Raw genomic sequence first — 57,671 nt, forward strand, 5'->3', positions numbered from 1 at the left:
GAAGTACGCCGAGTAGCCCGATACCCGAATCAGCAGGTTGGGGTGCAGCTCCGGATTGTCCCGTGCCTCAATCAGGATCTTCGGATCCAGCATATTGGCCTGCACCTGCATACCGTGGCGCTTGAAGTACACCTTGTACATGCTTCCCAGTGCACTCTTGCCATCGTCACACTCGTAACTGGAAGCATCCAGCTTGATATTGAAGTTGATGCCGTTGGCAAACTTCTTGAAATCAATCCGGTTCATGGAGTTGATCAAGGCGGTAGAACCACGCTTATCCGCTCCGTTCTCCGGGGCAAAGCCCGAGGCGAAGGTCTCTCCAGCACGCCGGCCATTTGGCGTGGCATTGATCAGCCCACCGAAGTGGGTGTGGGAAGTGTTGGAGTACACGCCCGCCAGGTACTGGCCGCCACGGGTATTCTTACCCAGGGCGTGGATGGAATCGGAGTAGTGATCACCCACCCACTTCATCCAGGCATCCGCCTTGGGAATGTCGTTGCCAAACTTATCGATGCCCTCCAGCCTGGTCCGCACAACCTCATCTGAGAGGTTGTCTTTCAGGTGCGCGACCAGCTCTTCAAGGGTGAGCCAGCCGTCTTCGAATACGGCACTCTCTATGGCGCCCAGGGAATCGGCCACTACCGCCATACCGGTGCCCTGGATACCCGAGAAGTTGTATGTGGCGCCGCCTTGGGTAGAGCAGACACCCTGCTCCAAGCAGCCCTCGAGTGTAGCACTTGTAATAGGGGTGGGGTGGTGTTCAGCATGGAACTTCTCGCACCTCTGCAAATCCGCGTGCAGTTTGCCCAACTGATGCTTCACCTGCACCTTGTAGGCATCCAATACGTCATCCATGTTTTCCATGCTGGACACCGGGGGGGTCTTGACACCGATCTGTCGGTCAGAGCCAAACTGGCACCCCTCATTGAGGGCCATTTCCAGGGCCAGGGCCATGTTGTACATCCCGGCGTCGGTGGAACCCAGGGTCTTGCCCGGCGCCGTGGGCTCAACACAGCCGATGGCGACATAGTCCCTGGCATCTTCCAGGGAATAACCGACGTTCATCATGGACTCGATGATGGTCTCGTCGTTATACATGGCGGGTGCCGAACCCGGGCCGAAGTTCACCCGGATGACTTCATCGTAGAATTCCTTGGGTGTGTTCTCGTGGAGACGGACGTGAAAGTTGGGCTGGCGCATGCGCAATTCGTCAGCAAGCTCCAGAAGAATGAAACTCAATTCATTGGTCGCATCATTCCCCTCCGCGTCCTGTCCACCGATCGTTACTACCTCCCAACTGGTCAAACCACCCAGCATGCTGGTGAGATTGTCAGAGTACATGGGAATGGTCTCGCACACCTTGATACAGAAAGCACCAAGAAGATCCTTGGCTTCTTCCCTGGAAATGACTCCATTTGCCAGGTCCTGCTCGTAGTAAGGGTTCAGAAATTGGTCTATGCGACCAGGACAAGTGGTTTCACCCGTAGTCTCCTGAAAAATGGCGATGTGCGCCAGCATCAACGACTGGACCGCCTCATACAGGTTCGTGGCACCGCGCCGGGGCACACGGGTACATACTTCAGCGATACGCTCCAACTCACGCTTACGCTCTGGATCAACCTCGTCAACTGCCATTTTTGCGGCTTCGTCAGCATAGCGCTCGCCAAATTGCGCCAGTGCTTCCATCGAAATCTTCACACCGCGGTAGAATTCCAGCTTTTCCGGATCGGTCGTGTTTCTCTCGAACGCTTCTACCTCCGCTATAATTCCCTCCGCACCAAGCTTGATCAATTTCTCATACCCAGGAGCCAAATGCGCAATACCGCCTGCCTCATACAGCTGGTACTGAAGCGCCTCACCTTGCTCTTTGACAAATCGCATTTGCTCCTCTTTGCCATCAAAAGCCAAGGCAGGCAGACACTTGTCCAACCAAAAGGGAGCGTAGGACTTGAGTGTCGCCTGGTCCTCTTCACTGATCTCCAAAGGGTTCACTTTTCGAGTAGGCAACTTATGTGCGCTCATCATTATTCCAAGTCCGCCCAGATCTGGGTAACAGATGCCCGCGACTCGCTTGGAGGTAAAGTTACCTACGATCAGTTCCTCGGGATAAATCTTGACGGTTTTATTGGCCAGGACGTAAGCAGTTGCCTCGGCGACCTGGACGGGATTGGATTTACCGTCATTAGCCTCATCCATATAGTAGTCAGACCAAAGCACGGCTCGCTCTATGCATCCTCCATACTGAGCAGAGTCCACCGCTTCTTTGAGCCGCATAACTCTCTCGCTGCATTCTTGGTTTGGCGCAATGCCCTTTGTAATCGCATTCATACATCACCTCGATTATTTGTGTAGTAAGTTTGACAATCCAATTCGCGCTTTGCCTTGAGATTCTGCTTCCCACATGACGTATCAGATAGCCAAATACTACTCTCGCTTGATTTAAATACAAATTGATAATATATAAGAGTGTTATCAGGTATCCTGATAACGGAGGCGCTATGCTTCGCAACCAAGATCTGAATCTATTACCGATTTTCGACGCTCTGATGCAAGAACAACAGCTCTCAAGAGCCGCCGAGAGGCTCTCTATGAGTCAGCCAGCCGTGAGCAATGCTTTAAAGCGCCTCCGACTAAGCTTTAAGGACGACCTGTTCGTACGAACAGGTCGAGGCCTCAAGCCAACACAGCGCGCACAAGAGCTACATGAGGCAATAGTGCCGGCCCTTGAATCTCTTATTCACACTTTTGACGAGCAGACATTTACCCCCTGTCACTCTGATAGGACCTTGGATATATCATTAGATATTTCTTCAGAGTACGTCTTCGCTCCAGTCATCCTAAATATGTTATTGCCCTTGGCACCAAAGCTCAGAATCAGATTTCACCCAGATCACAGTCCTGACATATCAGGGAGACTGAAAGATGGTCGTCTCAACTATGCACTAGAGTATGGCCCGATCCAGGCAGACGAATTTGACTCTACTCATTTTGCTAATGAAACACTCTCTGTTATATGTGCGTCCAATCATCCTTTAGTTAAGGGAAGCATTTCTCTTGAGCAGTACTCCTCTTTGCCCCATGTTTCGTTAGTGCCTCGCCCTAGCTTCTCGACCGGGCAAATCACGGGCGAATCCACACCGGTCGAACACATAGTGGGAGCTGAATTTCCGGAAAGGAATGTGGAACTGAGAGTATCTAGCTCGCTTGTGATACCTAAGATTGTCGCGGCAACAGATTATATCGCTACAATTTCAACTAGATTGGTATTACCCCTCGTCCAGTCTGGTGAGCTGCAGTGCATTGAACCTCCTTTCAAAAATCGTGAATTTGAATTTCGACTCTACTGGCATAATAGCCGATCAAAAGATCCATTCCACCTCTGGTTTATAGATCAAATTTCTGCAAGCCAAAGTTCTGTCGGCAAGCTCGGGGTTTGAGGCTACAGTCAGTCAAACGAGTATGTATGTTCTGGCTCAGATCAACGGAATGAACTTCTCCTGTTGATTTGCATATGTGGTCCGCCCCAATTTGCAAGAGCCAGGTATCATGGGCATAAAGGTAAGTTGCTGGCATATATCGGGCCTCAATGCAGGTCTTACCATTTTCTGCCATTTCTGCCATTTCTGCCATCAATTCGATCTTACTCTAAGCAACTCCTCGGCGGGTCTTGTCTTTTTGGTGGCCACATCACTGCAAGTGATGAGCACAACATGAGGAGTGTTGGGGTCACTTCTTTTTCCTATCGCCCTTATCTCGCAGCTGCTGTTGGAGGACTGCTACCGCCTCTTGTAGCGCTACAAGCTCGCCACCCAACTTATGTTCTTCTTTATAGACACTGAATTCTCGCTCCACAGATTGTGTCAGGAGTTTTTGGCTTTCCAGACTTTCCTGGAGCTCCGCATTAGTCTCAAGCTGCACTGCAATGTCCGATTCGAGTTGGCCGTTCTGCCGCGTTAGTTCATTGACCCTCGTTTCGAGACCCACTATAGCCTCCCGTGCAGCCTGGGATTTCTGGGAAATTTGCTCCAGATTAGCAGTAAGCTTCTTTGCGTTAGTCTTCGCCTCGAGTCGCTCCTGGTCGAGGAGGACCATTAGCCGATTTTCAGCCTGCTCAGCTTCAGCCGCAAGTTCCTTTCGCTGTGTAGCAATCGCTGATGCGTGCTCCTCTGCCGCCCTCGATCGCTCCGCCGCATGCTGCTTGAGCAGGTCGCGTTGCTCGGCTTGCATCGTTTGCGTCGCGGTCTTGTGCTCTTTTTCCATTCGAGAGACCTGGCCGGTAAGGCCATCATTTTCCGTCACAAGCCTGGCATTTTCCGTCCTTGATTCCGCAAGTTCCAATTGCGCCTGTTCGAGCTGTTCGATAAGTGTCGAGTTCGCAGTCTCGCTCGCTTCTACGGCTTCGACTTTCTCTTCCAGCTCTGCTTCCAGGCTCGCCAACTTTTCTGATAACTCTGAAATGGTTGTATCGAAGATATCCTGGCTCTTAGTGAGTCGGCCCTCTGCTTCCTGGGTAAATCCTGCAATATGTGCCTCCAATGAGGCAGCCACCTGCTGGAGTAACTCTGTCGGTGTGCTGGGTGCCACCTCCCTCAATGGCCGCAATGCACGCCAGGCCTTAATCAGTGGATCGATAACAACCCAGCCCCCTCCCCCGACTTCACTTCGAACATCCTCTCGATTCCATCGATCATTGGCCGCATCGAGCCTATCGCAGGCGGCAAAGACGTTACTGGCGGTGGCAATAGTCCTGGGCATGATCACTTCCCCTCAGCGGGGGATTTGACCCGCCGTATTTAACATAAACACTCTAGATGCCTCGGATAATACAAAATGTATGATGTAAGGTGTATAGATATTAGTACTTTTTGTTCGGTTTTTTTCATATTTTCATGATTAACCCTATATTCTTGAATTTATAAGCGCTACAATCTCCATATCGCTGATTTAGCAGTAGGAGACCGCCCAGGGTGGAATTGGTCGTTTTCAGGGCGCATCCGGTGCCATTGGATGGCCTGGTTGCCCTGCCGGAGGAACTGGACGGCAGCCAGGGAGACAACCGGTTGCCGCAAGACCATTGCCAGATCCAAGCGGATAATGACTGGCAGGCGATCCAATGCTGGCTGGCCGAGTTCGAGGGCTCCCCGCAAACCCACCGAAATTACCGTAAAGAGGCCGAGCGGCTGCTCCTCTGGTCCATCAAGGAGCGACGCAGGCCGATTTCTTCCCTGTTGCGCGAGGACTTTCAGGCCTACCAGGTATTCCTGGCCAACCCGCAGCCGGAAGCCTATTGGTGCGGGCCTCGGTCCCCGCGTCATTCCGCGGCCTGGAAACCGTTCCAAGGCCCCTTGCGTGAAAGCAGTCAGCGGCAGTCCCTCATCGTGGTCAATGCCCTGCTCTCCTACTGGGTGGACGCCGGCTATATCCGGGGGAATCCACTCTCCTTGATCCGCCGGCGCAATAAGGCGCTAACCCCATCAACGCATGATGTGGTCGCGCAGGAGCGCTTCCTCGACCAGAAAACCTGGGAGCACCTGAAGGGTTACATCGCGTCCCTCCCCCAGGGGACTCGCCGAGAGATCGAGCAATTTGAGCGCGTGCGCTTTCTATTTCATTTTCTATTCTTATTGGCGCCCCGAGTTTCCGAAGTGGCCAGCCATTCGATGAATAGCTTTCGGGAGTTCCGGGGCAAATGGTGGTGGTTCGTCGAAGGCAAGGGGGGCAAACGCGCCAAGGTGCCGGTCAACGACGAAATGCTTGATGCATTGATGCGCTATCGACGATTCCTGGGCTTAGATGACTTGCCTCCGGAAGATGATAGATCTCCCATTTTTCGGAGTATCAAGGGCACAAGCGGCGTATCCCACAATATGGTTCATCGGTTAGTGAAAGAGACTGTCAAAGGGGCCGCTGATACCTTGGAAGCAGAATCACTGAACGACTCCCGAAAACTTCGGAGAGCATCCTGCCATTGGTTCAGGCATACCGCAGTCACTCGGAGTGATGATACCGGCATTGGCATCAAATATATTCAGGCCTCCGCCCGGCACGAGAAGCTTGAAACCACAGCCATCTATCAGCACGCCGAAGATCATCGATGGCATGACGAGTGGCAGAGGCTCAAATATTAGCCAGTGACTTAACTTTAGAAAGCCACCTGGTAGTGTGCCAAAAGTGTCAGTTCACCAACGCCAAGTGTATTGAAGATGCAGGTACAATCTTTCGCTGGATAAATGGGTCTAGCGGGCCAGAGGAAGACCTACGGAGGTCGGCTTTGACCTCGCCAAATAAGCATTGATGATGATCTGTCCTATTGATGCTCGGGTCTGTGGTTCGATCTCATCAGCTCTGATCACAGCTAACGCATCCATAGTTTCTTGAAACTTTTCGTGTGACAACATCGCTATGGCATAGGCAGAAAGCCTTTCCACTCGATCGCGCCCAGGATGATCACGCAGCAGACCATTGAGCTCCTCTCGAATCTTCGTTGCGGACTGATATTTGTCCTTAGGAATAGAATGCGCAGCCAACGCCCGAGCAATAGTATTGCCGAGCCGCGGATTATCTAGATGTCTTAATAAGAGCTCCTTGTCCTCTAATCCTAAGGGTCTTGACAGCGCTATCGACGCCAGTGCCGATATCCATGGATCACTTGAGACAAATATTGACATGCCAGGCTGATTTTCAGAGGCCGATGCGAAATTCTGATAGTCGGTCCGTGCAACTGAAACCTGCCTCCTAATATGTGCGCGCATTTCGGGGCTGTCGAATTTTTTCTCCGCCAAAGCAGCGTATATCTGCGATACCATCGAAGACATAGGCGGCTCCTCAGAGGCTATCATTTCGATGAACCTGAATGCCCTGTCGCGGTCCTCGCGAGCAAACTGTCCAATAGAGAATGCGAGGACCCTAGCGAGCTCTACATCGTCAAAGTCGCGTACTTTTTTTGCCATGGCCGCATCTGCGTCATCCAAGAGCATTGACAATTGCTTCTCGGACATCGAACCGCTCGCCCCTGCTTCGATCAGTAGACGTATATGATAGGAGTTTGGTAGCAAATCCGCCGCCTCGAATGCTGCAACTGCTTGATCAACAAGTCGTTTCGAACCTACAGACCCATCGAGTGAGTAAACAAGTTTCAACAATGCGCGTTCCTGATCTGGTTCAGACGGGTTTCCTTGAAATCCTGCTAACCCCTCTTTACGTGCAATATCTACCAGCTTCGGTTCTTGTGATCTGGCAAATGCGAAACCTAACGCGTCAGAGTAGTTTCGCTCGTGTAAGGTCAAAAGTTGATCCAACATATCACTACTCAGTGACGAAAGTTCGCGGCTTCTACGCTCACTAATAATTCGAACTAATACATCCGATAATGCAAGTTTGACCCGGTCATGGGCACCTCGACCTCTGGTCGCCTCACTTGTGTGATACAACCATTCACGACTGGCTTTTGCAAAACCAAGAAAGTGTGGCCAAGTCATCTCGTGATCAATCACCGTCGAGAACTCAAGAGCACTGGCATAGCGAAGCATCTGATCGACGTTCAAGTCCAGAACACCGAAGTCAAATTTACTCGACTGGAATGGCTCGTTGATGTCCTGGTATCGATCACTACCAGGAATGCGGGATAGTAAGATCGGTAGTGGTTTAGTGTCACTCCCTATCAAAGACCAAATGCGCAGCATTAGTTCCGCGCTAGCAACTTTTTCTCCCGAAATCCAATTTTCGTCATCTCGAGGTCGAACTCCCAGCAAAGTTCTGTATTGAAATGCCGAATCCGCTTCAAGACTATCGAGCGCGACATCTGCCCATGCACGATAGCCATGAGTACTCCGGTGAAGCCAAACTCCCGCCGCGTAGCCACCTTGTACTGCACGTGCCTGACTTGGATCAGGAGACAGTTGAGATATCGACAGTCGTGACTCTGCGCGAGTAAAAGGTAAGTTTCGAAAAACTGGCTCCAACCACCTCGGCCCTCGTTTAACTGCGAGTGTACCCGACTCATTCGGCTCGATATGGAAAATCAACGTATTTGCGGCGACTAGTAGGAAAGCGACAAATAAGGCCATTGAAATCAAAAGCTGGCGGAAACGGTGAAGTGCTGTAGAGAGTGTCGTGCTGGACTCAAGAGTCCGGGTCGCATTTACCGTAGGCAGGAGAATCGGATTAGCTGAGGACCCGCCCTTAAGCGGCTCTTGCATGACAGCCTTCGTCCTTAACGCGTATAAAGGCACTTGCTCGCACAATATAGGAAAGAGCTCCCCATCCACGTCGAGAAACGAACGCCTAGTTCCAAATGCCTCGGTATCTCCGGTATTTAGGAGGTCTAATAGATGAGCTGTGAAAATGCCGTGACCAATCTGATGATCTTCCCATGCAACTTGATTGGCTTTTGACGATGCGATAAATAGCCGCGCTGTGTCGCCCTCATTAAGCTTGATAAAATAGGGAAGCTTTTCTGTTATGGCACCAGCATAACAACAGTCTAGTACAAAGATGGTCTGTTTGGCGGGACAACGCCCCAGAATACTGTTCAGCCGATCCGCTTCTAGAATTGATAGCAGATTACGAGAATGCTCCTCGGGCTGTAGCAGGAATCCAGTCTTGTCAGGTTGTGATATTCCATGACCCGAAAAGTAAACAAAAAATGTCTCAAACGGGCCTTCACTACAAAGTCTATTGAAGGCCATATCAATCTCCGTCTGAGTCGCTTCCAGATCGTAGACCTTCTCTATAACCCGTTCTTTCTCACCCCAACATATCTCTAGATACTCAACAATGGCCTGCGCATCGGTAACGGCAAACTCCAACTGCTCCAGAGGATAACCGACTTCCACATCATCGTAACTATAGTTGCCGACACCAACAACGATGGCACCAAGCTGCATCTGCAAATCACCAACTAAAGAAGCGTCTCAAGGTAGGTGAACTGGTCAATACAGTATTCCTGGCGCCCGTCTCTTCTGGAATTGAAGCAACTAGCTTCTGAAGCAAGAGAGGTGTCGAAAGGCCTACATGAAAAGCAACAATGCCCTCAGCTGTTGCCCCGAAATACAGCCACGATACAAAGCCGCCAAGTAAGATCATTACGATAGTTATCGACCAGTAGAATGCCTTTTTCGCATAGATAGGTAACTTCTCAGCTTGGCGTAGATTCCACCAATGCAAAACCTCGGCAGCTATACCACCTGCGCAACCCAAGCCGAACACTGACCATGCACCTTCAAGTACCACTGTATATCCTCCGGTTTAAAAAACGAGTATCTGCGGAAACCCTCATCAGGTTACACCCAAAACGAAATTGATCAACCTGTTGGCAGAAAAATCGAATCATCGGCTCAGGAGCTGAGGTTCTACTTTTCATAGAATCTCAGGAAAATACCCTCCTATAGAAAGCGTAAGCCTGCGGAAATTGTTTTAGGGGTCTTTGTTATTTGCGTTCTTTGAATGCCTGTCTATACTCCGACTTATGGACCTCATAACTAGGTTATACCTACCGGTTCTAGCAAGGAGGCAGCATGCGGCCAGAAATGGAAACTCAGGCACTACAACTCCGCACCATTTCCAATAGCGTGGATCACATCCACAGGAACATCTTTTGCTCTCGGCTCCTCCGACCACGCCTATCTAGATTTAGAAACGTATCAAGAACTCTATACGTGAATCTCGAGCTGTCAATCCGCTATTAGCTGTTAGCTTCGTTCAACCTTTAGGAACCAATTCACCATGGGCAAACACGTTATTTTTCTTCTTCACGGAATGGGCACCCATACCGAAGATTGGTCTAACAAGGCTATCAAAGAGTTCAAAGCTAACGCTCGTGCTATTGGATACCCAATGAGTCTCACGGACGACTTCGAATTTGTAGAGATTAGCTACGATCACCTTTTCCTCGACTACATCAATGCTCACAACAAGAATGCAGAACAGATCACTACTTTTATGACTACAGCGCAAATCGGCGCGATGAAATCGGTGTTTCGAGGTCTTTTTGAGTATGCAACAGGCTCTCTCGACAATGAAGAATTTGTCACCAGCGCATTGGGGGACGTTTTTCTGTACCGCTTGTCGGATTATGCAAACGTGGTACGTACATATATCCTTCAGGTGATCACTGCGACACTCAATGTCAGGGGAAAACCGCCCTGGAGCGTTATAGCCCACTCCATGGGTACCCGTGTAATACACGATGCCATGGACGAGTTCACAGCAGATGTCACTAATCGAAATGTCTTCGGGAAACCTGTGGCGTTAGCCATGGTCGCCAACGTAACCCACTTGCTCGCTTACAACCCGAGTACTCTTTGGAGAAAGACTCGGGTTTTTCCTGCAAAAGCTCCTAGTAAAGGCGCTTGTCTGCGCTACGTGAATGCGCTACACCCCGCAGATCCCTTCACTTGGATCAGAGAGTTTGATCCAGTGCCCGAATGGGGCAATAACGCGGAATTTTCTGGCCGCTACCGGAACACACAAATTGGCTTCAAGGAACTCACTCGAGGAAATTCACATAGTTTCACCGGCTACCTTGAGCACCCACGTGTGGCGGCCGACATCTGCTGGGCCCTTGGCACAGGTAATACGGGCGAACCAGCCTTTGATGACGAAAAGCTCACTAATAGACTTAAAACATATTCAAACAGGACCATTAGCGAAAATGCCGAGAAAACATGGAAAATGGCGAAGAAACTCAAGCAGGAACGCGACCTGACTTCTTTCTGGGAATTCGTCCGCGCTTTGAATGATTTCGAATCCTTCATACAGAAATTTTCCGAGTCACTGACCGACTGAGGCCAAGAAATGTCCAAAAGAGCTATTGTTATCTACGCAGCTTTTTCTCAGCTACTGGCCGCACCAAGCGTCCATGCCGATTTTTCAAACTGCGGAATGCCGGGACAGTCATTTCTCGCATCCATGAATGGAAAATCATACTTTGAACTTGCTGCAGCCTATGTGGACTCTTGTGCAAATGAGAGCAAACTCTTTCAAGAGGGTCAGGTTTGGATTAAGAGGGTACGAAGCGCTGATGACAATAACCGAAACGAACGCGTTCGACAGTCCCTCCAGCTCACGCAGAAACAGTTTGAGGAACAGTTCGATCGCGAAGTTAATGTAAGCCAATCGGCCAAGAGCGCGATGGAATCTTCATTGCGATGTGAGATCGCCGGCACCCGTTCTGATGAAGCAATACGAGCCGAGAACTGCGACACGGATTACTTCGAGTATGACCCGATCGGCACGATCAGCAACCCTAATTGGAAACCCCTAAAGGACACCAGCTACGTTTTTGATAACGCTTTTATCTTACCATTCTTACAAGAATCAAACGGCTGTAGTACCAAAACTGTAGGGGATACCGACTGCGATGAGATGTTCCAAGAGGAATTCCTGCCAGTACTGGAGTACCAAAGCGTCGTGTACAAACAGCTAGTGCCAGCAGCCAACAACCAACCTGCAGAGGAAATAGAAACGAACTATGCTTCGTCCCACAAGAAATGGAAGAGTTACCTCTCTGATACCGGCTTTCAGTATCCGTGGGAACTAGCTTTTAACCGTTGGAAGCGAGGTGGCATCCAAGAAATCGCCCAGCGAGAAGAAGCCCCTACCTCGCGCTACATCATCGCCCATCCTTCGGTTGCGCTAGCATACAGTGACGAATCCCCTGATGGTGACAAGGTACAAGCCGTCGCTGTAATGAAAGTACTCGGATACAAATGGTGGCAATTCAACGGAGACAAGGCAGAGAATGTATGGGGGGTATCCGCTGTTGCGGCCATAGGTGACTTCGCGGAAGTGGACGATGATGGGTATGGCCTAATGTTTGAGTACAATAAATTTGCGCTGGCTTGGACTGATCACGGTGGTGAAAGTGTTTTCTCCCTTTCTGTTGACCTGGTTTCGCTATTGGTTGAAAAACCGGATTCCCTCGAGGGTTGGCTGGCGAAACTGGACTAAGTGCGCTGTAGCTGGAAAGCTAATCTTCATTTTTAATCGATTTTTAGCACCACGAAGATGTAGCCAGGTTAAGCCCGTAAATCCCATCTTCAGATTCAATAGTAGCTAGATAACTCCAGAGATCAATCAGGATAGCTGATCGTCGACTTTACAATATTTGACTACTTGTTGGCAGTTGGTCGGCAACCGCGGTGTGGGTGTTTAACTAAGTCGCTGCAATTATTGCTTGGCAGCGCCCCTACCAAATCCGAACCCTCCTGGTAATCCCAGTAATACCATGACCATTCTTTTCACTTAACTGGGCCCCGAAAAACCATCGGTCAAATGCGATCTTAGATCATTCAGGCTGTTTGGGGCGTTTACCCGGAATCTCTATCAAATTCTGGCCTAGTCTTACCACTTCTTGAACACCTCCTCCAAGCTTAACATCGAGCATGACCAACAGGTCACCTAGATCGGCGTATTGAATTCGTAGATCTCTCTTGCGGCGTCTTTCCCCGTTATCGTAAGCCGCATGTTCTACTCCCCATTGTTCTGTGTAGCCACTGCTTGAGTTTGCACCTCTGGAAATCGGGACCAGACGGATAAATCCATAATCTCGTAATACCGCCATTCGGCGATTGTAGACATGGTGGACGACCTTGCCTGCGACGGATACTTGGCCCTTTGCGCGGATATAGGCTTTGCGATACCGGGTGTATCCGGGACTAACCCATACTTGGAGCGGGTCAAAGAATATGTCCGTATCGTACTGAGACCAAATCTCCAGCCTTGGATCTCGAACTGGCGGCGGGTCCATCTTGACCAGTAGTGCCTTGCCAGGTGAAAGCACTTCGACTATATCGCCAATATGGGCCTCGATGGCCTGTTCATCCACGGCAACAATCGGAACATGCAGACATTCAGGAACAACCCATTCATTCATCGCTTGACGATAGGCGCCTTCGTTTCGAGTTCGTGGCAATCTTAGTCCCTCCCTGCCTTAACACATGACAAAATAGACTATCAAACTGGCCATAGCTCGACTACCAACCTTGTGACTCTCCAAGGCCTCTCTACACGTCAATAACCAGGCCGGACCTTCTTCATCGGCCTGGCACAAAAATCAGGGACATTTCAGCACTTATCTGACATATCGCACACTACAATAGGATCTCAGTTCGTCTAACAGGCACTTCATTGCTACCGGGTATGTGCCAACCTGCGACGGGACTACTAACAGGAACAAAACTACTGTGGCTGGTCCAATGAAAAATTGGTGCATTTTAGAGGACCTACAATATAATCATAAAGGCCGCATCTGGTACCTATATGAAGGTCGGCGGAGAACCCACAAACTTTGTGCAGAGTGCACCGTATTTTCCAGTAGATATTCATGAGAGCTGGTTAGATTGGGCTCCAAGATCCATCGTCACCTTGACTCAACAAATATCTAGCCCTTAATTAGTCCAATAGTGAGTCTCTAACCGTGCCGGCTATCTGTACAAACTGCATTGAGGACTCTTACCTACGAGAAATCGTGAATCGGGATGGTGAAGTTCAGGTATGCAACGAGTGCGGGAAAAATTCCTATCCCGCTTACTCCGCTGAACAGTTGGGTCAATTGTTAGAGCCCTTACTCAGGGAGCGCATAGGTTTCGGCGATCAGAGGAGGGTATTTTCAGGGCCAGATGACGACAAGGGCTGGTGGGAGCAAGTGGGCGATTCTATCGAGCTTTTCGTATCTGAGTTTATCGGGCAGGACATCAGCTTTCTAGATGATGTCATCTGCGCTGTCTCGGAGGCTGAAAATGCGTGGCCCCCGGACGGAGACGAGCCATTTTTTGATAGTTGTTCCAACTATGTTCGAGTTTCTTATCATTCCAACACCTATATTGACCGTTGGCACTCAATTGAAACAGAGATAACGCAAGCAAAGCGTTTTTTTAGTGAGGCTGCCAGATCATTTTTTGGCTCTTTGTTTCAAGAAATTGATCAGCTTGAGGCGCCGACAGCCGATGGAATTGAGAAAGTGGTACGTAATTTTCCTGTAGGTACAGTCGTACATCGAGCAAGGTTGCTTCAATCCAACAACGACACACTTCTACAGAGTATTTTTGACGACCCCATAGAGTATGCAGGTCCACCTCCCTCAAACAAAGCGAATGCCGGTCGAATGAACGCCGCTGGTATTGTTATGTTGTACGCGGCACTTGACCACCAGACTGCTTTAGCTGAACTTCGCCCTTCCCTCGGCAGTGATGTCGCCGTAATTGAGATTTGTCTTGATAAGAGATTGAGGCTGCTCGATTTTAAGCGGCTAGAAAATGCCTTCACATCCATCAGTGCATTTGATCCAAATTACACCGATAAATCAGAAAAACATACTTTTTTGAGACAAATACATCGGCTGATATCTCGCCCAGTTTTACCAGGGAAAGAATCAGAGTATTTGATGACTCAAACCATGGCAGAGTACTTGTCCCACGTGCACGAACGGCCATTTGACGGCATCTTGTTTTCTTCGGCTCAGAATCGAGATGGAACCAATATTGTTATCTTTGCAGACGAGGACGGCGGCTTTCCAATAAGCTACGTACACGACAGTATGACCGTCTCCACAGTAAATGCAGTGAAACACGATCTTGAAGAAAGGCTTCTAATCAAGGTCGATGGTAAAGTCTCTCTTGCTGAATATGACTCACTGTATGAGGATGAATTCTAATCGAAGTTCACCCTTCAAAGTAAACAATAAATATCTATCCATACTCTCCGTTAAGATGCGGGACAAGCAGGGCAAAGCCCGTCGCTCGCAGACGCGGAATCATCAGCAGCAGACGTCAAACGTGGCTTATACGTACCTCCTTTCAGAATTACTTTCACATCTTGTTCGAACGACTTCTTATCCATCTGATACATCCCGCCCCTGGCGCCCTCAAAGCCGCAATTCCAAGCTCCTAAGGCTTGGCCGTACTTTAGTGCTTCTTCTATATCCTTCTTTACTAACTTGGACAGTTCCTGCGGCTTCCTGCCTAATAGACTGTGTATGATGCCCGCTGTTGTCCAGTCACCACATCCACATGAATCTACCACTTTGATCGCGTTATGCGCCCGCAGATGAGCCCACTTAGTCATCCTGCGACTTCTGTATCTTAACCCCTGCTCTCCCAAGGTTTGAATTTCGATGATAGGCCGAAGCTGATTTTCAGATTCTCCAATTACTTCAGAGAACCGCTGATCTGAATATTTGACTATATCAGCCAAAGCCATTGCTTCTTTAAAATGTCTTGGGTCTCCTTTAGCTGAAGGCTCGAAAAATACTAGCCCACCTATCGACTTGAAGTACTTTGCCATCGCTAAAGCTGCGGGTGAGGTACGATCAAAGAAGAACAATTCAGTCTGCTTCACTGATCTCTTGATCTCCTCAACGGCGGGCAAGGTCACTGCCTTATAATTTGGCAACCAAGATCCACACTTTGGACAGTTCTTCCAATGAAACCTATGCTTGGGGTTCCCATCTCGGTCCCTCGAGTTTTCTTGCGTAATGACAGGTATTGGGGCAACCGGGTCCATGTGTAAGAAATTCTCGCGAACGTCCCACCTCGCCAGATCATTTTTAGCGTGTATGGACGAAGGCTCATCATTGAGTCTTGCTATTGGGTAAGAATTCCAACCTAGATACGACAGTATCGTCAGTACATTGCCACATGTTCCACCTGCATACTGCCTCGTTGGGACATCCGGGTTAGAGCTAATCACAATATCTAACGCAATAAGGCCGGTGCCATGCACGGTAGGTTTTTTATTATACTTCACGACATTACTCATCGTAACAACTCCAGAACATTAAACCGCATTGTGGTACGCATCGCCGGCAAGCCAAACGTGCGTCATCTTTGATTCTGTTTCTTTCAAACTATCCAGTGCAGCCCAGTCGTCTACTGTATAGGACAGCGCTTCGACATAAACTACTGGAAACTGACGCTCCAAGGCCGCCATTAATGCCCCAATAGCTGGTATCTTGCTGCCAAGAGGTGAAAGAATAATCTTCGAACCGCCAAAGGCTTCAAAAACTTCCTCTCTATCATCAGCTATTCTCAGTATAGATCTGTAAATGTCCAAAGGGAGCCTTTCATCGGAATACAAAAAGTTCTGAGGCTCCAGTGCCCAATCGTTCTCAAGCGGGCCACCGAAATCAGACTGCACCGATTTAAATACCTGGTATGCAATCTCGTCGCCCATCTTTGGATCCCGGGAGGGGAATGGCAAAATAGGGCAGGTATCGTCCGGTGCTATATATTTGTGAATAGTATGTAGTACATGCTGTTTGCTAGCCGTCAGAACAGGCAGCCAAAGAACAGCTTTGTCTTCCCCGCCTATCAGGCCTCCTATATCGAAGCCTCTTACTTCACTAGCGACGTCATTCGGTTCGGTCTTGATACCTTGATCCAAGGCCGGATTGGAAAGCAGAGACAAGTGGACGTTCAACCTTGATTCAGTACTTTCAGCCCTTTGGTATATATAACAGGCTGCCGTAAAACCAATGCCCAAAGAGAGAGCGCTCAAATCGATGACAATGTCTGTAATATCGGAATAATCAATTTCGTTCAACGCTTCTACTGTTCTATGCCCGCCAACTACCGCATTATCAGGAGCGAAAATTTGAATCTCCCGAACTACGAGGTTCTGACAGTAACTCTCTATTTGGCGTAAGTTGTCCTCTGCTCTTCTTACGAGTTCAGCATGTGGATCAGGCCTTTCCTCTCTAAACATAAACGCCGTTAAACGACCATCCATTATTTCAGACAATTTTCTCACTATGCTCGCACTTCTAGGATCAAAACCTGCGCCTCCTATGACCAAGCAACGCCTGCAAGGCTGTGCAAAATAATCATCGAAAAATTCTTCCACCTCCTGATCGTAGTGGATCACACATCTTTCTTGCCATCGGCCTGCTCCCATTTCAGGATTCCCCCAGCGCCTTGACCAAATCAGACACGCGTCTCTCCAGGAAGCCGCCTCGAGTAAACGTTAGTCCATTCTTTACTAACGAAGGGCCTGTGAGCTCCACTAGTGCCCACTGCTGTTTCTTGCATGCGTATCCTCGAACTATATTGATTGCACTGTATGCAACGCCATACTTAAGCACATGTGCTAGATCAGGGTACTTATCGGGTATCGATGAGAACTCCTTCTCCAATATTCCGAAAGCATTCGCCCCTCCTCCCAACGATGCATTTGGTTCAAGAGATTTTTTCACGCATTCCGCTGCTATGTGTTCACATATGCTCTCGACATCGTGATGCCTCGGGAATGTCCAATCCTTAATGATATCTGCTGCCTTATCTCTCAACAGTTGATGCTGATATTTAGACGGGAGTTGCGCTTCGACATCTCTTATTATCCTCGCTTCCGACGCTTTAACCAGTACGTTCGCGAGCTGCAGAAACTGCTCTGCGTTTTCTGTGCTCGCGTCAGAGAGGGTGTCCAATCCAAAATAGTAGGGTCGACCAAATTCGTGGAGCAAATGAATTCTTGCTCCGTCTGCCACACTAGCATCAGCTTTAAATGAAAGATCAGGATCGACTGGTTCATCATGATCGAATAGCCCAGACTGAGGCTCTCGCTTCAGATGCCGGTTCATTAAGATTAGCAACATGCTTAACCTCACATCTGAACCCCCTGGTAACGTTGTCGCGCCCGAAAAATACCGATCGATGGCCTGCTCCATCAGATCCCTAACTTCAGTTGGTATCCGCGCCTTTCGCTGTAAACTCTCCACACGTTCTTCTAACTTTTTAAGATTAGAGTCGCTTATTCGGTGTGGGTTTGTATTCAGTAAATCGCCAAAGTTTGTAAGTCCTTGTCTATTGAAAATCGGCATTAATCGAAGATACTTGTTGGCCATATTTCTGGCCATACTGCGAAAATTCCTCCTATTCTTCGATCTTCCCTGACTGTTCTGAAGCCATATTTGGACTAGCTCTCTATTTTTCTGAAGCGTCGTATCTGGAGCAATATAGGATGGATCGTTTAGATTCTCGTCCAATACACTCTGTGGCGTTTGGGCATCGAGCCGCATCATCATCCAACGTGATATGGGTATTTCTCGTTTCGCTAGCCAGTCGCTCACTAAATTTAGCTGATCCGGATGAAGCGTATGTACGTCATCGAGAATCACTAATGGTTTCAGGCTTCCCAATGTGAACTCCGTTTCGGGCAACAGGATACTGGAAATCGCATCAAAGGGCTGATAAGGCTCGGTTGCCTCACTGGGCAAGCTCTTCAGCGCTGGTGCTACCAAGCGCGCGCATACAGAGTAAATCGCTCGTTCCACGCGCTTGGCTTTTTCCATCACTAAGTCAGCGCCACTACCACCGATGCTCTCCCCCGCGACGTCAGTACCTGACCGGTACTCGATCTCGACACTGTCAAGGCCACCATCAACGATACTGCTTATGCTATTCAGCCAAAAAATTACAGCACGTGCCTGCAGAAACGACCTCAAGAGACCGAACCTGACGTCCTCTGGATAGGGCAGCTCCCAGAAGTCCCGGTATTCAGACTCCATTGGAATTCGGCAAGCCAATACTCCGATTTTACCCCTCTGAATAACTGAACAACGGCTCAATGCTTGTAGCAAAGGCGCGTATTCTGTGTGGTTCGGGCTGCTAACTAGGGTATTTACTGTATGATGCTGTATCAGCGTAGCTATCGTGGTCTTACCGCTCCCAGGCGTCCCTATCACCATGCATAGCCTGTCGTACAGTGCGCCCGAGGATGCATGCTCCTCAAAGAACGTGTGCAGAGGATCTGGCGTAACAACCGATAAAAAAGCGGTATCGTCTCGAAGAAATTCAGTAGCTCGCTTCTCAAACGGATTAGCCATCTCCAACAACCACCTCAGACTGATGCTCAGCCTGTACTACTAAGTCACTATGTCTCTCCCTTCGATAGAATAATGGCCTCATCTTGTGTTTGCCGTCATCTCCATTCGTTCGCGAATGCAAAATCGAGAGGGAGTTGTTTGGGGTATTATGCTCAAGGACCACTGGAAGCCCGCAACCACCATAGCCGAACATCCGGTCCGTGTGCCCACTCTGCGCGCCATGTTCGCCTGCGCCTTCGATCGCAGGATCGTAGTAACTCTGACATATTCTCACAAAAGGATCACTGCTTTTTTCTGTAAGAGTAATCGCATCCGGAAGTTTCAGTCCGTAGCTAAAGTGAACGTCACTTACTCCAAATTCTTGTTCAAGCTGCTCTCGTACTTTTTTATATACCCTATTGATTCGCCTTTCCGCTTCTTCGGTCCCTATATAGTGATGTACGAAAATCTCCAACGAGTCTGAGAAGGGCTTTTCGCTTCTCAGTTCGTTTTCTGCTGCTTTAGCAGACCTCAAAAACTTTACGAGCTTACCTTTCAATTTCCCCACTAAATCTGGATCCGGAAGTAAACTTGTTCCAGAAGCTGTAAAGTCATCGATCAGGTAAACACTATTGAAATGTGATCCTGCATCTTCCTCGCTTCCTCGTTTCACTAGATCTTTTCTCAAATCGAGTACTAAGCTACGCCACTTATCAATGTCAATTTGAGTCGCCACTACGACCTGCTCATTGGAAATAATTCCTGCGTTCATCCTTCTCAGAATATCGATCCGCGCACCATCACTAAGCCCCATAAACAACGTTTTTCGGAGTTCAATGGAATATGCGAATTCATTCGCTTGCGATGACCATACTTCGTAAGGTCGAATTCCCAGTTCGTCGGCCACACGGCGAACAATTTGACGCTGCACGAGTTCAGGGACGAGTTTCTCAACTAAACGTTCTATTTCCATCGGGCTAAAATAAATCAGTTTCGCTTTTATAAAACGATAAGCCTCTGCCCTGTCTTTTTCCTGAAACTGCTGAAGCCACGTAGCCAAACTCTCGATAAATCTCGCGCCCGCACAGAAATCTCTGTAGCCATCGTATTTATACGCTGCCATGAATGAAAGCCAGTCAAACTCTTCCACTGCCTCCGTGTCATCCCAATGCATAACCGTACTCAACAGCTTCAATCCAAGTTTCCGATTCAAGTGCGATAACTCCTAGCGCAAGTAAGCAACACCATCACCACACTCAATCTTCTGAAGATAATGCAACGTTCCCTGCGGTCCACGGACGCCTGCAGGACATAGGTTCCAGCAGCTGCCCGGTAACGCGGAGACTTCATCTACACTCAATGAGTACTCCGTACTAAGCAAGGCACTGTCGTTACCCGGCCATCGCCCCCTATCACCAATCGTCAAAATGCCAGAATCAACACCAATCTTTTCGGCCAATTTCTCGACTACTGCATTCTTCGAAATATCTCTCGGCAGAATGTCAACCGAGTGGCTAGACCTAACCACCGCAAGGTCATTCGAGTAATGGCTTTCGATAACACTGCAGACCGTATCCCATAGAAGTACTTCCGGTATCGGCACCTTCGTTTCCACAGTCAACTGAAACTTGCGCGGAGTTATTCGTAACTCCTGACTCCCCGTCCCCAAGACCTGATTGATCCTAGATTCCACACCGTCAAAGCAGCTCTGAGGTTCCGCCGATTGATCAGGGCAATCCTCATCCGACAGATACCCTATTTCCGATCCATTGTAGTAACCTATTACGACGCTATCCCAATACCTTTCTTCTATAACACCGGGAGACCGCAGTTCCTTCCTGATCGATTTCCCCCGGCCTGTAGCGAATCCTATCGTCATTCCTCCTGCGAGAAGCCGATTTAACTCCCTGCAGATATCCTCTCCTGGAGGCTCTCCTCGATGCCGCCCATCGACCAGCGTTCCGTCATAGTCTAAAACCAAACCGCGGTAGGCCTGCTTTTTCAGTTTTCGTAAAAACTGGCGGTAATATCCAGTCCACACGCTGGAGTCTATCTGCCCCAAGCTTGTCTTCATTTTCCGCTGACACGCAGCCCTTTCTTTGTTGACCGAGACAGCAAATCCGGCATTCGCACTCAATCGATAAATCTTCGAACCATACTCAGGCACGCCGGGACGACCAGGGTCTATCCCAAAGTGAACGCCTCGCCAATGTGTCATATACAATGAAAGCAAGATACCAGCGACCAACTCCAACCCATTTAGATCTCGAAGAACCAATAATTGTTTAGCCAGTGTCCCCGGAAGTAAGTCGAGAGTCCTCTGCGCCAAATCGCGGTCATGCTCGGATGTTAAAAACAAAATGGCAGAATTCTCTGGGTTTTTATCGAACCAATGATGCCGGCCATGCGCAAAATTCCGCATGTCCGCTAAGTGAACCGAGCCGAGGCCTGCCTCGACAAATTTCGACTCGATGTCCACGGCGATGCTCTTGTATCTCTCGCTGTATACAACATGCACCACTTTGGTCTTGCATACTTCTCCCAATATCAACTCCACTGAATCGAGAGATTCATGATCGACCAATGAATCAGATATTAATCGACCCAGGGAACCGGGAATTCGCTGATTCGTATTTGAGGCGCTGGCGTATATCCGAAGTAACAAAGTCGCAAACCCCAACAAAGAATTGCTCGCTAGGAAGCCATCCTTTCCGGCAGGTAGCGGGTATTCATATACATTCGTATAGTGATACCGCTCGTTGATCTGCTTTAGCTTGCTCTGCTCTCGTCCAACTAGAGCGCAAACACTTTTTGGCTCGCTTAATGCCGCATGCTGAAATGCTCGTCGGATATCGATGTTATTTCCACTAGCTGACAACACCCATACGGATGCAGAACCATCTCGAGGTAATGCCGATATCATTTCGACCGGCGTTACCGCCATCGCAATTGAACTGAAAAAAAGCCGGTGTAATGTTGCTTGGAACTCAGCAGCCGAATATGAACCGCCTGAGCCCACCACTAGGAGTAGGTTTGAATAGTGATTCTTTAGCTCAATTACAGGTTGAGAGATATCAACCGACAATGCCCATTCATAGGTCCCGCCCAGTTGCTCTAACTCATTCGAAAAGGGCTTACCCATTGGCGACTCTCACCTCCTAAAGCATTGTTGGGACGAATTCTTGGTGTGTGGATCAGAATGACCTTGTGCAGGGCAGATTTCCAGGGGCACCCTGCTTATAAATCGCACAGCAGTTAGCCTAGATTATTATTGTAAATCAATGTCTTACCTCTGGCCAGCCAGCTGATACGTCATTCATGCTATGTGCCTGATTTCCTTTGGTTTTAAAGTACGGCCCACCTCGTATACTGTATTTATATACAGTATAAATCCTCTAAAATCAATCGCCCTGAATACCCTCGATTTTATTGAGTTATTCAACCGCTTCCCCGCTAAACCCTAAAAATGGTGTCCCCACCTTGCCTCTATTTCATCCAGGCCTGGTTGCTCGTCTTAGACAAACTGAACTTCGCCATCATCGTAGTAATAAAGGTATCCCCAGTTGTAATCTTCTGGAGCAGATCCCTTCCTTATTCCCTCGGCGGGCCAGGGCGTCTTCTCGAGTAGCAACCCCATTACGCCATCTCTCTTTCTGCCGACTCTTGCGGCCATGCAAAGAACCGGCACTTAGGGAAGTTCGAGCAACCATGAAACGGCTTACCAGCGCTCTTGCCGCTTTTCAGGCTCCGCAGCTGGATCTTGCCTTTCTGACAATCCGGGCATGTTTCTCCCACTGTGACGCTCACCTTCTGGTTGGATCGGATGTTTGAAGTACGCGCTACATCCTTAGGTTTGCCGCGATGGTCCTGCCTGGTCTCCCGACAACCCTCGCCATAGTTGGTGCAGCCCCAAAAGAACCCCTTTTTGCCTTTGATTCTCCGTAGTCTGCCACTGCAATCTGCTCCTGGGCAGGGGTATGTTTTCTCCGCTGGTTTCTTTGCTTTCGGGGAGGATGTTTGTGGCTGAGGCGTCACTTTAAAACCGCCCTTGCCCTTTTCGAATGTCGTCAGCTCCGAAACGCGACCAACGACCCGGTCGACAAAGTCATCGAGCTCACCGTCACCCTCTGCGATTCGCGCCAGCTGCATCTCCCAGTGCGCGGTCATATCCGGAAGGGTGACTGCTGCGGGCAGAACATCGATCATCTCCCGCCCCAGGAGTGTAGAGATCACAGACTTGCTCTTCTTCCCCAGATATCCGCGTTTAAACAGCGTATCGATAATGCCCGCCTGGGTGGCGGGCGTACCTAGGCCATCTGTTTCCCGCAGCACCTTCTTCAGCTCCGGATCACTGACATACCGCGCGATACTGGTCATGGCATCCAATAACGTTGCTTCTGTGAAATGCTTGGGAGGCGTGGTGTTCTTCTCGAGAAGCTGTGCACCTGTAAAATCCGCGACCTCTCCTTGAGCCAGCGTCGGAAGAGCAACCAGCTCCTCTTCTTGGCTATCGAATTCAGCAGGCTTCGATGATTTTCTCAGTAGGTCACGATACTCTCGCCACCCCAGTTGCACATCGTGTATTCCAAGGGCCTTAAAGGACTCCTCGCCTTCCTGCGTATCGAGCTTAGCGATTACATCTGTCTGGTCATACTCGCGGTCTACACAAAACTGCAGGAGATAGCGATGAGCAACAATCTCGTAGATCCACCTTTCGTCTGGCGAGAGTGAATCCAGCGGTACCCACTTTGACGTGGGAATGATTGCATGGTGAGCGGTCACCTTCTTGTCGTTCCAGCAACGGCCTCGATGAACCAGGCTGACACTCTCTGTCAGTGGATATAGCGCATGCTTATCACCAACCGACTGCACGATGGCGTCCCTGACGACCCCACCTTCTACCCAGTGGTCGACGGGTAGGTACGGGCAATCCGAGCGTGGGTAGGTGAGTACCTGGTGCTTCTCGTACAAGGACTGTGCGACGGCGAGCGTTTTCTTGGGGGAAAGTCCCCTACCCTTGTTGGCCACCTTTTGAAGCTCGGGCAAAGAAAACGGTAGTGGTGGTGCTTCACGCTTACGTTGGGTCTTTACCGAGGCGATATGTCCCTGGCTGCCTTCGAGGCTCTTGCCCAACTGCTCTACCACCTGCCGGTCGATGACACGGCCATCTTCATCCTGAACGGCTTCATGCCGCTGGCCCGGCACCCACTTTGCCCTAAAACCACCGTGCTCCACCTCAAGATCAACGGTCAGCTCGTAGAAGGGCTTACTGACGAATGCTTCAATCTCTCGATCTCGCCGCACCACCAAACCGAGTACCGGGGTCTGCACCCGCCCTACACTCAACACGCCGGAGTGTCCCGAGTTGCGCCCTTTGACGGTATACAGCCGCGTCAGATTCAGACCAAAGAGCCAATCGGCTCGACTACGTCCCAGTGCGGCATCGCGCAATCCCGAATACTGGCCATTGTCCTCAAGTCTTCCGATGGCACGTTTGACCGACGCTGCATTCAAGTCACTGATCAGAAGACGCTTCACCGGCTGCCGATTCCCAATCTGCGTAAGAACCTCATCGACGAGCAGCTGACCTTCACGATCAGGGTCTCCGGCGTGAACGATAATATCGGCATCAGCAGCAAACTTCTTGATCGTCTGGTACAGATCCTTCGTTCGCGGAGCCACGTTCATCTTCCATGCCGGTGGAATGATAGGCAGGTCCGCTTCAATCCAGCGCTTGAAGCGCGGATCGTAATCCTCCGGCATGTATTGGGTCAGGATGTGCCCCGCACACCAGACCACAACGTTGGCCTCTCCCGACTGAATGTAGGTTTTGTGCCGCTTCTGCGGTCCGGGCAGTACGGCAGCTATGGCCTTAGCCAGACTCGGTTTTTCAGCGATGAATACTCGCACTCGTCGTCCCTCGATGGCGCTGTTGCTGCGCGCCGGTATTGTCCTGCAAGCGGTGATAGATTTCCTCTCGATGCACGGTCTTCTCTCGCGGTGCATTTACTCCGATTCGGACCTGATTCCCCTTTACGCCCAGAACCGTGACCGTGATATCGTCCTCTATCATCAGGCTTTCGCCCACTCTGCGTGTCAGTATCAACATGACCTCATCTCCTTTGCGGTGACCTGCATTCCCTGCAGTGTTTAGACCACCAGGCTGGCAAGTGCTTCTATCGCATCCTCGTGGCCGGAACTGGCTAGTTGCCAGTTGATCTCATCCAGCGCCGAAATCAGTCCTCTGGCTTGCTCAGGCGACTCACACAGACTTGCCAGCTGGGCGCGTTTTTCCTGGCTGCACAGTGCCACCAGGCCTCGAATTTCGTTGTCTTTCAGATCAATCATCAACGTCGTGCAATGCATTACAGATACCCCTAGTCGAACTCACGCACGCCCTTCCGGACACGCTCAGCTTCTACTTGCCGCCTGACCATCGTCGCCACATCCATGGGTTTCGGGATTGCCCTCACCATGAGCGTTGGCGTGGTCTTATCCGAGGAATGGATACAGACATTCCCCAGCCCCACCAGCCGCAACCAGATCGGTTCGAATACCTGGGTATCCTTGATCCGGTACAGCTCCAGATTGTCCGTCAGCCGATTAAGCACCCCATGGGAGGCCGTCAGCTGTTCTGCGGATAACTGGTAGCGGATGCACCGAATCTCCAGATACTTCCACACTATCAGCATCAAACCGGCGGCCCAAACACCGTGTGCGATCTTTTCCGACCACGGTATTCCGGCCCCCAATCCAGTAAAGGCGACAACGATACCGATCACTAACGCTATACCACCCACCGCGAAGTAAAACGCATTGGTCCACTGTGACGGTCGCCACAACTGGTCAATTTCAGTACCCGACTGCATGAGATTTCTCCTTTGAAAACCCGGGGTTACAGGCGCTGGCCCAGTGAGCCAAGCGCCTATGCATCGCCCTGCCGCCGTTCGTGCTATCATCAAAGGCGAATAGCCCGATACGGGGGACAGAACGATGGTCCAGAACACTTTGATTGCCCGAGCTGGCCGAGGCCTGCTCGACTTGGTTGCGCTGCTGCTTCGCGGTGCAGGTGCGCTGTGCGCGGCATTTGGTTCCTTGCTTATCACCCTGTTCTCGCTGTCCGGCGATCATGAAGCTGATCAGCTCTCCGAAGACCAACGGATCATCCGCGATTCCGATACCGACGGAAGTCGTTCTCACCTGTACGATCACAAGCTCTACTAAGCGAGTCATCCTTTTCCCTTGGTCGCGAGTTTCGCGGCCACGGCCCCCCCCGCGGCCCCTGGAGTTCCAACGCGTCCGCCAAATTGACCGACCTGCATTCCTATGTCATTGGCTGTAATGCCCGCCCAGCCCAGTGCCGTCAAATACATCATGGGAAAAATGAGGTAGAGGAACCTACTCACCCACAGGATGATGCCGCTCTGCACCGGATTGGCGACGGGTTCGAACACACCGTATCGACTGCCTTCCGTCATCAAAGCCATCAGGTGGTTGTCCATCCAGAACGCCACGCCCCACAGGTAGGACAGGAAGTGCAGGCCGAAGTAGATGATGGAGAGCGTCATAAGAGTCGATAGCCGGTACTGACTGAAGATCAGCAGGAATGGCAGCACAATCACCATGATCATCAGGATCAGGGCCTGGAACATCCCGATACCCTGCCGGATCATGTAACCCTCACCGATGGCCTCGGGCGCTTTGATCGCGGCGCCGGCGGCGACGACGGCCGTTCGGCCCACGTCCTGCACAAAGTTTGCGCCCAGCGACAGCGTGCCCAAGGCGGCCTGACCCCAGGTGCCATGATCGATCGACTGTAGTGATCGCTCCGTCGCATTGACCCGATACCCGGTCGACATGGGCAGGTTGACTGCCAGACTCTCACTCGCTCGTATCACTGCAAGGTACTTTCTCAGAAAGACGTCCTCACGCTCGGAAATGGCCAGCGCGGTATCGGTAGACTCCGACACCAGGTTGTCAGCGTTGTACACCATGTCGTTCAATAGATCCGGGTCGATAGAATCCAGTACCCGCCTGCGCAAACCTATACCCGCATCGCCCCACCATTCGGTACAGACCGGATGGCCACCGACAAAGGCGTCGTCATCGAATCCCGCGTCTCGCACCGCGTTGAAGGGGAACAGGGCTTGTGGCTCCGATGCGTAATAGCGGTTATAGAAGCCCGCCGTGGTCATAAAATACTCCGATCCCAGCCAATTGGTTTCCTCGATCTGCGCGGGTGTCATCGCAGTGGTATCCATGCGCATCAGTCTGGATTTGGACCGCCGGTAACAGTCGTCGGTAAACTCGGCCAGTTCCTGGCGCAGACTGGGATCATCAATGCGGTCTTCGGCCAGGCGATACTCGACATTCGCCAGTTCTGGGGCGCAGGGGATACTGGCCACCGACGCCGCAGTGACCGACTTGCTAAGGGTATGCATTCCAGCCCACCAGATCGGTATAGACCCGGTCTCACCGGCAATCGTGGCCAACGTACGATCATAGGTCGTATCGGTCGATGTACCGTCGATCGTTGCGGCCACCGAGCTACAGCCTAGCGTCGGTTTCACATAGCGCATGTCCGCCAGCTGCACATCAATCACCGGAATAGCGGCGAAGACGATCACACCCAGCATTGCGTAGAAATCAGTTTCTATCTTTTTAAGTGACTGGATCGCCGCACTGCCTTCGTCATCACCAGCGCGATGGCTCGACATAATATTGCCGATCACCATGGTGATGATCGGGATAAAAACGATACCGGTATCCACCAGGACCGCCCAGACTTCCTTGTAGAGAATCCAGGCAAACAGCGTGGTGACGAACTCAAGATAGCTGGCTACTCCCACGACTAGGCTCCCAATAAATGGCTAATCAGGATGATGGCCTCGGCCGCAGCGAGGCTCCCCATCATTCGATTGCGCATACCAGACCAATGCAGGTGTTGCGCCTTTCGGCTCTCGCCTTCGCCCCAGAATAGCCACTGGCCCACCCGCTCCCAGCACCACCACAGCGCACACCAGACTGCCCAGCGAACCAGTGTCAGGGTGATCCGCCAGGGGCCAATAGCGTCATTGACCTCGCCCGTCCAGTTCCCGGGCGTCAGCGGGTCCGTCTCCGCCATCCAGGCGATGCCGGTGGTAATCACCATCACGCCAACGAGGGCAAGGAGTATCAGCAGTAAGCGCTTCGTCGTGGCCGTCATGGGGTCACCGAGGCCCCCTCTTCAAAGTTGCTCGCCGGCGGCGACTCGACAATGGGCACTTGTGCGCGGACCTTGTCCCGCATCAGCAGCTGCACAGCTGTATTGGTCGCCACCCGATCCCGTACCTCGATCTCGAACAGCATGTTCTCGATCTCTTGTTCCAGGTCCGCGACGAATGGCGTCAGATCCTCTTGCGCGATCTGCAAATTGGCGACATTAGGTTCTTTCATGCCGGAAATCAGCGCACGGCGAGCAATCATGGCCCGCTCCATAGTGCGCGAGAGTGCCATCTCAGCAGACAGCCGGTTGATCAGCACCATCTGCTCATGCTCATTTTCTTCTCGGATGGCTTCGATCACGCGCCGACTGATCAGCATGCCCGGGCCACCGGAAACGGCCTCCAGCTCCGCGGCCGTCGGCGCGTCGTTCGACAGCACCAATGCCTCCAGATCTGTCGCGATCAGAACCTGTTCGATACCGAGCTGATGATTCAAGCCCATGCCTGGGCGGGCGCTAATCTTGTCGCAGGCTTCACAGGTGCGAATCTTCTTCTCACCTATGACATCGATGACCCAATCAGACATCGCGGTGGGGTTGGGCCAATACTCACAGATCGGCGCGTCGGCGCAGCTTGCCGCCATGCTGGTGTTGTTCGCGGGGTTGCGCTGAAGTAGCTGGTTATAGCCGGCCCTAACGGTATCGCCCACCAGCTCAATGGGAGCCTGACCGCGGCCCCCGCGCTGGGCACCTTCCACCCAGATCACACCCGCATCAATGCCAGCGGTATCCGCACTCGTCCGAGTCTGCAGGATCTCACTCCCTGCTGTGGATTCAGCGCCCCAGTAGCCACCCTTGGCGACCGATTCCCAACCGTTATGGGAAATCGCTTCGTCCATCATGCCTACGATCTCTTCACATGACGTTTGCGCCAGGTGAAACTCTTCGGAGGCCTGCAGGACACCGTTCTGCAAGAGGTCATACAGCGCCGGGTTGACCTTCTGGATCACCAACGCCGGCAGAGATGCTACTGCGCCGGTCGCCGCACTCATCACGTTGTCCATCAGATCCGAAAATGAGCCCTTGATGCCCTGTAGCTGCTCTTCTACCGACAAGCTCATGTCAAAGTTGCCGCACATCAGATCCGTGTTCCATGCCACGGAACCGCCCAGCTCAAAGGTCTGGGGCCGGTTGCTGGCTGACCGCGTGACGGGCTCGCCGCCACCCAGCAGATAATAGAACTCATCATCGACTGCAAAAGTCTGCTGCTGCCCCAGAACGAACAGGAGGATACCAAGGCACAAAGTCAGTCGTTTCATTTTCTTATGCACAGAGGGTTCCTTCAGAAGTGGAAGATCAAGACAGCACCTTCCTGCTCACAGCAGGTATAGGTACGCCAGAGCTGCCAGGCATTGCCGTTTACCGCGTTAACGCGGCTGCGGTAGGGGTCGGTGATACTGGCGGTGTCGTTGATGTCCGGCAGCACACGACAGGACATCACAGACGGCACCAACTGTTGCCAGAGGTAATCAGTGCTTTGGCTGGGGGGCCACTGTCCTTGCTCCGGGGAATACCAAAAATCCAGCGGGGTGTAGACGTGAGGCTGATGATCCTGCCGCACGAAATGTGCGGCCCGCTTGGCCCCCACCAAAGAGGCTTTGTAATCGTGCCCTTGTCGTACAAAGCCAATACGGGGGTACAGACCGGCAAACACTGACGTGCCCGCGCGAACGCTGGTCAGCAGGTTGGCCATGGTCCAGGGTGTCTCGACCACGGGATCACGCCAATTCGGATCCAGCGTACTGATGAAGTACGGGACCAAGGGCCAGGTCAGTGGTTTGCAAAACGGGATGCTGCCGCCGCCACCGGCGGCCAGGTGATACCCCAGAGTGCCGGGGCTGCCGAACACCTCGGCGTTCTTGAACTTCAGCGCCTGTTCGCGATTCGTCAGGCCGCCCTCTTCGCTAGCGCCACCTTCCTCCGCAAAGGAGGTCGGTGATACAGCTCCCTGCGACTCAGGCCAGGGGCTTTGGCCCAGAATTGGGTAAGCATTCACGACCGCTTCCGGTATACGGTGACTGACCTTGATCGAGAAGTCGAAATCACAGCCCGCGGTGGTGCAGGTCATCCACACACAGCCGCCGACAACCTGGTAATCAAGACAGGCCAGATCGATGGCTTCGCTCATGATTTCGCCGGTCGTGATGGTAGCGGTATCGGCCTGGCCAATCGGCATGTGTAGGGACAACAGGAGCAGGACACCGGCGAAGCCTTTGGCCATCTTAGCGCGCATCGCGGTACCTCGCGATCTGGTCGACAGCTGCAGCCACATCGAAGACGCCGTACACCACATACTGCTCATCGACGAGGATGGCGGGGAGCTTCTCGATACCGTGCATCCAGGCCACTGTGGTTGCTTCAGCGCTCTGGCGCATCCGGGCGATCGCCGCCTGACCGCGAGGGGATTGGATGATCAACAGCGCCTTGTCCCTGGCCGCTGCTTCACTGCCCGGGTGGGGGAAGGACAATCTCCGGAGGGCATTGTCAGCATGGTCCAACACAAACAGGCGATCCGCCTGATCGACATGCTGCAGAGGAGGCAGACGATCAGCCGTGAATACCCACACGGTACCCTCGGCGGCCTGGGCCGCCAGGGTATGTATATATAGAAGGAAGAAGAGCGCGCTACGCATCACGTATGCCCCTGGCGACATCGATTTCCTTAGCAACCTGAATGGCGGCTTCAACCTCGCTGATACCGTGCTCCCGCATCAGCGCCATACGGTGGGCTTTCTCGTGTTTCTCGGTCTGGGCCAGTGCCAGCATCAGGCTGGGTGGGACGTTTCTGAAAATGCTTTCAGTCACCTCGGACATCACCACACCCTCGGTGTACTGGCCCGGCGCCTTGCTGGCCGACAGAAGCATGTCCCGCTGGGCATCATCCACGCGTCGAAAGCGGGCTATCGCTTCCACTTCTTCCTTGGGCATCACCAGGCAGAGCCACCACTCGACCATGTTCAGCATCTTCTTGGCGGCGTCCGGATAGTCCTCCATGTTCTGGGTTGCGCTCCAAAGCCATGCCCCCAGCTTGCGCCACATCTTCACGATCTTGACCAGAAACGGTGCTAGCAGGGGGTTGGTCGTAACAATGTGGGCTTCATCAATGGTGACCACGATCTCGCGCGCGCCGAACTGGTCCCGCTCCGCGATGTTGTTGATCATGTTGAGGCAGCTCACCACCGAAATCGCCAGGTGTGCCTCGTAGCCTTCACGGGCGAAAGTCGCGAGATCAATAATCGTGACATCGGCCTCTTTCCAGGCCGTACCGGCGTTATTGAAGAGCTCACCAGAAAAACCATCACAGAAGAGGCCGATCGCATCGCCCATCTCCCGGAGCCTGCGGCGGACATCGGATTCGTACTCATCACCACGCGACATGGTGTAGAACGCATCACGCACGTCCTGGGTCAATGTGGGCCTGCCCTGCCGCTGGGTGATGGCGGCTGCGGACAAAATGGCATCGCGAATCATGCGCCGATCGGAGCGCGTCATGCGGGCCGCTTCCCTCGCCTCGCCGCCGGTAATCATCAACTGAGCCACGATCTCCATCTCGCCCATGATGTCCCGGCTATCATCTTCGTCCATGTCCTCATCGGGTTCGAAGACCGGTCGCTCATCGAGTACTGAGTGGGCATCTTGGAAGGGTGACAGGGACACTCCACTGCCGGGTTTGAGCGCAACACGATTGACGGTCAGCCCCTGGGACGCATACCAGTCCCCCAACAGGCCAAAACTGTTACCTGCCTCAATAACGAACAGCCTGGGCCGGTGTACGGCCATGACATGGGCCAACATGCTCACCAGCGTGGCGGACTTGCCCGCCCCGGAAGGCCCCAATACCAGCATGTGCGCATTTTTCTGCCGATCAGCGCTGTTCAGGGGATCGAAGTACAACGGCTCCCCACCCCGATTGAACATGGCGATCCCCGGATTGCCGGTGCCACGGCTGCGCCCAAACAGACAGGAGAGATTGGCGATGTGCTGGACCACGGTAATCTGGGCGCCCCGCCAGCCTTCCCGGGCATCCCGGTCCGCATCATAGACCATGGGCAGGTTGCGAATCACCGCATCCAATGCAGTGAAGTCATCTCTGGGAGCTATCGCCCGGAAACCATAGTTCAGCAGTCGTGATCGAACGGCATTGGTACGCTCATCCAGTTCCCGGATCGTTTGTCCCCTCAAATAGACCGCGTACTGTGCCCGGTACATCTTGTGGCGCTCACCCAGGATCTCCCTCGCTCGTATGCAGTCCTTGCGGACCTGGATGGATTCGGAGTTATCACCGATCGCCGACTCATCGATGTCGTCGATGTGCCCCTCGAGCGTATCCTGGGGGATGACGACAATCGTGCTCGCGAACACACTGCCTGCGGGCAGCATGTCCATCAGGGCGTTGGTGGCATCGCCCCGCTTGGTTTCACCGGTGACATGCCCTACAAACGGTCGCCTGCGGATGCCGTCGATCGAGATACACCGCAGGGCGCTGGCCCCGAACCACCAACACCCCTGTTCTTTGTCGCTGCGCGGGTAGTCATAGAACAGGCTCTCGGCGAATTGGTCGCCGTAGGGCAGTGTATCGTCCTGGGTCCGCGTGGCCGCAAGAAAAGCCTTGCGATCGCCTCCGAACAAGCTGGAGCTGGGATTAAAGAAATCGAGTAACCAGTCATGGAACTCTGCGCCATTCAAACGGCGCAAGCTCGCACCGGAGGGCTTCAGCGCGTGAGTGAACTTCTCGAGTACCTCATTGAGATTCACCAAGGAAGCATCGAGATCCCCGTCTTCGATGTCATGCTTACGACGGCCTCTTGCAGACACCAGCTTGCGATAGATCACCATGTAATTGCGTCGGCGCATGCCGCCCCAAGGCGCCTGGGTCACTGTGTTATCGACAAAGAGGCCTCCCTCACGGGTGATCCCCGTATAGTGCTCGCGCAGTACCTCCATATAGGCAGCGGTGTATTGCGAGTCGCGCGCATCCGGTGTGGCGTAATCCCGTATGCGATCCACCATACCCTCGATCTGGGTATCGTCGAAGGTGTAAGTCTGGATGATCCAGGGTGAGCGGTCGTACTCCTCGAAGGAATCGGCCAGTGCCTCCTCGAGCGTGTCGCGTACCGAGGCCAGGTGCTCCTGCGTCCTGCCCGCTGTGCCGATGGGATTGATCTCGAACACAGCCCCCACTGAACGGCCATCCTCCAGCAAGACCGCTTCGTGGTCATCGAGGTACTCTACCCAAGGCAGAAAATCGACAAAGGACCGCTCGCGCTTATATCCCTGATCCGCCTCGCGTCGAGTCAGGGGCTGTTTCTTGATAGGAACAGGCTGCGTATCGATTTGCTGCTGTGCCGTCACTGAACGCCCTCCTCAGCCTGCGGCTTGGCCGGCGCTGGCGTCGAGAGCAAAGCCTCCCCCGGGAGTCGGTACTCCACCCGCTCATACAGTGGTACGACGGTCGTGTAGCCAGGAATCGGGGCACGCGTCCGTGTGGCCAGGTGCGGATACACATAGATCACCAGGTCAGGATTTTCCAGCCGTGGGAACAGGTTATCTAGTTCAGTCTGCGTGGTGCGGGTGTACTCGACGTAGTCCAGGGGCTGTGGCGCCGGATCACTGTCTATTTGACGGTAGACTGCCTTGGCATGCTCGGTGAGCTTCTCCTCGCACGTCTTGGCGTCCTCTTCGAGCTCAAGGCTCCCGCATATCGTCTCGGGGTCGAAGGTCTCCACGACCGGCGCTTCGACCTCATCCAAGGCTTCACGGTAGATGTCCGCCATTTTGCGCTCGGATGGCAGCAGGATCGTCTCCTGCGTGGCGCATCCACCAAGGAGCGCCATACCCAGGAGTGTCGCTAGTTTAATCTTGTGGGTATCAGTCCAGTTCACGGTAGCCTCCCGCTGCCAGGGCCGCATGGTTGGTCTTGCGGCCGTTGGGGTCATAGTCGATTTCGATTTGTTCGGTGATGTGCATGGCGACTTCGGCGCCTGGCGGCACGTAGATCGCGTCAAACTGCTGAGCCTGGCGCTCGTCGAGCCAACGGGCGACTTCCATGGAGCCATCGGCAATAGAACGACCCAGGATGTAATCTGAGGTGGAGCCATCTACCACGGTGTTCACCCCAGTACCGCTGCCGTCAACACTGGTGATCTGAGTGGTCTGGCTTGCCGCCGCGGCCTCCGCCGCCGCTGAGGCGGTCACGACCCCCATACGCTGGGCAAGGTAGGTATAGGCATTGGTGATGCGTTCACCCACAACACAGGGGTTGCCGAAGGCGTCCGAAAGCTCGCCAATCTTGATATCCCGCTGACTGGCCGTCCCTTCGTAAATGTCCTGAGCCTTGGGCACGGTACGGATCGTGCCGTCCTGGAACACGAAGGTCAGGCTGTACAGGTCGCCACGCACGCAACCGAGGGTCCAATCCCCCACGGCTCTGCCGCTGGCGATGGAATAGGCGACATCCGGTAACTCGATGCCATTGGCCATCAGGTTCTCTCGGCCGATGATCACTTTAAAGCTATAGGGATCCGTCACCTGGCCGCCAAACGGAACACGGCCCACCAATGCGGTCATCGCCGTCGATTTGACCAGGGTGGCGTTCCGGGGAATGGTGAAGTACGGAATTATGGGGTCTTCACCGCCACGCCGGCCAGCTATGCCGGGCAGCTCATCCAACGCAATCCTGCGCCGTAGGTCACTCTGGGCGTTGTCCAGGGTATCGAGGAGGCCTTCCTCACTGCCCTCCTGTCGGCCCAGGGGCTGAATCCACACGGTTTCACTCGGCTCGATAGAGCCTGCGGCAACCCCCAAACCGCCAGCACCGCGCTGTGACTGCGCATGCGCGAGTTTGCGCTCGGCTTCTTCCAGCCTACGCATCATAGACGCATACTCCGCTGAGGCCTGCGTTTGCACCTTCTGCTCTGCCTCGGTGAGCTTGGACTCCATACGGCGACCGATGGCATGCTCCATCTTCTGCAGGTCGGCGTTATCCTCCCGAAGCGCCGCATTGTCCTCGCGCAAGGTCGCCATGCCGTCTCTCAAGCTGCGTACCTCACCGATCAGGGTAGCCACCACGTCTTTCTCGGTATCCCCTTCGATGCCCAGCCCAGCCAGCGCCGCCTCGCTAAGCTGCTCACCACCACCCACATGCACGGCATCATTGGATACCGGACGGTCTTCCTTGCAGGCCTTTACGCCGATCAAGATGGCAACCAGAAGCAGCAGCACCGCGCCGTACTGCACAAACTTGTTCTGTCCCATGCTCAGATCCCCCGGACGACGGAGCGGATCGGCTGATCCGTCACGATAAAGAGGGTGGTCCGATTGCCAGGCCTGCCGCGCGGCTCGAGCTCGGTCTCAAAAAACGTGCTGGCCACGAAGTGCGGGGCTACACCGTTACGCCGAGCGCTGGTGGAGTGGCGCACCTTGCGGTTATCCAGGATCATCCGGTGGCTGTGCTCATTGGTGACAATGAACGCCGTGACATACAGACCATCAGCGGCCCAGGCCTTATGGGGCTGAACCACCAACCCTTTATGCCTGCCCTGGTCGTAGAGTGCTGTCAGATTGCCCTGCAGACCGACGGGTACGGGGCGCACACCCGGGACCGGTGCCACTAGCCTCGCGGGAGAGTACAGTTCTTGTGCCGCATAGCGGATCAGCTCAAACAGGGTTGCGGGGCTCTGCGCCGCACCACCCGCTCGCGCCGCGCTCGCTTCACCACGAGGCCCTGTGTCGGACAGCACCAACTGTAGGGGGTCCATGTTCGCCGGCGGTGATTTCTCCACCCGGGCGGCCACATCGAAGAGGATGAACTCACCACTATCGAGACGCACTTTGATGCGTTTGGGGTCGAACGGCTCCAGGGCGGTCCAGTAGGCCGTACCGCCTGTGACTAGGGTCCGAAAGACATTGGTATTGGAGAGCTCCGGCGGAAGCCCGACCGCGCCATCTTGCGGCAGAATCACCATCTGCTCTACACCGACCACCAGATCCACATTGATGGGCGTCTTGCGCCAGGCCACTGTGGCGGCGTTCGCCATACCGACAAACAGTGTTGCGGCCAGCATGCTAATTACATACCTATTTATTATCGTTCTCATGCCGATTCGTCCTCCGCAATTTCAATCCGCCGCGGCGCCGCGGCATAACAGTCCAGTGCCAATCCCCAGGGGTTGAGCTCCGGATCGACGTCATAGGACACCACGCTGATGGGGAAATGAATCAGGCGGTCTTTGACCCGTTCGCCCCGATAGGTCTCTTGAACATGCAGATCCAGGCCCACCACCCAGCTGTCATTGGAGGTCGCCTTCACCCGATGCAGGTTGTACCCGCGACCGGGGATCTCCCACACGGCGCGGGAGCGTCCATTGAGTTCATTGTTGCGGTTACGCGCGTTGTAGTCGGTCAGCCGCTCTTCAAAGCACGCAGGGGTCATGTAGTTCTTAAGCGTGTGAATCCGCTCGAAGTAATCGTCCTGGCCGTCATTGGGCCAGCGATTGAGTTGCTGAAAGATATAGAAGGTGAAGCCGTAAATGTTCGCCTTGGGAATCTCCCCCAGCTGTTGTTCTGCCCCCGTGCTCAGATCCGGCGGGTAGTGCAAGGTAATCGAGCTCGGCGCCCTCGCCCACCCGGTCAGAGCCAGAACCAGAAGCAGCACCAGAACCAGCACGGCACCAAGCAGCAGCTTGATCATGTTGTCCTTGCTGTGGAGTAAATTATCGTAACGGCTCACTTGGTCCTCCAACGTTGTATGTCCCAGGTGCGGCTCTCGCGGATAAACACCTTGCTCGACAAGCCGTGATCCTGGAGCCAGGCACTCAAGGCCAACATGTGGTATTGCTTGGGCTTGCCGCGTTTGATGACGCGGAGGCGTTTGCCGGCCAGCCACATGCTCAAGAACACCATTCCTGCCACGCAGGCGAGCGACAGCAGTGCCTTGCCAATGACAATGCCCACCAAAAGACAAATAGGCGTCCAGATAGCGAAGAAGATCATCAGCGAAAGCTTGATTTCAGAATTGGTCATCGATAGGAATACGACCGGCTCCTCGTTGAGCCGGTCAGGTATAAACTCGATGTCGCGACGTGCGTCCATGCCTAAAGAATCGCAGCCGCTTCAGTCAGCAGGAAGACGACAAACACCAGCAGCAGGACGCCTGCCCCGAAATTCATACCGAGTTGACCCCATGTCCCCTTACCATCTTGCACCTCACCGTAGGCACCGATGACATTGCGGCTAACCGCAAAAAACGCCAGTGTGGCAAGAGCAAGGCCTAGGAATATAAAGATGTCGTAGGCATAGTCCTGCATCAGCTGGATGTAGTTGCCGGCGGTGCTTCCCCGCGTCGGCGGCGCAGTCGTCGGCAGCTGTGCCATGGCAGGCACCGTGGTGAAGGCAAAGGTCACCACCGTTGCGGTCACCTTGCGGTACATATTGCGCAGTGGACCGGTTGGTTTGGTCTCTGCCCCCAGGTTCTCAATTACTCTTTCAGTCATAGAAGCGTTTCCTATAAAGGCTAGTCAAAGTGCCATGACGGCGATCACCATCATCACGATAAAAGCCGCGCGAACGATCTTGCCGGCGGCATCCGGCACCGAAGTACCTGGACTCGAGAGGCCCTTGTAGCTGCTAATCGCTACCCAGGCCCACCAGGTCAGGATCAGTACGATCCCAACGGAAATAATGAACACACCCACTTCACCCGCATCGAAGCTGGCACCGGAGTTAGCGGCGTTGAACGCTGCATTCTGGTCGGCATCCATCAATGACATCCGGTCCTCCTCATAGAAACTTCTTGAAGCGGCTGGTGGCGATATAGATCATCAAGCCGGTGAACAGCATGGATGGTGCGAAAATCACTGCTGGGCGTAACGAGAACGGCAGCATCAGGTAGATAGAGATGGTCAGCAGCAAACTGGGAACGATCCAACGCTTGGCTTTATGAAAAACGTAGGAGCTCTCGTGGCCGCCGGTGTACTTACGGATATCGCGGGCTACCAGGCCGTCGTAGAACGCTACCAGCGCCACCAAAAGAAAACCCGGCAATACGAACAGACAGATCGTCAGGCGCAAGAGCACCAACTTGACAGTGTTGATGCTCGCGGCCAGGTAGATATTCATGCCGTTAGCGCTGAATACAGACCGCCACAGGCTGTCGAACTCGCGAGTCGCGTGTTCCGACACTGACAATGGGGTCAGCGCCGTCATCGGAAACTGGTCGATAGCTTCGATATAGGTTCTTTCCCTGACCAGCAGCGTCATGGCGTGGTTGTTCGGCCACCAGCCCAATGCGATCCCCAGACATTCCACGACCACCGACACACCTACCGCTATCAACATGGCGACGAGCAGAGCGGATACCATGCCGAGCAGGCGCGTCAACGGCCCTCGCTCGTGAACCGCGGGCTTCTCTTTTTTTACCGGCTTCTGTACCGGGCGGCCCTCGCTCATGCGACCTCCCAGGGGGCAATCGGACTGGTTTGCGCCCAATCCTGATTGTTGGCAGAGACATAATCCCCTTTCATGCTGTCCACCATGCTCTGCAAGCCGGTGGGCAAATCCTTGTCGTCGTCAAAGAGGGGAAGCCTGAGTTTGTAGAGGCGACCGGCCAGCAGGGCGAAGGCATGCCCCTTGGGCAGCGCGTCCAGATCCCCGGTGTGAATCATGGGAACACGCTGGCTTGTTATCCTCTGGCGGGTGTTGGACACAAAATGGATATCAGTCTCTGGATTGGAGCTATCTGTCGTGCCGGATTCCAGCATCAAGTGATTGATTTCCACGTCCTTCAGACGCGTCGTCAATAACTCCGCCGTTGCGCGCTCTTTGACACGCAGCATGATCAGCGTCCCCAGGTTACCGACGACCTGTCCCGCGCGCGCCTGGGAGTCGAATCTGGCAACGATGTCCGACAGGGTTTGGGTATAGGCTGTCAGTTGGAAGCCGGCGCCACCGGCTTTGTTTGCTAGCGGTACAAACTCCCGTCCAACGAGTTCGTTGAATTCATCGGCATGTACAGAAATTCTGGGCGCGGAGCCGCCCGATTGCCTCTCCTTGTAGAGACTGCCGGCGACTGAGGTCAAATCCGCAAACATCGCGTTGCCGACTGCCGACGCCACATCCGGATCAGAGAGTGCGTCCAAACCGACATACACAATACCGCCACGTTTGATCACCTGGCCCCAGTTCAGCCGGTTATTGGCCGATAGCTCTTCGTCTGAAGGCGACAGAAGCTGTGCAGCCGGACCGGACGTCAGTTTTTCCAGCAAGGGGAAGAGACTCGCCACCAACTTATCGAAGTGCGATTTATCGTGCTCGAAAGTCTTGATCAATGAATTGGCCGTTTGACTGTCCAACTCACTATCGCGATAACATTCGACGCTGGCCCAGGCTGTCCGATCCCGGCCTTTCAGTTGCGGCGGTAACTTAGCGTCACTCGACACGAACGCTTCTACGCGCTGTTCCCAGCCATCGATACTTTCCAGGTCGGCCACATAGGCGAGGTAACGGGTCAGTAGTCCATCGATGTCAGAACCTGAATCCAGCAGATTCTGGTAGTTGATCGGCTCCGACATATCGTCCAGCGCCTTGGCGATCACGTTGACGTAGCGCCAGGCGAACTCTCGAAACGCCGCGGAGTTACCTTCATTCGGCAGCTGCCCCGCGATACGCGTCGCCACCTCAGTTATCCGTGAGTAGGAGCCTACCGGGTTGTAGCTCACTGATTGCTCAGGAAAGCCCAGGTGGAACACTTGGAACTGCCCTTCCCTGCCCGCTCTTTTCGCCTCTGTATAGAGCCTGGCGAGCAGATCGCCGTCACCCTTGGGATCGAAAACGATCACGACATTGCCGTTGCGGATATCCTGGGTGGCTATCACCTCAAGCAGGCGGGTTTTCCCCACACGCGTCGTTCCCACCACAAAGGTATGGGCCACGCGTTCCGACTGTCGTACGTGGATTTTCCGCTCTTTCTCGTAGAGACCTACCGCATGTAGCGCAGCATTGCCCTCGACATAGGGCCGAGGCGGAAAAGGATTCAGCAGTGACTGCGTATTCAGCGGCGCAACAGACCAACGACCCAATGCGTTGCCGATGCCATCGATGAGGCGTCTCGCGGTGCTTTGCACTGGGCCAATATGGTGGAAATGCGCATATTCCGGTCGTTCCAGATCAGCCCTACGCTGGGTGTGTTTGGCGGTCCATTCGAACCCCTTACCGAGAAACAGCTCCTCCTCATCCTTCTTTATACGTGCAGGATTAATCTCGTATGACGGCAATACGTGCAGGCGGCGCTGGTACTTCTTCAGCTTCACACAATGGGATGCGAGCCATAGTGCCCTGGCCAAACATAGCGCACCCACGGTGTAGCCGACACCGCCTGGCATCATGAGGACCTGTGGTGCACTGATCGCCACGATACCCATCGCGGTGTTGGTGACCACGGAAGACAGTTCCACCGGCGGTCTCAGCAAGGCTTCTATGGGCTGATTACTCATGCACACCCTGCCCGGCCACATCCGGACCCACTAAGACCACGGGATAGAAGCGCACACCATAGCCCTGCGCCAGCGAGTCACCCTCCATTAACATCAGGTCGATGCCGGCTGCAGCTGCACTATCCTTCAGATCAATCCAATCTGACTTATTGGAAGCCTCGATGACGATGCCTCTGGCGCCGAGGCTTTCGAGTCCCGGGGCCGCCTCTTTGAACCAGCGCAGAGAGACATCGTCCATTCCCATCACGAACAATGGGGTGACCAGGCCATCCACAACTTTCATATCGGGTGTACCGACTTGTATGTGAGTGGGTGTGATGGGTAGCCGGTCTTCTATACTCGCTATCACCATGGACTCTTTTGGCGCGGAAATCTGGTGCGTTGAGCCCTTTCCGGCCTCAATCCGCTGGTAATACGGCTTTGCTGAGATTGTGCTGCGCCCGTCAAAAACAACCGTTGGCTGGTGCCTGGGCAGGGGTGAATCGGCATGTGTCACCCCAGGAATGAACAAGAGCGCTATCCACAATGAACACTGGTTAAGCTGCATCCGCTTCACCTCCGTTGGCCGAGGTCTTGCGGTAGAAGTGCTTCACGCGCCCGCGGTACTTGTCTGCGATGAGTCGATCCTTCGCCCCATCTGCGGGTCGGTGATAACGCCCCACGGCCTCCCACCAGTCGCCCGAACGGTCGTAATGGGTCTTGAGTATTTGCGCGCCGATTTTGACGTTCACTGCAGGGTCAGTGATTCGCCATGGCGATCCCAGTTCACCGAACTGCCAGTACCAGTTGATCTGCATGGGCCCGACATCGATCATCATCTCGCCAGTGCCTAATGCCGCCATCAACCCCTCGAACATGGCCTGGCGATCGTCAAATCGCCGCGCCTCACCGGCCACGTTCAATGTCCAGGGCCAGGGGGCGAACGAACCCTCCTTGAGCATGCCCGATTCCGCAAGCGACATGGCATAGATCAAACGGGCCGGGACGCCTACGTAGGTCGCGACCTCCTCGAACAGGGGTTCCACAGCCTTCGCTTGGGCGGGGCTAACCAGTGTCATCAGAGCAACCACTACAACTCGCGCGTCCACTTGCCGCTCCCCGATTTGCTATAGATCGCCGGGAACCTGGCCAGGTCCTGAAACTGGCTACCATGGTTAACCGTCGCCCTACCGGTTTTTAACGCAGCAATCAGTGCTGGCTGCGTAGATATCCATCGCCTCAACAGATCATCGTCGCCGGCTGTACCGACCACATGGACATCAACACCCTCGGTAGCTTCGCTGAGCATCTCGTGAATCCGCTCACTCAGGAGCGAACTGCATTCATCGCACTCCGGCGTGACAATCAACGCATAACGACTGGCACCCCGAACAGCGACCCTCGCCGATGAGGGCGACCCAATTCGAGGCGTTTCGGGGTAGAGCCGGGTCCAGGCGTTATCCACTGCCAATTGAAAAGCCAGCTCCTTGCGCGTCCTTTCGAACTCTGTGCGGACATACAACTCCGCATAATGCTTGCGCTCAGCAGCAGTTTCGGCGCTGACGCCAAGGGCCGTGATGGGATCCAGCCCCGGACTCCAAATCCCACGACGATCACTCATGATCATCAGGTACTCTTGCCACTGAGCCTCCGTGAGCCCCCATTGCGCAGCTTGCTCACTGACTGATTCTCGGCTGCTTTCGATAATCTCTACTTGCTTCGATGCTGGCTGTGCCCATAGGGGACTGACAATGAGTCCCATGACGACAAGCAGGCTTGTTTTGGTAAGACTCACCGGAAAGTCCTCCGCTTGTAGTACCGGTTTGACATGTAGTCCCTATCGGGATCGAAGGTGCTTGCCTGTAGCTTCCCCCGGCTCTTCACCTGCAGTTCGTACTCCCTGCTCCTGGGCACCCTCCCCTCCCTGATCCAGCCACTTACGTTCTGCGTCGAGGTATTACAGATTTCAGCGAGGCGCGCGGGGCTCCAGATAGCAAGCACATCATCAATGTCCATCCCGTCTACCGCCCGAAACGTCCGTATTGCGCTGGGCAACTCAGCCGGATTGGCTGATATTTGCCCCGCTGCATGTGAACTTCGTCCCATATTTTTACTCTGATGCTATATATTGTTTCACTTATTCTTCAAGAAATATAACAATGAATTTTAAGATGTCAACAATAGTTATAAAATTGGAGGCAAATTGAACAACAAGACGCCCGATCGCCCCTATGGCTACCAAATTGATCACCAAAAGCATGCTCCTTGACCTGGAGCAGATGGCGCTTGAGAACACGGCATTCCCCGATCGGCTGAATGCCCTTCTGGATGCGCTATCGGTGCCTGAGCATGGTCAGGGCCGCGCCATGTGGCTTGAAGAAGCGGCGGGCATTAAGCTGCTCGCCGCCACAAAATGGTTTTCGGGGACGAAACCGCGCCGTAGCAACCTGACCACTCTCGCTACATCCATCGAAGCGAACTACCCGGTGAATGTGACGAAGGAAGAGATCCTCGATTACTTATCGGGCAAACTTGTCAAATTGGATGTCAATGCCGAACTGGCTCGTAGTGGCCTGTCTCCGCCAGAGCAAGGCTTTATCCAGACAGTGGTTTCACGCGCTATGAAGGAAAAGAACCTGGACCCACTGGACCAGGACAATGCAGTTCTGTGGACCAAGGTTGTTATCCGCGTTGCGCGCTACTACGCGGTCAAGGCGTCCAAAGGTGCTGCTCCCGATGAAGACACCGTGTTGGCCACCGCGTCTGCCTTTCTCGATTTAGCTATCCTGGACGCTATCTAGTATGTTCGACCGCTCATGGCTGAAATGGCTAGTCGGCCTTTGCATTGGCGTTCCTGCGAGCTTCGTCCTAGGCGTAAACCTCTATATCCAGCTGCCGCCACAATCGCCCGAACCTCATCTGGAATCCGTTGTGGGTTACTTCGCCTACGGTTCCAACATGAATGATCGCTACTTCACACGCGTTCGAGGTATTGTCCGTAGTTCCAGTGAAATGGCCTCATTGCCAGACTACGAAGTGGCCTTTAACCTTAATGGTATTCCCAGCATCGAGCCATCGTTTGCGAACCTGGCTCCCGCAAAGGGAGGCAGGGCCTACGGTGTATTTCATAGATTGCCTGCGGGTGAACTGGAAAGAGTATTGGGGAGCGAGGGAGACTCATACAACGTACGCACCGTTACTGTCTATCTGAAAGACGGCTCCACGGCGATTGCCAAAACACTGATTTCGGATCCCAGTCTGGAGCTACCGGTAACGCCCTCCAAACGATACCTCGGTTATATGCATGAAGCCGCACTGGCCTATGACATGCCGCCAGAAATCATCGCACGTTACAACCCAGATCAGGGTGCCTACATCCCCGTGGTGTCCGAACTTTTCGGCGCCGCCATGCACACGGGTGTCTGGGTGTTCGCGCGCCTCTGAACAAGGACCAAGACACATTGCCTATTGGCGCCTTGTTTTCATGCTCACTTGTGGCTACCTTTATTTCATGGATGACCATTCTAATTAGGGACGATGAATCAATTGCTTTCTTATGGCGTATATATGTAAGAACCTCTGGTACGGCTTTGCTCTGTTAATCTCTTTTAGCGCTTTTGCTGCGGACACGATTGAGGACTTTCCTCTCGAACCGGACCCTTTCGTGGATGACAGCAACAAAGACAGCGTGCAAATCTTTATTACCCCCACGCGCATGGCCTCCTCGATTATCGATTCGCCCAATGCTGTCACGTCCCTGGATGTATCAACATTGCGTAAGCTCGGTATCACCGAGATGGTTGACGCTATGCGCCTGGTACCCGGCATGATGGTCAGCGAAACGCACGGCTCTGACGTCTCCGTCGGCTACCACGGTGCCAATGTCAACGTGCCTCGCCGCAGCGAAGTGCTCTACAACTCTAACCGCCTACACCGCCCCGGCTATGCTGGTGCACATTGGTATCGATTACCCATCGACCTACAGGATCTCAATTTTATTGAAGTCGTACGCGGGCCCAGTCCTGAATATGGCACCAATGCCATGACATCCACGGTCAACCTTATTCAGGATACAGTGGCTACCCGAGGCCTCTACGGTTCAGTCCGCATCGGCGATGCCTCTACTCGCGATGTTTTTCTCAACGGCGGTTGGTTGATCGGGGACGCCCAGTTAGGGCTGCGTTATTTTCATCGCGAAAACGACGGCTTTGATGGCTCTGTGGGGCTCGAGGGGAACTACGCCAATGAAGTGTCTACTGACTCCCTCATGGTCAATGTCGAACACCGACTCGCTAACGGCTGGGTGTTCGATGTGGCGGCATCCTATGCTGATTCCAATTATCAGGTGCCAGGCTTTGGACACCTCGTCCCCGATGACCCTTTTGTTGAGGTGGCCCTGGAGAATTTTCGTGTTGCCCCGGATGCCGATGAAACCGCTGGCTTCATCTCCACCAAGCTGCATGGCGGGCTATCAACTGGCGGAATTTCACATGAAATGACCGTTGGGCTTAACTACAGCAACTTCAGCCGGGATCAGGTGATCAGCCTATGCGGTAATAACTTCGCCTTTGACCCACGGGTCTCGGAAGTGGACCAGCTGCCCTCTGTTCACTTTCACGTGGATGATCAGCTAGCCGTGGTTACTGCGATGATCACAGGGAACCTGGTGCTTGAGCATTCCCTTGTGGCAACACCGACACCTGCAGAACAAGCGACCATCGACGCTTTGGGCCCCTACTTGCAAAGCTATGGGCTTTCCATGTTGGACGTAAAATGCGGCCTCACTGATCAGGACCTCGACGAGGACCGGTATGAAATCAACACGTATGTCGTCTCACACTTAAGCGACTCACTACAAAACGCATTCAGTATATCCTATACGCACAACAGTATCACCGCACAAACATACCTCAATGGCACCGTCGATCAGGACTCAATTCATATCTCCGATACGCTCAGGTACTCACCAAATGCACGATGGGTTTTCAACGGCACACTGTCCCTGGAAACCGCCGATAACGTCGATACGTCCGACGCGTTCTCCTACAGGCTATCGGCAAACTATCTTATCCAGCAGGACTGGGTGCTTCGTGCCATGCATGCACGGTTCGAACGATTGCCTGATGTGTACGAGACCAGCAGACACTGGACCTATTACACAGAGTATGACCCCGGGGTGGTAGATCATCTGGAACGGACCGCCGGTTATCTGACCCGAGTCGCTGTCTCGCCGGATGACCTTGAGCCTGAAATCCTGTCGAACTTCGAAATTGGACTTTCCTACAGTGCGTTCAACCGACTTCAGGCCGACGTCAAAATTTTCTATGAGGACTACAACGATCTCATCTCTGAGTCATTCAACTACGTCGATTTCAAGTTAACCAACAATGGTGAACTGCAGACCCAGGGTATCGAGCTCGGTCTCCATCACACGACTGAACTCGGTATTGAATGGGGTGCCTCGTACACCTATATGGACGTCGATTCCGATACGCCTTATGAACTCTCCTTGCGGCCCGATCATTCCGGGTCCTTGTGGGCCATTCTGCCTCTGGGACCAAAGACCTGGCTGTCGGGCGTCTATTATGGAGCCGCAAACGTTGCTGAGGGCTCCTACGATCGCTTCGATTTCACCTTGACGCACCGAATCGATATGGATCGAGGACACCTTGATCTCCAAGCTAATTACCGTCGCTACCCTGACGGCATTAATGCTTTCACCGAGATTTCCTCTATTACACCCAATGTTGCATTGGTTGACGGCCAGGATCGCCTCTTCTTCACTGCCTCGCTGTCGTTCTTCTAAGTTTTTCCCTTACCCTTTTTGGCCTCTAGCCGTTCTATTAAGCGGTAATCCACGCCGCTGGAGCGCTTAATCGTCATTCTACGGAGCAACTCAATGACCTCTGCCTTGCCGAGAGGCTTTCGAATTGTGGTGTAGTCCTCATCCTCATCTGCGTCATTTTCTGACAAGACGACGATATACATGTTCTCTTGGCGTTTTCTAGCCTCCGGTACAAAACCGTCCACATCAATGTCCTCGATTGATTCATCTACGAGCAGAACATCCACCTCGTGTTCTGCCAGCACCGTGAGGGCTTCGATCGCAGTATCTGAATGCAGATTCACCATTTCATAGTGTGACAAGTAATCTTCGAGAACATGACGTTCGTTATCACTCGAACCGACGATGAGCGCGATCTTTCCCTTCACGTCATACTTTTCTTCGATTAGCTTACCGCCCCGCTGTATGGGCAGCTCTACCGTGAACTCACTGCCTACGCCTGCCTGGCTGACCACCTCTAGAGACCCACCTTGCCGCTGGATGAGTTCCCTTGCAATATATAACCCCAACCCGCTGCCCGGATGTGCACCCTCCTCCAGCTCAAAATGGGAATATCGCTCGAAGACCCGTTCCAGGTTCTCAGCCTCTATGCCGAGACCGTTGTCGCGCACCGTTATGGTAAGAAGGTCTTCGGACCCCTCTCGTTTAATCACCCTCCAGTGGACACGCACCTCGCCTTCCGGAGTAAATTTAAGTGAATTTTCCAGCAGCTTCTCCAGTACGACATCCAGCGTGCGCACATCAATTTTATATTTTGCCTGTTCTGCACTCCCTTTAGCTTCCACAAAGTAACCAAGTCGTTTTACCTCGAAACGTGGCCGGTAGAGGCCCTCTAACAGGTCAAAGTAGTCACCCAGTTCTATTTCGTTTTCAACCTCTTCCCCCCTGGCGTCACTCAGCTTGCCGAGCATGGCCAAAACCGAGAGTTTGACGCGTTCGGCGTTGTCCAGGATCAACTGCGGGTCGACCTGCTCTGAGCCCCCTTTTTGGTTCAACTTTAGCAGCTCAACCACCTGCATGACCGGCTTGGCGATTTCCCGAGTGGCCATCTCGTAGAACGACCTTGTCTCCCTGTCTGACTGCACCGCCCGCTCGACTGCCTCTTCAAGCTCGGTTACTGCCCGTCCCTGCCTGTCCCTCGCGATATCAAGATTTGTAGACAGTTGGTTGACGCCCCTCGTAATCACATCGAATTCCGAGACGAACGGATCAGAAGAGACTTCTACGCCCGATTCACCTTCAGCGATACGGCCCAGTGCATGGGTGATCGAGGACACAGATTTCCACAGGATCCTCATCGCCATCAGAATCACCAACAGACCGAGAAGCAGAAGCACCACAATCATTGCGCGAAATTCTGAAACCAGCCGCTCCTTCTCTTTGGTCAACACGTGGGGCGACAGTTGGTAGAGGGCCATGCCCACATAGACAGTTTTATCGCCAACCTCATCTTCGAACAGCCCATCTACCGCTGCTTCAATAAACAGTTTCTCCCTGTACTCAATGAGGCGAATCCCCTCCTCTATCGGCAGATTACTGTTTTGCGCCCTGGCGACGACGTCTCCTTCGGCATCTTCTACCTGTACGGCGAACACCAGGTCATTGCTCGCCATTGCCGCTACTATTCTTTTTATGCTTTCTTCATCTCCTACTGCCAAGGGGTACCGCAACGCTTCACTCCCCGTGGTCTTAATCATTTCCTCCATGACCGACAGGGCGACTTCCGAGGACTTTTCGACCGCAGGGCCGAATAGTCGCCAAGATATCGAGCTGATTAAGAGCACGCCCACCAACGATGGAATGATGATGAGCGCGAAGAGCGGCATTCGTAGTCGTTTCCTAGCCACCGTTGACCTCCGCTTCCAATGCGTGCAGTTCTTCTTCGGTGATTACCCTTCCGTACAAATTCCGAAGTACGGTTTTGTTGATATCCACGCTGACTCGGTCGGGCTGCTTGCCGACGAGTTCGCCGCTCTGCATCAAGTGCTCGATGGAGCGAACAACAGCTTCTTCAAGCTGCTCGGGTTTGTAATAAGTGGCCGCGGCAGCTCCCTGATTAAGTAGGGAGTGGATGGAGACAATTGCGGGTTTCCGATGGCGGAAAAGTGTTTCTAGAGAGAGCCGGTAATCGGTCGCCTTAAAGATCCTGGAATCCAGTGGTAGAAGTAAGACGCCCCAACGTCCTTCGTCAATGAGCCGGCCCAGGCCCTTAGCGACCCCCTCCGGCGGAACGGGCAGCAGTATATGAGGAACGTGCTCAGGCTTGGCTTGATCTTTAGCAAATCCACCCGACAGCATGGCTGTCTCTACGCCAGGAAAGAGAGCCTCAGCAAGACGCCCCATGGAGGACAATGGTGTGTCTGCGAAGATCGGGACCACAGGCTGACTACAGCTGGCAGCAATATCGGCAAAGCGGCTCTGATACAGGTAGGTGGCGAGAACGGGTGTCTCTCTATCTTTCTCACAGAACTCGGCTAGTCCTGCTAGTCCCACAGTAATGGCGAGATTTACCCGGCCAAGCTGGTCTGCGCTCCAATGCTCTTCCAGAAGCGCAGCCAGGCGTTCTCGGTAAGCCGCTTTACCGCCATGAATGGTGACATCGGCCGAGGCACTGGAGACAAATATCAGGGTAGCGCAGCAGACCAATGCCACTTTTGCAGCGGCTCGACGAATCCTATGTCTCCATGGGCCCAGCACTAATTGTTGTTCTCGGTGGACAAGCGCATGGCTTCAACTCAGCCTGAGGAGTCCGCGGGATGGAGGGAGCCAGATGGCCAGATATGACTGTTCAGCGGTTGGGATGCTATGGGGTTAAAGGGCGTATGGGGAGGCAGATTGAACCGCCTTTGCAACGAATTGATGTGGACCTTCCTGCCTTCCTTGCTCACAGATCACTATCATCCTGATCATTATTTTCATCACAGTGTAGAAGTTTGTGCGTAGTCCCGCACCCTCCCCTAACCGCAGTACACAGCCACAATACTCAGGCGCTCATGCCCTAACTCGCGGCTGATCGCCTGCCGCGCTATCTCGTCTTTTTCCCGCTCTTGTGGACTGAGTTCGCGGCGATTGGGACCGCCGGCGGCGGGACATGGCCGGCCGGTTAAATCTTCATAACGGGTATGGGCATAGGCATGGCGAAGACCGTGGTTCTTGTCCAACCCCGCCTTACTGGTGTTACGCTCGTAGGTGCGCATCTGCTGGTAGTAGTTCTTGTTCGAAGGGATCAATGCGCCGCCGCCGGCGAAGGCGCGCACTTCATCAAGCAGCTGTCGCTGCGCCGCGGTGCGTACTGGAATTTCTCGCGCCTTGCCCCCTTTAGTCCAGCTCGCCTTGAGGACAATTTTTTCCCCCTTGTCCGCGTAGCTGGGGCTGAATTTGATCGCCTCTTCCCGACGTAGGCCGAAGCTTTCCTGCAACTTCAGCGAGTATCTTGTGTGGTGGTCAGTGACCTTTTCGAGGCGCTCCGCATCCAGAGACCGGGTCTTATCTTCACCCGTGACATAAACGCGACGCTCTATGTGGTAGTGATCATTACTCCTGGCAACGACGGCCGGTTTACCCACTTTATCCGCCCACCAGCGAACGTGGGAAAGCCGATTTTTAATGGTGCCTGGAGTCAACTCCTGGGCCTGCCAATGTGCGACAAGCGCTTCCACGTGTTTCGGTTTCAGGCCTGCCGGTTGCATCTTGCGGTAGCCCAAATCGTGGAGCGTATTGGCCGTTTGCTGGAGGATGGCATGGCGTGTTGCCTGGGTGGAGTGAGATCCTTCCCGGCTATCGAAAACGAGCTTTTTCAGCCCGAAATTGAGATCACGCAATCGCCTCTCCCCTGCCTCACTTAGATGCCTATTTTCGCCGCCAACAACCACTGTTTTTTCACCCGATTGTTGGCGTAATGTGTCCTCCGTTTTCACGCCGCTGTCCGACCGGATTTATTCTTCGTACTGATCCGTTCGGTAAGTTTTCATGCTCACAAGGTCGTCATAGCGACGCTTGTTCCTGCCAGGCAGGGAACGAGCTGAAAGCGTTTTCTTGTTGCCTGAACCATCAGGCAGAGGTGTGTTCACCTGTTGGGAATCGGTCACCTCATTGCGGTCTGGGCTATACCCTGGACAGCGGTTTTGCTGCGATTATCGGTGCAGCGCCGATGTACCTTTTAGCGTCTTTTCCTCCTCTTCTGTGCGATGAACATGCATTGCAGGCAGAAGCGCGCACCCATTGGGTGAACGCTTCTACCCTCCGGGTGTGCGTCGGCGGAGCCGACGTTGTCAGTCGCCAAACGGCTGACAAGATGCAGGGTGTCCCTGCTGCGAGATGCTACTTACAGTAGCCAGTCTGCGCCGCCATTCTATGGCGACTTTTTTGAGGTAGTCAATGGTGAATTTTTGGGCATCACTTGTTTGTCATGCCATTTTCGGGCGTCACACGCCCGCAAGGCCCCGGGAACCGGGGCTATTGGCACGCCAGGCGTCTGGCGTCACTACCCCTAATTGGGGTTCGTGCCTCACCCGTAGTGACGCCAGGGCGTGCCCTCAGGCCAAAGCCTGACTGGGCGTTGCACCCGAGTCCCCGCGCTACCCTCCATACCCTGTTCATGGTCGACAGCAAGCCAAACCAAACCCTCCCGCGAAAGGTGCCCTACTATGTCGTTCGTGATTTTGAGCCGACCCGAGCTGTGGATAACTTCGGGGCCAATCACTCAATCCAGGGTGGTCAGATTCTCAATGACAAAGCGCCCCACTGGCGGCGGATCTGACCACAGCACTGAGGCGTCTTCCAGCACATAGCCCCTAACCCGAGGATCGCGCTGGCGCAATTTCCCGCGAAAGAGCTGGCGCCCTTCAGAAGTGCGCTTATACACCTTCAGGCGATCGAAGCGGTTCTTCACCCGCTTCACATCGGCGTCCAATGCCAGGCGCTCAATGCACCACTCGAAGGCTGCCGGATATTCCAGGAAGGTTCGTCCATCGCGATCGACCTGCACCGCATCCCGAGGCTGGTTAAAGGACAGTGAACCATCCTGGAGGCCTTCGCGCAGCGCGGCCAACATGGCCCTTCCCGAGCCCGGAGCTGGTTTGCTTTCAGCGGGTTGCTTCATACGCGTGCCAGGGCCCGGCTGAGCGGCCTCACTGCCCGGTTCGCTTGCCACGTTTTCAGCCTGGGCCTGGGGTCTCTGTTGGGCCCACTGTTTGTCGCGGATGGCCGCGGCGTAGAGACCGCCGATCTCCGAGTGCTCGAAGAAGCCCAGCCAGTCTTCCCACACCATCGCATCTTCCTGCAGTCGTGCAAGACCATCTGCGGTGAGGATGCGTGCGGCGGCGCTCGCCGGCAATGTTTGGTCATCGCCATCGTGGGCCAGCAGGCAGTCAACGGCCATGGCAGTGATCAGCGCGTAGGTATAGACGATCTCGTATTTGCGGTAATCGCTGCCCGGGCGCTTGAGGGGCAAGCGCAATGACCAACGATAATGGCAAGCGGCCGTGGTGTTGTTCAGCAGCGCGATCACTGTCGCCTCGGCCTCAGTATCTTGCTGGACTTTCTTCAAGGCAGACAACAGAGCGACGTAGACCGGAACGATGTTTTCTTCGAAAGCCCGGCGGTCGTGAGTGGCCTCCGCTTCCCACAGGCCCGAGATCGCCTGATTGAGTTCTAGGGCCCTGCTGGCCTTGGAGCGGCCAGCGGGGAATGAGGTAGCGCCCCGTCCTCCCCTACCCTTCAGGCGAGCCAGAAAACGCCTCAGGGGCACGTAGCGATCCCTGGCGTCATCGGCGTGCTAGTTGGCCGAGGGCGCTCCTGAGCGCCCTTAGAGGCCTCTGCGCTATTCAAGACGCTCCACCCTGCCCCGTTTTCAGCTACTCCGAGGCTTTCTTGCGGCTGTTTCTGCTGGAGAGAATCCATAATATCCTTTTAAATCAATATGTTATGAGTGTTAACCATTGGTTAACTCTCTGCAGTGGTGGCCAGCATGTCCCTGACCGCCTCATTGAGGATCGATTCTGCCTTGTCCCCTGCCCTTTTCGCAAAGTCCGCTTCGATGGTCAGGGTCAGTTTGCCATTGGGCCGGCTCGTTGTAGTCACCAGTCGCTTACTGCCGTGCTTGAAGTAGACCTTTTCTTTGGCGCTCGGCTTGCTGGCCCTGGTCGCCGCCGCGGCCTTTAGCTCGGTCAGAATGCGCGGCAATGCGACGCCCTCCTCGCTTCCAAGTTCAAGCGCCTTGTTGATCACCTTGCTGGCTGACTTCTTGTCCTCGAGTAAGACCTGCAGTTCGAGAGCTTTCTGAGTGCTCAACTCTCGCGTGTGGGGTTTGAGCAGTTCCCTCACCTCGTCGACGTGAAACAAACGCGCCGCTTTCATCAGTTTGGAGATGTACGGTTTCTTGACCCTCAATGAGTCTGCCAGTTCTGTTTGTGTCTTGAAGACCCCGGCGCGGATGAGTTCATCGAAGGACAGCGCTTTTTCAAATTCGCTGATGTCCTCTGACTCTTCGTTCTCGACGTGCATCAGCAACGCGCATTCCTGGTCGCTGGCGTCGGTGACTCTGGCCTTGAACTTGGCGCCATCAATTTGCGAGGCCGCATAGCATCGACGCATACCGAAGATGACTTCGTAATCGATGCCCTCCTCGCCCTTCACTTCCCGTACCAGGCCCAGCTCCTGTTGCCCTTCCTTGCGAATGGATTCGATCAGCGAGCTACAGGCATCCGGGGTCAGCCAGGCGTCCGGGCGGTTGTGGTGAGCCCAGGGGCGACATTTCCCCGGATCGATCTCTTTGTACTTCAAGGTGCGCTGGATGGCGGTATTTGTGCCCTGGACGGCATCGACCGCTGGAATGACAGGATCTGAAGGCGTCTGCACTTTTTGGGTCGGAGCTTCGGAACCACGCGTATTGCTTTTGACCAGTTCTGACAACTTAGGCTTTTTCATGACGCTTGATCCTCCCAGGATTTCCTTATGAGTCCTTCGATCTCTCCGAACACCTCATCGAGCATGTCCATGACCGCATTGTCGCGTTCGCCTTTGGGTAGATCGTATAGGGTTTGGTATAGGCTCGCTGCGTTGGGTATCTGTGACGTCGATGAGAAGATGCTACGCAGCATGGACATGCCGAATCGGTCGCGCATGATGTCAAGGAAGTCCATCTGGCGGCCTTTGTTTTTCTCCACTTTGGTTGGCATGACCTTGATGAAGTCGAATTTCTTACCTGGGGTGATCGATTCCACCACGCGTTTGACCATCTTGAAATACTGCGCGGTGGAAGCAAAGTCATAGAGACTTGGCGGTGTCGGCACCACAACAGCGTCCGCAGCAGCCAGGATGTTAATTGAAATCATGCCCAGGGCAGGGGGGCTGTCCATCAACACAATATCGTAATTCGCTTCAACCGTACGGATGCCTTCCCGCAGTTCCTGGTAGTACGACAGCCGCTCTTCTGGTGTCTCGGCGTGGGTCACGGCATTGAATAACCCGAACTCCACCTCGTACCAGGGCAGACAGGAGGGCACCAGGTCGATACCCGGGAAGTAGGTTTGCTTGATCGCGTAGTCAATGGAGTCCTTAGTGCCGTCGATATACAGTGCCATCGTGTCTTTTTCGGTGAAGGCATGATCGGGGATGTAGCCGAAGCTGCTGGTGGCGGAGGCCTGGGGATCACAATCGACGATCAATACCCGGTAGCCGCGGATCGCCAGGTACTGGGCAAAATACACTGTACTTACGGACTTAGCGACGCCGCCTTTAAAGCTCTGCATTGAGAGGACCTTGCAGCTTTGTCCTGGCTTGCGTCGGGGCGAGGTACCGAAGATGTCCCTGAGCTCGTTGATTTGTTCCAGGGTGTAGCCTTTGACCCGGCCGGATTTCTCATGGCGTGCGGGGATGACAGGGCGGTTTGGGTCGCTTTCCTGGCGGGATAGGGTGGTACGGGATCGCTGTACCATTGTCTCAGCTTCTGCCACACTGAAGTGACGCTCCAGCTGCTTCTCCAGCTTGGGTGACATACCATGATCTTTGAGCACTTCCAGAGTGTCTTCACACTTGGTAATGATCTCTTCGAGTTGCTCGATTCCTGGGGAAAACATTGTTGGCTCCGTATTTTTCTCTTAATGGTGAATTATTTTCATTTAATCACAAATAAACTCGCCATTTAAGTTCAAGTTTCTTACGTTAAGGTTTTTGTAGCATGACGTGGCTGAAATCCTTCTTCGGACACTAATTTTTCCCCTGATAGATACAGTTGTATTTATCTTTGTTATTAAACCCTGTTATTTAATCTTGTTATTGGAAGTTATCCACAAGCCCCGAAAGCCTTATATAGCAAGGGTTTGCGGGAGGAGGGCGGTTGTAAAGGTGCCCTGATGTGTCGTTAAAGGTGCCCAGGAATGTCGTAAGGGTGACACGTCTTGTCGTTAAAGGTGCCCCAAAGCGTCGTTGTAATTTTAACCACTGGTCGCTCCCCTAATGGTCCAATTTTTGACCTAACGACGCTTTATGGCACCTTTGTTCCTGCCAGTTTTGGCTTCCGATTAACCGTATTTCGGGGCGTTTCTACTAAAGGTGCCCTATTATGTCGTTCGTCCCAGGGATTGCCTTGCCAGTGCGATCAATCTATATTGGTGCCATTAAGAATAACGGATGTCACCTATGGGGTACTTGGAGCCAAAACCGCAGAAGTCGGTGACGCAGGATTATGAACTGATCCATGCGGTACAGCGAATGGATGTGCGGCCTAAGCAGTTATTGCTGACAGCAATTTCCCATGTAAATCCCGAGGTGCCTCTGTCGAAGCAACCGCGGCCATTCTCTGTCGACATTACCGCCCAGCAGTGGACCGAAACCTGGGGTGAGCGATTGAATCCGTACCGTGATCTCAAAGACTCTGTTGAGGCGCTGCAAGGCAAGCGCTTCTGGATCCAGAATGATGCCCGAAAGAAGTCCTGGCGCAACTGGATTACGGGCGCTGAATACCATGAAAGGGAAGGGCGGGTGACCGTGCATTTGCACCACGATCTGATGCCTTACCTGTGCGGTTCTATGCCGGTGTTTTCTACCCTGCGTATCTTGCACATCAAGGGGCTACGGTCGTTTGCCAGTATTCGCCTGTATGAATTGACCAACCAGTTCCGCCAGTCCGGTATTCGCCAGATATCCCTGGATGAACTACGCAGCCTGCTGGCCACCAAGGATTCGCACCCGCGCTTCACGGATTTTCGGCGTAAGGTTCTGGATAAAGCGGTGTCAGAGGTTAACAGCAAGACGGATCTTGAGGTGTCCTGGGAGCCGGTGAAAAAAGGCCGCAGCGTCTCGGGCATCAAGTTCTTTATAAAAACCAGTACGCAGCCGGATATGTTCCCGCTGGGCGTTCAGTCCAGCTGAGGATCGGTGTTTGCGCCCAACTCCAGCAGCAGGGCATTGGTTTCCCGTTTGTTATCGACTTTCATCGTTAAGGTGCCCCGCAATAGCGGGTCCGTTTCTATCTGTCTATCCAGCTTTTCCAGCAGGCCCTTCAGCTCCGACAAGCTGTGAAAGGGCATCTCCACATAGCCTTTCTGGTGTCCGCCATCCAGGGCGATAGTGGTGGGGGTTCCGAAGCTCTCCGATAGAGCCCGTTCCATGAGGCCCAGGTCGCCCAAACGGTGTTTTTTCTGGCCTCTGGGGTTCGCTACTTTCTTGGGCCGCTCGTAATCCGGGTGAACCAGCTCATACAGGGTGCGGGTGGACATCATCCCCTTGCTGGCCTGGGCTGCCAGGCGTTCCTGGCGTTCAGGGGAGGGCTCGGCCAGCAGGGTTTTGGCGTCCCATTGTGTAAGCAGGCCTTGTTGTAGCAGTTCCCGTGTGCGTGGTTGCAGCCCTTTGAGCAGCCGGAGTCGGTTGGAGAGGGTGGTGCGGTTGATGCACAGGGCGTTAGCCAGGGTCTGAATCTTCCATCTCTGGTCGGGTTTTGAGAAATGCTCGATGGCGGTCTGGGCCGCGGCCGCGTAGAGCAGGGGAGAGGTCACCAGGCCGGCCGCTTTCTGGTCCTGGGCAGCGTATTCAATGGCGTAGAAAGCCGCATCGCTGTTATTGCACTCGATGAGCCCCAGGGGAATATTTGGGGAGTGGGGATAGGCATCTTTGTGGACAAAGGCCTCCAGTCGTTCCCAGCCCACCAGGACTTCCACCGTGTGGCCTTCCGTAGTGGCTATTTTTCGAGCAATGACAGGGCCGGGAGGTCCGCCTAGCTCAAGTGCATGGTCGATCAGGGCGTTTTGTTGAGCATCTGGGATTTCAGGGGAGATCGCGTAAGGAGCCCGCCTGATCTGCGCACGTTCGATGTTTTGCATGGCTGGGGCCAGCAACTTGATTAACCTGTTTCGCCGTTCGTTGTTGCTGGCTTTGCTAGGTTGCCCTTTCATATTAACAATACCGTTCCGCGCGGAACGGTTTATTTTACAGCGTGTGTTTACCTGCTGCAATTGCTCTGCATGCGGTGAATAGCCGGCAGGGTGGGCGGGTATATAGCTCCCGTCATCCGGGAGGAGGCTATTCAATGGGGAGGATGAAAAATAGGACGTCTGGTGCGGCTGCCTTCTATATAAAGCTAGATGATCCGGTGGAGTAGGGCACCTGCTCGGGCTGCTCCGGATTCCGCTCTCGCTGCATCCCTGCGGGACTGAGCCCTGCGTATCCCGGGTGCGAGAATTCATCGCTGTCGAATGCCAGGTGTTTCATTGGAGTGGGGTAGCCAGTCCGTTACACTGTCGCCGACATGCACTTACTCGCCGCCGACAGACAACCCAATCGAACCCCCTGGGGCGATACTCCGCCGGTGGCTATTCTCGCGAGTGAGCCTCTGACCAAGCAACACCCCGACTACCGGGCCGCCAAGACCGGCGATATTGAATCCGCGATGTCACCATCGACGGTTTGATGGGGCGCCGCGGCGCGCTGCGCCGGGTGTCCATGTTGATCAAACGAACAACACCCGTGATCATTCCGGTGCATGCCGTGGAGTCAAACTCGGTGAATGTGATCCCTACCGCGCTGGCGCAATACATTGGTACCGCGTTTGATCTGCCCGTGAACTACGACATCCTCCAGGCAAACCGGGTCAGTCACACGGGTTCCAGTGGCTACCATCGACTGGCGACGCCACCGCTATTTGCCGGCGAGGTCGGTCCCGGAGACTACCTGATTGTGGATGACTTTGTGGGGCAAGGCGGCACGTTAGCCAATATCCGTGGTCATATAGCATCCCAGGGCGGCCATGTGGTTGGTCTGGTAGCGCTGACCGGCCAGCGCCGATCTGCTACACTAGTGGTCGAG

The 57,671-nt window shown here is 53.6% G+C and carries 50 protein-coding genes (1 of these 50 running past the window's edge); 11 read left to right on the top strand and 39 right to left on the bottom strand.

The window, feature by feature from the left end; translation table 11 throughout:
- A partial coding sequence (locus C0039_RS15105; RefSeq protein WP_207796463.1) for a pyruvate formate lyase family protein occupies positions 1–2,274 on the bottom strand: 2,274 nt, incomplete at its 3' end.
- 224 nt (positions 2,275–2,498) lie between these two features.
- Between C0039_RS15105 and C0039_RS15110 the strand changes: the two genes are divergently transcribed.
- Complete coding sequence (locus C0039_RS15110; protein ID WP_101518515.1) at positions 2,499–3,437, top strand: LysR substrate-binding domain-containing protein; 939 nt, start codon at positions 2,499–2,501, stop codon at positions 3,435–3,437.
- 289 nt (positions 3,438–3,726) lie between these two features.
- Here the strand turns inward: C0039_RS15110 and C0039_RS15115 are convergent, their stop codons facing one another.
- On the bottom strand, positions 3,727–4,755 hold the full coding sequence (locus C0039_RS15115) for a DNA-binding protein (RefSeq protein WP_101518516.1): 1,029 nt from the start codon (positions 4,753–4,755) through the stop codon (positions 3,727–3,729).
- Between the two features lie 212 nt (positions 4,756–4,967).
- Here C0039_RS15115 and C0039_RS15120 point away from each other — a divergent pair, with 212 nt between their 5' ends.
- Positions 4,968–6,128 carry a tyrosine-type recombinase/integrase gene (locus C0039_RS15120; protein WP_101518517.1) on the top strand — a complete coding sequence of 387 codons (1,161 nt, stop codon included), beginning with the start codon at positions 4,968–4,970 and terminating at the stop codon, positions 6,126–6,128.
- A 108-nt stretch (positions 6,129–6,236) separates the two neighbouring features.
- On the opposite strand, the gene C0039_RS15125 is transcribed toward C0039_RS15120, so the two are convergent.
- Together C0039_RS15125 and C0039_RS20945 are read right to left on the bottom strand one after the other, a co-directional pair.
- Positions 6,237–8,885: a caspase family protein gene (locus C0039_RS15125; protein WP_101518518.1), complete on the bottom strand. Its 2,649-nt coding sequence runs from the start codon at positions 8,883–8,885 to the stop codon at positions 6,237–6,239.
- A 7-nt stretch (positions 8,886–8,892) separates the two neighbouring features.
- Positions 8,893–9,231 (bottom strand): hypothetical protein, encoded by a 339-nt coding sequence (locus tag C0039_RS20945; RefSeq protein ID WP_133126013.1) that lies wholly within the window; start codon positions 9,229–9,231, stop codon positions 8,893–8,895.
- A gap of 492 nt (positions 9,232–9,723) precedes the next feature.
- Here C0039_RS20945 and C0039_RS15130 point away from each other — a divergent pair, with 492 nt between their 5' ends.
- On the top strand, positions 9,724–10,785 hold the full coding sequence (locus C0039_RS15130; protein WP_101518519.1) for a hypothetical protein: 1,062 nt from the start codon (positions 9,724–9,726) through the stop codon (positions 10,783–10,785).
- A gap of 9 nt (positions 10,786–10,794) precedes the next feature.
- On the top strand, positions 10,795–11,949 hold the full coding sequence (locus C0039_RS15135; RefSeq protein WP_101518520.1) for a hypothetical protein: 1,155 nt from the start codon (positions 10,795–10,797) through the stop codon (positions 11,947–11,949).
- Between the two features lie 337 nt (positions 11,950–12,286).
- Here the strand turns inward: C0039_RS15135 and C0039_RS15140 are convergent, their stop codons facing one another.
- The gene (locus tag C0039_RS15140; protein WP_133126014.1) at positions 12,287–12,913 is read right to left on the bottom strand and encodes a hypothetical protein; all 627 of its coding nucleotides are present in this window, start codon (positions 12,911–12,913) and stop codon (positions 12,287–12,289) included.
- Positions 12,914–13,468: 555 nt separating this feature from the next.
- Between C0039_RS15140 and C0039_RS15145 the strand changes: the two genes are divergently transcribed.
- Positions 13,469–14,653, top strand: coding sequence for an RES family NAD+ phosphorylase (locus tag C0039_RS15145; protein ID WP_165787147.1), 1,185 nt, complete (start codon positions 13,469–13,471; stop codon positions 14,651–14,653).
- Positions 14,654–14,703: 50 nt separating this feature from the next.
- Here C0039_RS15145 and C0039_RS15150 read toward each other — a convergent pair whose 3' ends face one another.
- The 9 genes from C0039_RS15150 to C0039_RS15190 all read right to left on the bottom strand — a co-directional run bounded on the left by C0039_RS15150 (position 14,704) and on the right by C0039_RS15190 (position 25,665).
- Positions 14,704–15,756, bottom strand: coding sequence for a PfkB family carbohydrate kinase (locus tag C0039_RS15150; RefSeq protein WP_101518523.1), 1,053 nt, complete (start codon positions 15,754–15,756; stop codon positions 14,704–14,706).
- 18 nt (positions 15,757–15,774) lie between these two features.
- Positions 15,775–16,860: a hypothetical protein gene (locus C0039_RS15155; protein ID WP_133126015.1), complete on the bottom strand. Its 1,086-nt coding sequence runs from the start codon at positions 16,858–16,860 to the stop codon at positions 15,775–15,777.
- 31 nt (positions 16,861–16,891) lie between these two features.
- The gene (locus C0039_RS15160; RefSeq protein WP_101518525.1) at positions 16,892–18,817 is read right to left on the bottom strand and encodes a hypothetical protein; all 1,926 of its coding nucleotides are present in this window, start codon (positions 18,815–18,817) and stop codon (positions 16,892–16,894) included.
- Complete coding sequence (locus C0039_RS15165; protein WP_101518526.1) at positions 18,810–20,009, bottom strand: phosphoribosyltransferase-like protein; 1,200 nt, start codon at positions 20,007–20,009, stop codon at positions 18,810–18,812. Before C0039_RS15165 ends, C0039_RS15160 begins: the two co-directional genes overlap by 8 nt.
- A 12-nt stretch (positions 20,010–20,021) precedes the next feature.
- Entirely contained in the window at positions 20,022–21,938 is a 1,917-nt protein-coding gene (locus C0039_RS15170; protein ID WP_101518527.1) for an HAD family hydrolase, read from the bottom strand.
- Positions 21,939–22,432: 494 nt separating this feature from the next.
- The gene (locus C0039_RS15175) at positions 22,433–24,706 is read right to left on the bottom strand and encodes a DNA topoisomerase III (RefSeq protein ID WP_165787148.1); all 2,274 of its coding nucleotides are present in this window, start codon (positions 24,704–24,706) and stop codon (positions 22,433–22,435) included.
- On the bottom strand, positions 24,687–24,905 hold the full coding sequence (csrA, locus tag C0039_RS15180) for a carbon storage regulator CsrA (RefSeq protein ID WP_101518529.1): 219 nt from the start codon (positions 24,903–24,905) through the stop codon (positions 24,687–24,689). Before csrA ends, C0039_RS15175 begins: the two co-directional genes overlap by 20 nt.
- 41 nt (positions 24,906–24,946) lie before the next feature.
- Positions 24,947–25,162 (bottom strand): hypothetical protein, encoded by a 216-nt coding sequence (locus C0039_RS15185; protein WP_207796464.1) that lies wholly within the window; start codon positions 25,160–25,162, stop codon positions 24,947–24,949.
- Between the two features lie 11 nt (positions 25,163–25,173).
- Positions 25,174–25,665: a PH domain-containing protein gene (locus C0039_RS15190; RefSeq protein ID WP_165787149.1), complete on the bottom strand. Its 492-nt coding sequence runs from the start codon at positions 25,663–25,665 to the stop codon at positions 25,174–25,176.
- 124 nt (positions 25,666–25,789) lie between these two features.
- Between C0039_RS15190 and C0039_RS15195 the strand changes: the two genes are divergently transcribed.
- Entirely contained in the window at positions 25,790–26,020 is a 231-nt protein-coding gene (locus C0039_RS15195) for a hypothetical protein (RefSeq protein ID WP_101518532.1), read from the top strand.
- A gap of 5 nt (positions 26,021–26,025) precedes the next feature.
- Here the strand turns inward: C0039_RS15195 and C0039_RS15200 are convergent, their stop codons facing one another.
- The 18 genes from C0039_RS15200 to C0039_RS15285 are packed head-to-tail and all read right to left on the bottom strand — an operon-like array spanning position 26,026 to position 42,320.
- A complete protein-coding gene (locus tag C0039_RS15200; RefSeq protein WP_165787150.1) occupies positions 26,026–27,645 on the bottom strand; it encodes a conjugal transfer protein TraG N-terminal domain-containing protein in 1,620 nt (539 codons plus the stop codon).
- Between the two features lie 2 nt (positions 27,646–27,647).
- Entirely contained in the window at positions 27,648–28,001 is a 354-nt protein-coding gene (locus C0039_RS15205) for a hypothetical protein (protein WP_101518534.1), read from the bottom strand.
- The gene (locus C0039_RS15210; RefSeq protein ID WP_101518535.1) at positions 27,998–29,317 is read right to left on the bottom strand and encodes an integrating conjugative element protein; all 1,320 of its coding nucleotides are present in this window, start codon (positions 29,315–29,317) and stop codon (positions 27,998–28,000) included. Before C0039_RS15210 ends, C0039_RS15205 begins: the two co-directional genes overlap by 4 nt.
- A 23-nt stretch (positions 29,318–29,340) precedes the next feature.
- A complete protein-coding gene (locus tag C0039_RS15215; protein ID WP_165787151.1) occupies positions 29,341–30,291 on the bottom strand; it encodes a TIGR03756 family integrating conjugative element protein in 951 nt (316 codons plus the stop codon).
- Positions 30,281–30,691, bottom strand: a complete 411-nt coding sequence (locus C0039_RS15220; RefSeq protein WP_165787152.1) for a TIGR03757 family integrating conjugative element protein — start codon at positions 30,689–30,691, stop codon at positions 30,281–30,283. Before C0039_RS15220 ends, C0039_RS15215 begins: the two co-directional genes overlap by 11 nt.
- On the bottom strand, positions 30,684–33,410 hold the full coding sequence (locus tag C0039_RS15225) for a conjugative transfer ATPase (protein WP_207796465.1): 2,727 nt from the start codon (positions 33,408–33,410) through the stop codon (positions 30,684–30,686). The genes C0039_RS15220 and C0039_RS15225 overlap by 8 nt, the downstream gene beginning before the upstream one ends.
- Positions 33,407–33,940, bottom strand: a complete 534-nt coding sequence (locus C0039_RS15230; RefSeq protein ID WP_165787153.1) for a TIGR03751 family conjugal transfer lipoprotein — start codon at positions 33,938–33,940, stop codon at positions 33,407–33,409. Before C0039_RS15230 ends, C0039_RS15225 begins: the two co-directional genes overlap by 4 nt.
- On the bottom strand, positions 33,927–35,312 hold the full coding sequence (locus tag C0039_RS15235) for a TIGR03752 family integrating conjugative element protein (protein ID WP_101518539.1): 1,386 nt from the start codon (positions 35,310–35,312) through the stop codon (positions 33,927–33,929). The genes C0039_RS15230 and C0039_RS15235 overlap by 14 nt, the downstream gene beginning before the upstream one ends.
- Positions 35,313–35,314: 2 nt before the next feature.
- Entirely contained in the window at positions 35,315–36,154 is an 840-nt protein-coding gene (locus C0039_RS15240) for a TIGR03749 family integrating conjugative element protein (protein ID WP_101518540.1), read from the bottom strand.
- Entirely contained in the window at positions 36,151–36,786 is a 636-nt protein-coding gene (locus C0039_RS15245; RefSeq protein ID WP_101518541.1) for a PFL_4703 family integrating conjugative element protein, read from the bottom strand. The genes C0039_RS15240 and C0039_RS15245 overlap by 4 nt, the downstream gene beginning before the upstream one ends.
- Complete coding sequence (locus tag C0039_RS15250) at positions 36,783–37,148, bottom strand: TIGR03750 family conjugal transfer protein (protein WP_101518542.1); 366 nt, start codon at positions 37,146–37,148, stop codon at positions 36,783–36,785. Before C0039_RS15250 ends, C0039_RS15245 begins: the two co-directional genes overlap by 4 nt.
- Positions 37,149–37,150: 2 nt before the next feature.
- Entirely contained in the window at positions 37,151–37,549 is a 399-nt protein-coding gene (locus C0039_RS15255; RefSeq protein ID WP_207796466.1) for a TIGR03745 family integrating conjugative element membrane protein, read from the bottom strand.
- A 24-nt stretch (positions 37,550–37,573) separates the two neighbouring features.
- Positions 37,574–37,825, bottom strand: coding sequence for a DUF3262 family protein (locus C0039_RS15260; protein WP_101518543.1), 252 nt, complete (start codon positions 37,823–37,825; stop codon positions 37,574–37,576).
- A gap of 10 nt (positions 37,826–37,835) precedes the next feature.
- Positions 37,836–38,504 carry an IncC plasmid conjugative DNA transfer DtrJ family protein gene (locus tag C0039_RS15265; RefSeq protein ID WP_101518544.1) on the bottom strand — a complete coding sequence of 223 codons (669 nt, stop codon included), beginning with the start codon at positions 38,502–38,504 and terminating at the stop codon, positions 37,836–37,838.
- Positions 38,501–40,546: a type IV conjugative transfer system coupling protein TraD gene (gene traD / locus C0039_RS15270; protein WP_101518545.1), complete on the bottom strand. Its 2,046-nt coding sequence runs from the start codon at positions 40,544–40,546 to the stop codon at positions 38,501–38,503. Before traD ends, C0039_RS15265 begins: the two co-directional genes overlap by 4 nt.
- Entirely contained in the window at positions 40,539–41,093 is a 555-nt protein-coding gene (locus C0039_RS15275) for a DUF2859 domain-containing protein (protein ID WP_101518546.1), read from the bottom strand. Before C0039_RS15275 ends, traD begins: the two co-directional genes overlap by 8 nt.
- On the bottom strand, positions 41,083–41,634 hold the full coding sequence (locus C0039_RS15280) for a lytic transglycosylase domain-containing protein (protein WP_133126017.1): 552 nt from the start codon (positions 41,632–41,634) through the stop codon (positions 41,083–41,085). The genes C0039_RS15275 and C0039_RS15280 overlap by 11 nt, the downstream gene beginning before the upstream one ends.
- A complete protein-coding gene (locus tag C0039_RS15285) occupies positions 41,616–42,320 on the bottom strand; it encodes a TIGR03759 family integrating conjugative element protein (protein ID WP_101518548.1) in 705 nt (234 codons plus the stop codon). The genes C0039_RS15280 and C0039_RS15285 overlap by 19 nt, the downstream gene beginning before the upstream one ends.
- Positions 42,321–42,756: 436 nt before the next feature.
- Here C0039_RS15285 and C0039_RS15295 point away from each other — a divergent pair, with 436 nt between their 5' ends.
- From C0039_RS15295 to C0039_RS15305, 3 genes are all read left to right on the top strand, one after another.
- Positions 42,757–43,326 (top strand): hypothetical protein, encoded by a 570-nt coding sequence (locus C0039_RS15295; protein WP_101518550.1) that lies wholly within the window; start codon positions 42,757–42,759, stop codon positions 43,324–43,326.
- Between the two features lies 1 nt (position 43,327).
- The gene (locus C0039_RS15300; protein ID WP_101518551.1) at positions 43,328–43,969 is read left to right on the top strand and encodes a gamma-glutamylcyclotransferase family protein; all 642 of its coding nucleotides are present in this window, start codon (positions 43,328–43,330) and stop codon (positions 43,967–43,969) included.
- A 112-nt stretch (positions 43,970–44,081) separates the two neighbouring features.
- Positions 44,082–46,331 carry a TonB-dependent receptor plug domain-containing protein gene (locus tag C0039_RS15305; RefSeq protein WP_101518552.1) on the top strand — a complete coding sequence of 750 codons (2,250 nt, stop codon included), beginning with the start codon at positions 44,082–44,084 and terminating at the stop codon, positions 46,329–46,331.
- On the opposite strand, the gene C0039_RS15310 is transcribed toward C0039_RS15305, so the two are convergent.
- From C0039_RS15310 to C0039_RS15335, 6 genes are all read right to left on the bottom strand, one after another.
- Positions 46,328–48,196, bottom strand: a complete 1,869-nt coding sequence (locus C0039_RS15310) for a hybrid sensor histidine kinase/response regulator (protein WP_101518553.1) — start codon at positions 48,194–48,196, stop codon at positions 46,328–46,330. The genes C0039_RS15305 and C0039_RS15310 overlap by 4 nt on opposite strands.
- A gap of 13 nt (positions 48,197–48,209) precedes the next feature.
- Positions 48,210–49,022 carry a hypothetical protein gene (locus tag C0039_RS15315; RefSeq protein WP_133126019.1) on the bottom strand — a complete coding sequence of 271 codons (813 nt, stop codon included), beginning with the start codon at positions 49,020–49,022 and terminating at the stop codon, positions 48,210–48,212.
- Between the two features lie 305 nt (positions 49,023–49,327).
- Entirely contained in the window at positions 49,328–50,191 is an 864-nt protein-coding gene (locus C0039_RS15320; RefSeq protein ID WP_101518555.1) for a phage integrase N-terminal domain-containing protein, read from the bottom strand.
- Positions 50,192–51,072: 881 nt separating this feature from the next.
- Complete coding sequence (locus C0039_RS15325) at positions 51,073–52,119, bottom strand: hypothetical protein (RefSeq protein WP_101518556.1); 1,047 nt, start codon at positions 52,117–52,119, stop codon at positions 51,073–51,075.
- Positions 52,120–52,313: 194 nt separating this feature from the next.
- The gene (locus C0039_RS15330) at positions 52,314–53,297 is read right to left on the bottom strand and encodes a ParB/RepB/Spo0J family partition protein (protein WP_101518557.1); all 984 of its coding nucleotides are present in this window, start codon (positions 53,295–53,297) and stop codon (positions 52,314–52,316) included.
- A complete protein-coding gene (locus C0039_RS15335; RefSeq protein ID WP_101518558.1) occupies positions 53,294–54,448 on the bottom strand; it encodes an AAA family ATPase in 1,155 nt (384 codons plus the stop codon). The genes C0039_RS15330 and C0039_RS15335 overlap by 4 nt, the downstream gene beginning before the upstream one ends.
- Positions 54,449–55,010: 562 nt before the next feature.
- Between C0039_RS15335 and C0039_RS15340 the strand changes: the two genes are divergently transcribed.
- The gene (locus C0039_RS15340; protein WP_165787154.1) at positions 55,011–55,742 is read left to right on the top strand and encodes a replication initiation protein; all 732 of its coding nucleotides are present in this window, start codon (positions 55,011–55,013) and stop codon (positions 55,740–55,742) included.
- On the opposite strand, the gene C0039_RS15345 is transcribed toward C0039_RS15340, so the two are convergent.
- On the bottom strand, positions 55,730–56,761 hold the full coding sequence (locus tag C0039_RS15345; RefSeq protein ID WP_165787155.1) for a ParB/RepB/Spo0J family partition protein: 1,032 nt from the start codon (positions 56,759–56,761) through the stop codon (positions 55,730–55,732). The genes C0039_RS15340 and C0039_RS15345 overlap by 13 nt on opposite strands.
- 547 nt (positions 56,762–57,308) lie before the next feature.
- Between C0039_RS15345 and C0039_RS15350 the strand changes: the two genes are divergently transcribed.
- Positions 57,309–57,671, top strand: the 5' portion of a protein-coding gene (locus C0039_RS15350) for a phosphoribosyltransferase (protein ID WP_133126021.1). 189 nt of this gene lie beyond the right edge of the window; only the first 363 of its 552 coding nucleotides appear in the window; its start codon is at positions 57,309–57,311; its stop codon lies beyond the right edge, outside the window.

It is taken from the genome of Pseudohalioglobus lutimaris (assembly GCF_002866825.1).
Classification (GTDB): Bacteria; Pseudomonadota; Gammaproteobacteria; order Pseudomonadales; family Halieaceae; genus Halioglobus; species Halioglobus lutimaris.

Coding starts and splice junctions, on each gene's coding strand:
- C0039_RS15240 (WP_101518540.1), bottom strand. CDS start 36,154: ATGAGAACGATAATAAATAGGTATGTAATTAGCATGCTGGCCGCAACA.
- C0039_RS15295 (WP_101518550.1), top strand. CDS start 42,757: ATGGCTACCAAATTGATCACCAAAAGCATGCTCCTTGACCTGGAGCAG.
- C0039_RS15220 (WP_165787152.1), bottom strand. CDS start 30,691: ATGCGTAGCGCGCTCTTCTTCCTTCTATATATACATACCCTGGCGGCC.
- C0039_RS15205 (WP_101518534.1), bottom strand. CDS start 28,001: ATGACGGCCACGACGAAGCGCTTACTGCTGATACTCCTTGCCCTCGTT.
- C0039_RS15330 (WP_101518557.1), bottom strand. CDS start 53,297: ATGAAAAAGCCTAAGTTGTCAGAACTGGTCAAAAGCAATACGCGTGGT.
- C0039_RS15335 (WP_101518558.1), bottom strand. CDS start 54,448: ATGTTTTCCCCAGGAATCGAGCAACTCGAAGAGATCATTACCAAGTGT.
- C0039_RS15195 (WP_101518532.1), top strand. CDS start 25,790: ATGGTCCAGAACACTTTGATTGCCCGAGCTGGCCGAGGCCTGCTCGAC.
- C0039_RS15135 (WP_101518520.1), top strand. CDS start 10,795: ATGTCCAAAAGAGCTATTGTTATCTACGCAGCTTTTTCTCAGCTACTG.
- C0039_RS15275 (WP_101518546.1), bottom strand. CDS start 41,093: ATGCAGCTTAACCAGTGTTCATTGTGGATAGCGCTCTTGTTCATTCCT.
- C0039_RS15215 (WP_165787151.1), bottom strand. CDS start 30,291: ATGCGCGCTAAGATGGCCAAAGGCTTCGCCGGTGTCCTGCTCCTGTTG.
- C0039_RS15345 (WP_165787155.1), bottom strand. CDS start 56,761: ATGAAAGGGCAACCTAGCAAAGCCAGCAACAACGAACGGCGAAACAGG.
- C0039_RS15125 (WP_101518518.1), bottom strand. CDS start 8,885: ATGCAGCTTGGTGCCATCGTTGTTGGTGTCGGCAACTATAGTTACGAT.
- C0039_RS15115 (WP_101518516.1), bottom strand. CDS start 4,755: ATGCCCAGGACTATTGCCACCGCCAGTAACGTCTTTGCCGCCTGCGAT.
- C0039_RS15265 (WP_101518544.1), bottom strand. CDS start 38,504: ATGAGCGAGGGCCGCCCGGTACAGAAGCCGGTAAAAAAAGAGAAGCCC.
- C0039_RS15305 (WP_101518552.1), top strand. CDS start 44,082: ATGGCGTATATATGTAAGAACCTCTGGTACGGCTTTGCTCTGTTAATC.
- C0039_RS15130 (WP_101518519.1), top strand. CDS start 9,724: ATGGGCAAACACGTTATTTTTCTTCTTCACGGAATGGGCACCCATACC.
- C0039_RS15150 (WP_101518523.1), bottom strand. CDS start 15,756: ATGAGTAATGTCGTGAAGTATAATAAAAAACCTACCGTGCATGGCACC.
- C0039_RS15190 (WP_165787149.1), bottom strand. CDS start 25,665: ATGCAGTCGGGTACTGAAATTGACCAGTTGTGGCGACCGTCACAGTGG.
- C0039_RS15160 (WP_101518525.1), bottom strand. CDS start 18,817: ATGGCTAATCCGTTTGAGAAGCGAGCTACTGAATTTCTTCGAGACGAT.
- C0039_RS15210 (WP_101518535.1), bottom strand. CDS start 29,317: ATGAAACGACTGACTTTGTGCCTTGGTATCCTCCTGTTCGTTCTGGGG.
- C0039_RS15255 (WP_207796466.1), bottom strand. CDS start 37,549: ATGACTGAAAGAGTAATTGAGAACCTGGGGGCAGAGACCAAACCAACC.
- C0039_RS15110 (WP_101518515.1), top strand. CDS start 2,499: ATGCTTCGCAACCAAGATCTGAATCTATTACCGATTTTCGACGCTCTG.
- C0039_RS15260 (WP_101518543.1), bottom strand. CDS start 37,825: ATGTCATTGATGGATGCCGACCAGAATGCAGCGTTCAACGCCGCTAAC.
- C0039_RS15310 (WP_101518553.1), bottom strand. CDS start 48,196: ATGCCGCTCTTCGCGCTCATCATCATTCCATCGTTGGTGGGCGTGCTC.
- C0039_RS15235 (WP_101518539.1), bottom strand. CDS start 35,312: ATGGGACAGAACAAGTTTGTGCAGTACGGCGCGGTGCTGCTGCTTCTG.
- C0039_RS15185 (WP_207796464.1), bottom strand. CDS start 25,162: ATGCATTGCACGACGTTGATGATTGATCTGAAAGACAACGAAATTCGA.
- C0039_RS15170 (WP_101518527.1), bottom strand. CDS start 21,938: ATGGGTAAGCCCTTTTCGAATGAGTTAGAGCAACTGGGCGGGACCTAT.
- traD (WP_101518545.1), bottom strand. CDS start 40,546: ATGAGTAATCAGCCCATAGAAGCCTTGCTGAGACCGCCGGTGGAACTG.
- csrA (WP_101518529.1), bottom strand. CDS start 24,905: ATGTTGATACTGACACGCAGAGTGGGCGAAAGCCTGATGATAGAGGAC.
- C0039_RS15250 (WP_101518542.1), bottom strand. CDS start 37,148: ATGGACGCACGTCGCGACATCGAGTTTATACCTGACCGGCTCAACGAG.
- C0039_RS15300 (WP_101518551.1), top strand. CDS start 43,328: ATGTTCGACCGCTCATGGCTGAAATGGCTAGTCGGCCTTTGCATTGGC.
- C0039_RS15340 (WP_165787154.1), top strand. CDS start 55,011: ATGGGGTACTTGGAGCCAAAACCGCAGAAGTCGGTGACGCAGGATTAT.